The sequence below is a fragment of the Lysobacter sp. P5_B12 genome, from assembly GCF_056400425.1.
This window is the reverse complement of record NZ_JBFULG010000003.1, coordinates 1-57,008: the sequence shown is the minus strand read 5'-3', so window position 1 is coordinate 57,008 and position 57,008 is coordinate 1. Positions and strand designations below refer to the sequence as shown.

Annotated in this window: 52 protein-coding genes, 1 tRNA gene and 1 pseudogene (1 of these 54 running past the window's edge); 34 read left to right on the top strand and 20 right to left on the bottom strand. The window is 66.6% G+C overall.

The genetic code is table 11. From position 1 onward, the window contains the following. Both AC1DOM_RS06395 and AC1DOM_RS06390 read right to left on the bottom strand, forming a co-directional pair. A protein-coding gene (locus AC1DOM_RS06395) for a putative outer membrane beta-barrel protein (RefSeq protein ID WP_498961408.1) crosses the window boundary here: on the bottom strand, window positions 1–693 show its 5' portion. The gene continues 135 nt to the left of window position 1, outside the view; only the first 693 of its 828 coding nucleotides appear in the window; it begins with the start codon at window positions 691–693; its stop codon lies off the left edge, out of view. Between the two features lie 234 nt (window positions 694–927). Continuing rightward, a complete protein-coding gene (locus AC1DOM_RS06390; protein WP_498961933.1) occupies window positions 928–1,266 on the bottom strand; it encodes an HGGxSTG domain-containing protein in 339 nt (112 codons plus the stop codon). A gap of 158 nt (window positions 1,267–1,424) precedes the next feature. On the opposite strand from AC1DOM_RS06390, the gene AC1DOM_RS06385 reads away from it, so the two are divergent. Then, window positions 1,425–1,631 (top strand): hypothetical protein, encoded by a 207-nt coding sequence (locus tag AC1DOM_RS06385; RefSeq protein WP_498961406.1) that lies wholly within the window; start codon window positions 1,425–1,427, stop codon window positions 1,629–1,631. Between the two features lie 523 nt (window positions 1,632–2,154). On the opposite strand, the gene AC1DOM_RS06380 is transcribed toward AC1DOM_RS06385, so the two are convergent. The 8 genes from AC1DOM_RS06380 to AC1DOM_RS06345 all read right to left on the bottom strand — a co-directional run bounded on the left by AC1DOM_RS06380 (window position 2,155) and on the right by AC1DOM_RS06345 (window position 9,477). After that, a complete protein-coding gene (locus AC1DOM_RS06380) occupies window positions 2,155–3,444 on the bottom strand; it encodes a replicative DNA helicase (protein ID WP_498961404.1) in 1,290 nt (429 codons plus the stop codon). Beyond that, a complete protein-coding gene (locus AC1DOM_RS06375; RefSeq protein WP_498961402.1) occupies window positions 3,441–4,169 on the bottom strand; it encodes a hypothetical protein in 729 nt (242 codons plus the stop codon). Before AC1DOM_RS06375 ends, AC1DOM_RS06380 begins: the two co-directional genes overlap by 4 nt. A gap of 587 nt (window positions 4,170–4,756) precedes the next feature. After that, window positions 4,757–5,491 carry a hypothetical protein gene (locus AC1DOM_RS06370; RefSeq protein WP_498961400.1) on the bottom strand — a complete coding sequence of 245 codons (735 nt, stop codon included), beginning with the start codon at window positions 5,489–5,491 and terminating at the stop codon, window positions 4,757–4,759. Window positions 5,492–5,540: 49 nt separating this feature from the next. Beyond that, the gene (locus AC1DOM_RS06365; protein WP_498961398.1) at window positions 5,541–6,764 is read right to left on the bottom strand and encodes a tyrosine-type recombinase/integrase; all 1,224 of its coding nucleotides are present in this window, start codon (window positions 6,762–6,764) and stop codon (window positions 5,541–5,543) included. 172 nt (window positions 6,765–6,936) lie between these two features. Beyond that, window positions 6,937–7,021, bottom strand: a tRNA-Leu gene (locus AC1DOM_RS06360). Window positions 7,022–7,058: 37 nt separating this feature from the next. After that, a complete protein-coding gene (locus AC1DOM_RS06355; protein ID WP_498961396.1) occupies window positions 7,059–8,444 on the bottom strand; it encodes a sensor histidine kinase in 1,386 nt (461 codons plus the stop codon). Further along, a complete protein-coding gene (locus AC1DOM_RS06350; RefSeq protein WP_498961394.1) occupies window positions 8,441–9,121 on the bottom strand; it encodes a winged helix-turn-helix domain-containing protein in 681 nt (226 codons plus the stop codon). The genes AC1DOM_RS06355 and AC1DOM_RS06350 overlap by 4 nt, the downstream gene beginning before the upstream one ends. 125 nt (window positions 9,122–9,246) lie before the next feature. Continuing rightward, complete coding sequence (locus tag AC1DOM_RS06345; protein WP_498961392.1) at window positions 9,247–9,477, bottom strand: hypothetical protein; 231 nt, start codon at window positions 9,475–9,477, stop codon at window positions 9,247–9,249. 146 nt (window positions 9,478–9,623) lie between these two features. Between AC1DOM_RS06345 and parC the strand changes: the two genes are divergently transcribed. The 4 genes from parC (at window position 9,624) to AC1DOM_RS06325 (ending at window position 15,658) form a co-directional block, all read left to right on the top strand. Then, a complete protein-coding gene (parC, locus tag AC1DOM_RS06340) occupies window positions 9,624–11,867 on the top strand; it encodes a DNA topoisomerase IV subunit A (RefSeq protein WP_498961390.1) in 2,244 nt (747 codons plus the stop codon). Further along, window positions 11,864–12,538: a thiopurine S-methyltransferase gene (locus AC1DOM_RS06335; protein ID WP_498961388.1), complete on the top strand. Its 675-nt coding sequence runs from the start codon at window positions 11,864–11,866 to the stop codon at window positions 12,536–12,538. The genes parC and AC1DOM_RS06335 overlap by 4 nt, the downstream gene beginning before the upstream one ends. A 25-nt stretch (window positions 12,539–12,563) precedes the next feature. Continuing rightward, window positions 12,564–14,912 (top strand): penicillin acylase family protein, encoded by a 2,349-nt coding sequence (locus AC1DOM_RS06330; protein ID WP_498961386.1) that lies wholly within the window; start codon window positions 12,564–12,566, stop codon window positions 14,910–14,912. A 98-nt stretch (window positions 14,913–15,010) separates the two neighbouring features. Further along, complete coding sequence (locus tag AC1DOM_RS06325) at window positions 15,011–15,658, top strand: OmpW/AlkL family protein (RefSeq protein WP_498961384.1); 648 nt, start codon at window positions 15,011–15,013, stop codon at window positions 15,656–15,658. An 18-nt stretch (window positions 15,659–15,676) separates the two neighbouring features. Here AC1DOM_RS06325 and dapE read toward each other — a convergent pair whose 3' ends face one another. Genes dapE through map form a run of 5 tightly spaced genes read right to left on the bottom strand, consistent with a single transcriptional unit; the run spans window position 15,677 to window position 21,460 of the window. After that, a complete protein-coding gene (dapE, locus tag AC1DOM_RS06320; RefSeq protein ID WP_498961382.1) occupies window positions 15,677–16,804 on the bottom strand; it encodes a succinyl-diaminopimelate desuccinylase in 1,128 nt (375 codons plus the stop codon). Then, window positions 16,801–17,160: an arsenate reductase gene (locus AC1DOM_RS06315; protein WP_498961380.1), complete on the bottom strand. Its 360-nt coding sequence runs from the start codon at window positions 17,158–17,160 to the stop codon at window positions 16,801–16,803. The genes dapE and AC1DOM_RS06315 overlap by 4 nt, the downstream gene beginning before the upstream one ends. Window positions 17,161–17,163: 3 nt before the next feature. Then, window positions 17,164–18,048: a 2,3,4,5-tetrahydropyridine-2,6-dicarboxylate N-succinyltransferase gene (gene dapD / locus AC1DOM_RS06310; RefSeq protein ID WP_498961378.1), complete on the bottom strand. Its 885-nt coding sequence runs from the start codon at window positions 18,046–18,048 to the stop codon at window positions 17,164–17,166. Continuing rightward, a complete protein-coding gene (gene glnD, locus AC1DOM_RS06305; protein ID WP_498961376.1) occupies window positions 18,045–20,687 on the bottom strand; it encodes a [protein-PII] uridylyltransferase in 2,643 nt (880 codons plus the stop codon). Before glnD ends, dapD begins: the two co-directional genes overlap by 4 nt. Next, window positions 20,684–21,460, bottom strand: coding sequence for a type I methionyl aminopeptidase (gene map, locus AC1DOM_RS06300; RefSeq protein WP_498961374.1), 777 nt, complete (start codon window positions 21,458–21,460; stop codon window positions 20,684–20,686). Before map ends, glnD begins: the two co-directional genes overlap by 4 nt. A 295-nt stretch (window positions 21,461–21,755) precedes the next feature. Here map and rpsB point away from each other — a divergent pair, with 295 nt between their 5' ends. Together rpsB and tsf are read left to right on the top strand one after the other, a co-directional pair. After that, window positions 21,756–22,571: a 30S ribosomal protein S2 gene (gene rpsB, locus AC1DOM_RS06295; RefSeq protein WP_498961372.1), complete on the top strand. Its 816-nt coding sequence runs from the start codon at window positions 21,756–21,758 to the stop codon at window positions 22,569–22,571. Window positions 22,572–22,675: 104 nt separating this feature from the next. After that, entirely contained in the window at window positions 22,676–23,557 is an 882-nt protein-coding gene (tsf, locus tag AC1DOM_RS06290) for a translation elongation factor Ts (protein WP_498961370.1), read from the top strand. A 58-nt stretch (window positions 23,558–23,615) separates the two neighbouring features. On the opposite strand, the gene AC1DOM_RS06285 is transcribed toward tsf, so the two are convergent. Then, window positions 23,616–23,894: a hypothetical protein gene (locus AC1DOM_RS06285; RefSeq protein ID WP_498961368.1), complete on the bottom strand. Its 279-nt coding sequence runs from the start codon at window positions 23,892–23,894 to the stop codon at window positions 23,616–23,618. Window positions 23,895–23,977: 83 nt separating this feature from the next. Next, window positions 23,978–24,856 carry a LysR family transcriptional regulator gene (locus AC1DOM_RS06280; RefSeq protein ID WP_498961366.1) on the bottom strand — a complete coding sequence of 293 codons (879 nt, stop codon included), beginning with the start codon at window positions 24,854–24,856 and terminating at the stop codon, window positions 23,978–23,980. 75 nt (window positions 24,857–24,931) lie between these two features. Here AC1DOM_RS06280 and AC1DOM_RS06275 point away from each other — a divergent pair, with 75 nt between their 5' ends. The 16 genes and pseudogenes from AC1DOM_RS06275 (at window position 24,932) to AC1DOM_RS06200 (ending at window position 40,172) form a co-directional block, all read left to right on the top strand. After that, a complete protein-coding gene (locus AC1DOM_RS06275) occupies window positions 24,932–25,342 on the top strand; it encodes a DoxX family protein (protein WP_498961364.1) in 411 nt (136 codons plus the stop codon). Between the two features lie 77 nt (window positions 25,343–25,419). Beyond that, a complete protein-coding gene (gene pyrH, locus AC1DOM_RS06270; RefSeq protein ID WP_498961363.1) occupies window positions 25,420–26,142 on the top strand; it encodes a UMP kinase in 723 nt (240 codons plus the stop codon). A gap of 7 nt (window positions 26,143–26,149) precedes the next feature. Further along, window positions 26,150–27,064: a cation diffusion facilitator family transporter gene (locus tag AC1DOM_RS06265; RefSeq protein ID WP_498961361.1), complete on the top strand. Its 915-nt coding sequence runs from the start codon at window positions 26,150–26,152 to the stop codon at window positions 27,062–27,064. Between the two features lie 79 nt (window positions 27,065–27,143). Further along, entirely contained in the window at window positions 27,144–27,701 is a 558-nt protein-coding gene (frr, locus tag AC1DOM_RS06260) for a ribosome recycling factor (protein ID WP_498961359.1), read from the top strand. A 13-nt stretch (window positions 27,702–27,714) separates the two neighbouring features. Continuing rightward, the gene (uppS, locus tag AC1DOM_RS06255; RefSeq protein ID WP_498961357.1) at window positions 27,715–28,488 is read left to right on the top strand and encodes a polyprenyl diphosphate synthase; all 774 of its coding nucleotides are present in this window, start codon (window positions 27,715–27,717) and stop codon (window positions 28,486–28,488) included. Next, on the top strand, window positions 28,485–29,321 hold the full coding sequence (locus tag AC1DOM_RS06250; RefSeq protein ID WP_498961355.1) for a phosphatidate cytidylyltransferase: 837 nt from the start codon (window positions 28,485–28,487) through the stop codon (window positions 29,319–29,321). The genes uppS and AC1DOM_RS06250 overlap by 4 nt, the downstream gene beginning before the upstream one ends. Before the next feature lies 1 nt (window position 29,322). Then, a complete protein-coding gene (locus AC1DOM_RS06245) occupies window positions 29,323–30,498 on the top strand; it encodes a 1-deoxy-D-xylulose-5-phosphate reductoisomerase (protein WP_498961353.1) in 1,176 nt (391 codons plus the stop codon). Beyond that, a complete protein-coding gene (rseP, locus tag AC1DOM_RS06240) occupies window positions 30,499–31,863 on the top strand; it encodes an RIP metalloprotease RseP (RefSeq protein WP_498961351.1) in 1,365 nt (454 codons plus the stop codon). Between the two features lie 88 nt (window positions 31,864–31,951). Then, the gene (gene bamA, locus AC1DOM_RS06235; RefSeq protein WP_498961349.1) at window positions 31,952–34,429 is read left to right on the top strand and encodes an outer membrane protein assembly factor BamA; all 2,478 of its coding nucleotides are present in this window, start codon (window positions 31,952–31,954) and stop codon (window positions 34,427–34,429) included. Window positions 34,430–34,452: 23 nt separating this feature from the next. Further along, a complete protein-coding gene (gene lpxD / locus AC1DOM_RS06230; RefSeq protein ID WP_498961347.1) occupies window positions 34,453–35,469 on the top strand; it encodes a UDP-3-O-(3-hydroxymyristoyl)glucosamine N-acyltransferase in 1,017 nt (338 codons plus the stop codon). A 5-nt stretch (window positions 35,470–35,474) separates the two neighbouring features. After that, entirely contained in the window at window positions 35,475–35,924 is a 450-nt protein-coding gene (gene fabZ, locus AC1DOM_RS06225) for a 3-hydroxyacyl-ACP dehydratase FabZ (protein ID WP_498961345.1), read from the top strand. A 4-nt stretch (window positions 35,925–35,928) separates the two neighbouring features. After that, window positions 35,929–36,711: an acyl-ACP--UDP-N-acetylglucosamine O-acyltransferase gene (lpxA, locus tag AC1DOM_RS06220; protein WP_498961343.1), complete on the top strand. Its 783-nt coding sequence runs from the start codon at window positions 35,929–35,931 to the stop codon at window positions 36,709–36,711. A 3-nt stretch (window positions 36,712–36,714) separates the two neighbouring features. Then, window positions 36,715–37,878, top strand: coding sequence for a lipid-A-disaccharide synthase (gene lpxB, locus AC1DOM_RS06215; RefSeq protein ID WP_498961341.1), 1,164 nt, complete (start codon window positions 36,715–36,717; stop codon window positions 37,876–37,878). 82 nt (window positions 37,879–37,960) lie between these two features. Next, window positions 37,961–38,518: pseudogene (gene rnhB / locus AC1DOM_RS06210) on the top strand (ribonuclease HII); the annotation flags it as partial. A gap of 203 nt (window positions 38,519–38,721) precedes the next feature. Beyond that, entirely contained in the window at window positions 38,722–39,663 is a 942-nt protein-coding gene (locus AC1DOM_RS06205; RefSeq protein WP_498961339.1) for a TraB/GumN family protein, read from the top strand. Next, window positions 39,660–40,172: a hypothetical protein gene (locus AC1DOM_RS06200; protein WP_498961337.1), complete on the top strand. Its 513-nt coding sequence runs from the start codon at window positions 39,660–39,662 to the stop codon at window positions 40,170–40,172. Before AC1DOM_RS06205 ends, AC1DOM_RS06200 begins: the two co-directional genes overlap by 4 nt. A gap of 21 nt (window positions 40,173–40,193) precedes the next feature. On the opposite strand, the gene AC1DOM_RS06195 is transcribed toward AC1DOM_RS06200, so the two are convergent. Further along, the gene (locus AC1DOM_RS06195; protein ID WP_498961335.1) at window positions 40,194–40,574 is read right to left on the bottom strand and encodes a winged helix-turn-helix domain-containing protein; all 381 of its coding nucleotides are present in this window, start codon (window positions 40,572–40,574) and stop codon (window positions 40,194–40,196) included. 230 nt (window positions 40,575–40,804) lie between these two features. Between AC1DOM_RS06195 and AC1DOM_RS06190 the strand changes: the two genes are divergently transcribed. The 3 genes from AC1DOM_RS06190 to AC1DOM_RS06180 all read left to right on the top strand — a co-directional run bounded on the left by AC1DOM_RS06190 (window position 40,805) and on the right by AC1DOM_RS06180 (window position 46,651). Beyond that, complete coding sequence (locus AC1DOM_RS06190; protein WP_498961333.1) at window positions 40,805–41,422, top strand: hypothetical protein; 618 nt, start codon at window positions 40,805–40,807, stop codon at window positions 41,420–41,422. An 86-nt stretch (window positions 41,423–41,508) separates the two neighbouring features. After that, entirely contained in the window at window positions 41,509–45,030 is a 3,522-nt protein-coding gene (gene dnaE / locus AC1DOM_RS06185; RefSeq protein WP_498961331.1) for a DNA polymerase III subunit alpha, read from the top strand. Between the two features lie 76 nt (window positions 45,031–45,106). Next, window positions 45,107–46,651: an AbgT family transporter gene (locus tag AC1DOM_RS06180; RefSeq protein WP_498961329.1), complete on the top strand. Its 1,545-nt coding sequence runs from the start codon at window positions 45,107–45,109 to the stop codon at window positions 46,649–46,651. Here AC1DOM_RS06180 and AC1DOM_RS06175 read toward each other — a convergent pair. Then, window positions 46,648–48,810, bottom strand: coding sequence for a TIM-barrel domain-containing protein (locus AC1DOM_RS06175; protein WP_498961326.1), 2,163 nt, complete (start codon window positions 48,808–48,810; stop codon window positions 46,648–46,650). The two genes, AC1DOM_RS06180 and AC1DOM_RS06175, sit on opposite strands and share 4 nt — an antisense overlap. A gap of 113 nt (window positions 48,811–48,923) precedes the next feature. Between AC1DOM_RS06175 and AC1DOM_RS06170 the strand changes: the two genes are divergently transcribed. The 8 genes from AC1DOM_RS06170 (at window position 48,924) to AC1DOM_RS06135 (ending at window position 56,844) form a co-directional block, all read left to right on the top strand. Then, a complete protein-coding gene (locus AC1DOM_RS06170) occupies window positions 48,924–49,883 on the top strand; it encodes an acetyl-CoA carboxylase carboxyltransferase subunit alpha (RefSeq protein ID WP_498961324.1) in 960 nt (319 codons plus the stop codon). Between the two features lie 28 nt (window positions 49,884–49,911). Continuing rightward, on the top strand, window positions 49,912–50,661 hold the full coding sequence (locus tag AC1DOM_RS06165; RefSeq protein WP_498961322.1) for a tetratricopeptide repeat protein: 750 nt from the start codon (window positions 49,912–49,914) through the stop codon (window positions 50,659–50,661). Window positions 50,662–50,676: 15 nt separating this feature from the next. Further along, complete coding sequence (gene tilS / locus AC1DOM_RS06160; RefSeq protein ID WP_498961320.1) at window positions 50,677–51,978, top strand: tRNA lysidine(34) synthetase TilS; 1,302 nt, start codon at window positions 50,677–50,679, stop codon at window positions 51,976–51,978. Between the two features lie 68 nt (window positions 51,979–52,046). Then, window positions 52,047–52,307, top strand: a complete 261-nt coding sequence (locus tag AC1DOM_RS06155; RefSeq protein ID WP_498961318.1) for an exodeoxyribonuclease VII small subunit — start codon at window positions 52,047–52,049, stop codon at window positions 52,305–52,307. Continuing rightward, complete coding sequence (locus AC1DOM_RS06150) at window positions 52,300–53,178, top strand: polyprenyl synthetase family protein (protein ID WP_498961316.1); 879 nt, start codon at window positions 52,300–52,302, stop codon at window positions 53,176–53,178. Before AC1DOM_RS06155 ends, AC1DOM_RS06150 begins: the two co-directional genes overlap by 8 nt. A gap of 3 nt (window positions 53,179–53,181) precedes the next feature. Further along, complete coding sequence (locus tag AC1DOM_RS06145) at window positions 53,182–55,065, top strand: CHASE2 domain-containing protein (protein ID WP_498961314.1); 1,884 nt, start codon at window positions 53,182–53,184, stop codon at window positions 55,063–55,065. Then, window positions 55,038–56,354, top strand: a complete 1,317-nt coding sequence (locus tag AC1DOM_RS06140; protein ID WP_498961312.1) for a M48 family metalloprotease — start codon at window positions 55,038–55,040, stop codon at window positions 56,352–56,354. The genes AC1DOM_RS06145 and AC1DOM_RS06140 overlap by 28 nt, the downstream gene beginning before the upstream one ends. A 112-nt stretch (window positions 56,355–56,466) precedes the next feature. Then, window positions 56,467–56,844, top strand: coding sequence for a DUF4870 domain-containing protein (locus AC1DOM_RS06135; RefSeq protein ID WP_498961311.1), 378 nt, complete (start codon window positions 56,467–56,469; stop codon window positions 56,842–56,844). On the opposite strand, the gene AC1DOM_RS06130 is transcribed toward AC1DOM_RS06135, so the two are convergent. Continuing rightward, on the bottom strand, window positions 56,814–57,008 hold a 195-nt coding region (locus AC1DOM_RS06130), incomplete at its 5' end, for a hypothetical protein (protein WP_498961309.1). The two genes, AC1DOM_RS06135 and AC1DOM_RS06130, sit on opposite strands and share 31 nt — an antisense overlap.

Genomic DNA, 57,008 nt, shown 5'->3' with positions numbered 1-57,008 from the left:
GAAGTATTCGACGCCGATGCGGCCGAACGTTATGTCGCCATCGACATCATCGATGTTCGCCTTGAAATATCCGGCGTCTGCGCCAATGCGCCAGGCGTTGTTCCCGCCCGGCGTCCACCGCCAAGCACCGCCTAGGGTGAGCGAAGGCAGGTCGGCCTGCGATTCAGAGCGGAACGCACCGCCCGCGGAGTTCCCGTTGGCGTCGACCTGCAACGCCATCTCCATGTCGAACCGGTACCAGATCAAACCGACGCGCGGGCCGAGCGACCAATTTTCTTTCTGCGCAGCCCACCAGACGTAATACCCCTCGTACGCATCGATACCGACATCGGCACTGACGGTGCTGTTCGCCTGGTACGTCTGGTCCCGGAAGGTGACGTCGCGGGTGAGCGTGCGCATGGCGTCAGAATCCTTCTGGTAATACGTCAGGCCGAACTCGTGGCTCTGCCACGGCCGCCAGGTCATGCCGACGAAGCCGATGGCCGCGCTGTCGTCAAGGCCGAGGTCACGGTCCAGTTCGAGTTGCGTGCCGCGCTGCGTGGCGCCGTCGGCGCGCACCTTGGTGTCCCAGGACGTAATGTACCCGCCGACGCGGAAGCTAAAGGTATCGAGCGGCTCGACCGCGCGTGCTCTGGCAGGCGCAAGCAGCCCGAATAACGCAAATGAAAGCAGGGGCATCGTGGCGATCTTCATGACATCACCCTGAGCACTACGAGGAGGCGTGGTCGACGCCCTTCATAGACACAACGGTCGCGCCGCCTTCCCCCGGACAGGGTGGAAGGCATGACCTGGTGGCATCTCCCCTGGCCGCTACGACGAACAATTGAATTAAGTAGCGGCGTGCAAATGATATGGGCGACGGCACCCCTACCCTTCAAGGGTGTATGCGCCATACCGGCAAACTTTTTGCCGATTGCCCCACCAAACTCATTCTCGCGCCCGAGCCGCACGGACTCGTGGCAAGTTCAGCGCGACCTTCGCCTTACCCACGGCGGTGCGTGGGCCAGTAGAGAAGGCACCATGCCACTTGCACCGTCCCGTACCTCGGAGTTTTCCGCCGCGACAAGGCTTTCCGGCCTTCGTGAGCGCCCTGCATAGGCCATGGTGGTGACGGCAACGGGTGAACCCCTCAACCGCCCAGACCCTACATGGGGTACCCCTCTTGGTCCGGGCCTTGCATCGCCCCCCACCCTGGGACCCCGTCGAGGGGGTGGACACCCCCTCCCTGACAACCCCGCTTTTTGGCGGGAGCCCCACCAAAGTCATTCGCGCGCGCATGCAGACCCCTCCGTTGAGGGTGACTGGGGGTGTGGTGTCAGGGGTCCTGATGGGTCCGGCCTCGGCGAAGATTTGCCCCCGAGGACAATAGGAACCGAACACCCCCAGTCGTAGCCTTGCGCTTCCCTTTTAGGAGGCCCAAGGCCATGAGCTTTGACGACGATCTGGCCAGCGTGGCCGACGCCCTGGCATCTGCGATCGCGATCCTGGCAGCGGTCTCTCAGCCACCCGAAGTCGCCACCGCGTTTCGGAAGCACGTCGCCGCCCTTGCGATGGCGAGCGGCGAGACGGATGCCGTCAAGGCGGGACTCCTCGATGCGATCGCAGGCCGGCTGGACGCGCTGATCGACTAGGCGGCTCACGATCCGGACTTCCGCTCGACACAAGACCCCTCGTCCGCTGTGCAGACCAGGTCCTCCGAAGCGTCCCGACGGGGTGTCCGGATCCCTCGGCCCGTGTCGCAAACGTTTGCGGTTTCGCCACCACGACCGATGGGCTCAGGGGAGGCAGCCGCAGGGCCGCCGGCGCCACCCTCGCCGTCCCCACCTGGCTTGCGCTTCCCCACCTTGGATCTCCTGCGGTCACGCAGCTCTTGCTCGTGGAGCGCGCATCGAAACTGGCCAGGCTCAAGCCGCGTGGCGCACCTACCTCCACTCGCCTTGAAGGCGTTGCACTTCGGCATGTCGCGCTTCGCTCGCTTTTCGCGCCGGACGGCCTTGGCGGCGAGGAAGAGTTCCTCCCGGAGCGACGAATGCTGATCCACGAGAGCTCGCACGGCTTGGCCAAGCTCTTGCGCTAGGTATTTCAGTTCGTGAGCGCCGAGGCGCGGTTGTTTTGACGTGGGCATGGGGACTCCAGGGTCTAAGAGCGTTCGGTCTAGGGATCCACGAAGGCCGTCTGCGCGCCGCGCCAGAGGCAATGAACCCGCCCGATGTTTCCGTGGCGGTTCTTCACCACGTTGATCTCCGCCGGCGCGTAATCGGCGGCGGGATTCGAGAGGTCGCGCCAGAGCGTCATGATCTGGTCGGCTTCCTTTTCAATCTCCGAACTGTCAGCCAGGTCGCACATGAGCGGTCGCTGATCGGGCCGTTTCTCGACCTCGCGGCTTACTTGCGCCAAGGCGACAACTGGTATGCGGAGCTCGCGCGCTAGGTTCTTCAGGGATTTCGCGATTGCACCGATCCGCTCATGCCTTGGCGATTTGGCCATGGCGGCGTTTTCGAGCTTCTGAAGGTAGTCGACGTACAGCGCGCGAATTCCAAACTGGTGCTTCCAGCGACGGGCCACGCGCGCGACGTCGGCGATATCGGGAGAGCTTCGATCGTAGATGCGAATGGGGCGATCGCTGTAAGCCCTGACGGCCTCCGTAAGTCCACTCCATTGGTGGTCTTCGATACGTGCAGTGCGCAGCTTGCCCACGGACACCGACGACCCGGTGGCCATCCAGCGCAATCCGACCTGTTCGTGCGGCTGCTCTGCGGAAATCAATCCGACGGGACAGCCATGGCTTTGTTGGTCAATGCTCCCGGCGAGCACCATGCCGAGCAGAAGGCCCGTCTTGCCCATGGCAGGYCGCGCGCCCACGACGATGAGGTCTGAGTCGTGCAGGCCTCCCAATGCATCGTCCAGACCCGCCAGGCCCGTCGGGACCCCAACCAGTGCGCCTCCCGCTTCATGGGCTGCCAGGACTTGGCCCCACGCCGCGGACATGGCGCTCTTGGCCGTGTGCTCGCACTCGCGCTCATCAGCGAACAGGTCCATGAGCTCAGAGATCGCGCGATCGACGGCGCCCTCTTCGCGACGGCTCGTTGCACTTCGCAGATCGTCGGCAATGCGACCTGCTTCGCGACACCGCCATCCCTCGATTACCAGCTTCGACTTGTAGCCAGGATTGCTGCACGCGAAAAGATCGCGATCGCACGCCAGGCGCATGGCCAGATCCCGGATCGATATGCGCCCATCCCGTTCCGCAGCCTCACTGATGATGATGAAGTCCGCAGGGCTGCCTTCGAGATTGTGCCGGATGACGTAATCCCACAATTCGGCGAAGGCCTCGGAAGTGAAGTGCCGCGATTGCAGGGGCATCTCCGCCAGCGAGGAAGGACGAACCAGCACGGTGTGGAGCAACTGTTGCTCAACCAGAACAAGGCCATCGTCGCGGCTCATGCGCGCAGCTCCGGCAGGGACGACGACGCGAGGAGTGGCGATTGCCCCAGCTTCGCCCAGTCGTCCCGAATGGCATTCATCAATGCCTCGTCCCAGTCTACGTACGTGTAGCCCTTGGCCCTGGCATGGCCCACGAAGTGCTCGAAGCGTTCTTCGAGTCGAGAGACGCCCTTATCGCCGGCCCATCTCCGAACGCGTTCAGAGATGCCGAAGTTGCTGGGAACGGATGTCTTGTGCTTTTTCGAGCCAGTCGACGAGTGAGACTTTTCGGATGTTTCCTTTCCCTTCCCTTCCTTTCCCTTCCGTTCCAACGACGAATCCTCGCTAGAGTTCGCGACTGTCCCGTGAGTAGTACAGGAGGGCTCCGGGAATTGCGGCTTGCTTGGTTTGTCGATTCTCTGATGCGTCAGCCAGTTGCAAATTTCCAGAAACGCCGAACCGCCAACTTCATAGCGGCGAATGCAACACTCGCGCTCTAGTTCATCGAGCCAGCCGCCAATCAGCGCCCTGGCATCTTCGTCGTAAGGGAAGAGTGTGCTCGCGAGCATTCGCGAGGCTGCGCGAGTCCTCCCGTGGTCATCGCAAATCGGCCAGAGCATCACGAACAACAGGCGTGCGTCGCGTGAGACTCGGCCCATGCTCTCGGACTGCGGAAATTCGGGTTTGATGGTTCGAATACGAGCCATGCAGTTGCCTCGAATCTGTTGATGGCGTTCCGGCAGCACTGACGCGGCCAGAACGACAAGAGGTGTCAGGAGAACGGGGGGGCGCGCTCGCGGCGCCACTGCTCGTCTAGAGATCGCCTGCGTGCGACTAGACGCGCATGCGTTCGAACGTCGTACTTGGTCACCGGTGGCATGAGGTCGTCAACGGCCTGAGCCGCAGTGAGTCGTCGCGCTTCTTGGGGTCGGCCATGGCTCAACCCTCCTGCGCGTTGGGAGAGCGCGACGCCAAGGCGAGTACGTCGCCAGCGCGCCAAAGGGTTGCACCACCCACCTTCACGCCATGGGGCGCAACGCCGGTTTGACACCAAAGCCACCACGTTGAGGGAGACACACTGAGCAGCCCGCGGACGGACGCGCGAGCGCGCCGCGGCCCCCTGCCTGATTCGCGGTTACGACGAGCTTCTTCTTCTGACACGGGGCGACGACCGCAGATGTCAGCGACCCGCAGAAACGCCTCGGGGTGGATGGGATCAGTCGACGGTAAAGCTACGGCAGCCATATCACACTCCTTCGGTGGGATTGGCTGCGATTAGGCTCTCGTCATATCCAGCTGGTCACTGCAATTGCATTGATTTGCAATTTGCAATTTATCGCTTCGCTGCCAGACCGGCTCGCTTTCGACCTACTGCGATCTTTCCGGCAACGTTCCTGGACGAGATTCCGCGCACATTTGGATAGTGATGGAGAAGTGCATCGATTACGGAATTCTGCGACTCGTACACGGACAGCCTCGTACCCGCATCCGTAGTCGTCAGCATCAAATCGACCAAGCAAGCGATAACGGTTGCGTCATCCGGCTTTCCGGACGCGTCCCCGTTTACTTCGGACGGCATTGACATCCCATCAAACGCCGCATCAAGTTGATCAGCGACCCATCGGAGTGCGACCAAGCGAGATTCCTTGTCATTACGCTCAGCTCGTCCCATTTCTTCTTTGAGCCGCGATCTCAGCCCCGTAATTCGCGCCAGGATTGGCCAAAAGTGCGCGCCATTTTTCTGTTCCTCCAGATGGGCGGCCACAAACGCTGACTTCTCAAGCAAATGGAGCAGGTCAAAAGCATCGATGTATCCTCGGAGGCCAAACTCATCTACAAAGGCCTCCAGCTTCTCGACAGAGGCAGGAAATCTCAACGCAGGATCAGAATAGATACCTGTCGGGTGATGCGCCAATGTTGCGCGCTCGTTCGGCGTAAGGTCGATGTCTTCCGCTGGAGGGATTACAAAAACACCCTCCGGCTTCACGATGAGCGATGGCAGCCAATCCAGAGGCTTATCGATCTGAAAAAGTTTGACGAAATCGGTGTAGCTCAACTGAATCGACATCAGCTTTCGCTCCGTTGCTGCAGACGTCTCGCGCGTAACCTTCGCAAATTCAACCCAGCCCTACTCGCACTGCTTGCGGCGCACCACGCAATGCCTCGTCAAGATAGTCGGCCCACTCCTGCATCATCTTGCGACGCTGATCGAGATAAACCGCCTTGTTGTACGTGCCGCGTATTTCATCGGGATCACCATGTGCGAGCTGACGCTCGACCCAATCTGGTTCGAACCCCTTCTCGTTGAGCGCTGTGCTTACTAGGTGCCGGAATCCATGCGCCGTCTGCTTGCCGCTGTAGCCGATTGCCTTTAACAATCCGGTGACCGCCCCATCACTCAGTGGTTTGCGCCAATCATTGCGACCGACGAAGACGTATTCGAATCGACCCGTAATTGGCTGGAGATGAAGCAGGGCTTGTATCGCCTGCGACGGAAGCGGTGTGACGTGCGCGTAACCGCGCTTCATGCCTTCCCTACCTTTTGGGATTGTCCAAAGCCCTTCCTCGAGATCGAGCTCGGACCACTTCAGCGACCGAGTGACGCCCGGACGATTTGCGGTCCATAGGCCGAGCCACGCACACGTCTTGACCAACACGGAGCCCTGATAGCCGTCCAGCGCCCGAAGAAACTTCGGCAAGTCGTCGATGCTGAGGTGTGCGTGGTTGCGCGGCTCCGGTTGGAATAGCGCGATCGATCCGAGGTGAATGGCCGGGTTATTTGCAGTCAGACCCTTCGCGATCGCGAACGAAAAAATCGCGTTGAGCCACTGCCGGCTCTTCTTGGCCACATTGAATGCTTTGCGGCCTTCTATGCGTTCGAGCACCACACCCAGCTCAAGGGGGGTGATGTTGGCCAACGGACGTTTGCCAAGCGGTGGAAGTAGGTCCTTGTCCAGATACTGCTGAACCTTCTCGAGAGTCGCTGGCTTCCATCGCGGCGTGTTGTGCCCTACCCAGGCTGCAGCCGCGAAACCGAATGTCTGTGCCTCGGCATGGCGGAGCGCCAACTTCTGGGCCCGACGATCTTCGGAAGGATTGGTTCCCTGTCGTAAGAGGGAGCGAGCTTGGGAGGCGCCAGCCTCGGCCTCCTTCAGCGACACCTCGGGGTACACACCGAGGCTCAACATCTTTTCCTTTCCTGCGAAGCGGTAACGAAGTCGAAAGTACTTGCGACCGTCCGGATTCACGATCACGCAAAAGCCGCGACCGCCTGACAGCTTGTAGGCCTTCGCCTTGGGCTTGGCGTTGCGAATTCCTAGATCGCTCAGCTTGCCTGTCATGTTCGACAAATGGCCAATCCAAGGACGCTACCCCCTCTTCTACCCCTATCTACGTTCCGATTCCATAGGACAACATCGGATTCTGATAAGTGGTAGACAACAAAAAACCCCGCATTTCGACGGGGTTTTGGGTGGCATGTCGGACTGCGATGGACGGCGTCGGACTTCTGTTTGGTGCCCGGGAGAGGACTCGAACCTCCACGATTTTACTCGCTAGTACCTGAAACTAGTGCGTCTACCAATTCCGCCACCCGGGCAGGTGGGCGCGTATGGTGCGGTGCGGCGGGGCCGATGTCAACGCGTTGGCGCATGATTTTGGGCGCCCTCGCCCGGGGGCGCATCGCCCTCGTAAGCCAGCGGCAGGGAGACGGTTGCGCGCAGGCCCGGGTGGTTGTCGTCGAGGACCACGCGGGCGTGGTGGCGCACGGCGATCGCGCGGACCAGGCTCAGGCCCAGGCCGCTGCCGGACGTGCCGCGGTGGCGTTCGCCCCGGTGGAATCGATCGAACACGCGGTCGCGTTCGTTCTCCGGGATGCCGGGGCCGCGGTCGCCCACCGTGATGCAGGCGTGGTTGCCGGTGCGCGTGACCGCGACATCGACACCGGTGTTCGCGGGCGCGTACTTGATCGCGTTGTCGAGCAGGTTCACGACCAGTTGGAACAGTTGGTCGGCATCGCCGCGCACGTGCAGGGGCGCCGTCGCGAGGGACAGCGCGATGCCCCGCTCGGCGGCGATCGGTTCGTAGAGATCCAATGCGTCGCTCGCCAGTTTGGACAGGTCGACGGTGGCCTCGTCCTCGATGCGCGCCTGCGCTTCGATGCGGGCCAGCCGCAGCAATGCGCCGGAGGCCTGGAGGAGCTGGTCGGCTTCGGCGATCGCCGGTTCGAGCGCTTCGGGCTCCACCGATCCCTGGTTGCGCAATTGATCCAGCCGCGTGCGCATGCGGGTGAGCGGCGTACGCAGGTCGTGCGCGATGTGGTCGGTGGCTTCGCGCACGCCGGCCAGCAGCGCTTCGATGCGGTCGAGCATCGTGTTGAACCGCAGCGACAGGCGATCGAAGGCATCGCCCGTGCCGTCGACGGGCGCGCGCAGGTCGATTTCCCCCGCGCCCACGCGCATCGCGGTGGCGTCGAGCGATTGCAGGCGGCGCGCGACCCATCGCGCGGTCATTGCACCGATCACCAGGCCGAGCAGGACCGCGATCGCCAGCGCCGCCAGTGTCGTGCGCGCCATCAGGGCGAGGAAGCCGCTTTCCGAACGCAGGCGCAGGCCGGTGGCGACGACCACGCCGGGCGCCAGCGTCGTGCGTTGGACGAGGACGCGCGTGTTGTCCTGGTCGCGCGCTTCGCGCCAGCCATCGCGCGCAGGCACGCTCGCGGGCGGCGCGTTGGTCGCGACCGCGCGGCCGTCGAACCAGGCGGCGTACAGGGCATCGGGTTCGTCGGGCGTCGCGATGCGATCGCGCACCGCGTCGGACAAGCCCGTGCGCCCGCCGTCGCGCCAGGCATCACGCAAGCCATCGCTCTCGGCGACGATCGCTTCGCGCGCATCGCGGATGAGCAAGGTCGACACCGCCGCGTACACCGCGCCACCGAGCAGCGCGAACCCGAGCAGGAACGACACGCACACCGCGAAGGCCAGGTGCCCGCTGGTCGAACGCAGGGCGCGCCCGAGATTCACGCGTCGCCGAATCGATAGCCCGCGCCGCGCACGGTGTGCAGCAGCGGCGTCGCTTCGCCGTGGTCGATCTTCTGGCGCAGGCGGCTGATGTGCACGTCGATGACGTTGGTCTGCGGATCGAAGTGGTAGTCCCACACTTGTTCGAGCAGCATCGTGCGCGTGACCACGCGCCCGGCCTGGCGCATCAGCGCTTCGAGCAGGCGGAATTCGCGGGGTTGCAGGTCGATGCGGCGCGGGCCGCGTTGCGCCTGGCGGCGCAACAGGTCGAGTTCGAGGTCGGCGACCTTCAGTTTCGTTTCCGCTGCCGCGGCGCCGCCGTCGTTACGGCGCAGGATGTTGTCCAGGCGCGCGTTCAATTCGGCGAACGCGAAGGGCTTGCACAGGTAATCGTCGGCGCCCGCGCGCAGGCCTTCGACGCGATGGTCGACGTCGCCCAGCGCCGTAAGCACGATCGTCGGCACGCGGTTGCCGGCGCCGCGCAGCGTGCGCAGCACGGTGAGGCCGTCGAGCGCGGGGAGCATGCGGTCGAGGATCAGGGCGTCGTAGGGTTCCGTGGTGGCGAGGAACAGGCCCTGCTTGCCGTCGGCGGCGTGGTCGACGGCGTGTCCCGCTTCCTTCAGGCCCTGTCGGAGCCAGGCGGCGGTGTCGGGGTCGTCTTCGATCAACAGGATGCGCATCGCCGTCTCCTTCCGGCCCGAGCATACCGCCGGGCCGGGATGTGGACGTGCGCATGCGATGGCCCGGGCGGTCGCGACGGTGCGGGGTCAGGGGATCGCCGCGCCGCCCGGGGTCGCCTCGGGGATCACTTCTTGGCGGCAGCCTTGGTTTCGGACTTCATTTCCGACTTCGACCACTTCTCGCAATGGCCGGTCTTGCCCTGCTTTTCGCAGGTGCGCTTTTCGTGATGCTCGGACTTGGCGGTCGTGGACTTGGCGGGCTGCGCGGCGGTGGAAGCGGCCTGCGGCGTGGCCGCGAAGGCCGAACCGGCAACGGCGCTCATGACGAGAAGCATCAGGGCTTTGCGGGCGATCATGGCGGAACTCCTGTGGATGTGGGCGATGGATATCGCAGGACCAAGGCTGCGCCCCGGCGGCTTGCGGGCCGGTTGCCCGAACATGAAACATTCTTCATCCGGCGGCGGCGGGTACACTTCCAAGGACTCGCCACACGCAGCAATCGATGAACGACACCGTCCGCCCCGTCTTCCACGGCTTCGAACAGATCCCCCTCCGCGAATACGCCGAACGCGCGTATCTCGACTACTCCATGTATGTCGTGCTGGACCGCGCCCTGCCCTTCCTGGGCGACGGGCTCAAGCCGGTGCAGCGCCGCATCATCTACGCGATGAGCGAGCTCGGGCTCAACGCCGGGGCCAAGCCGAAGAAATCCGCGCGCACGGTCGGCGACGTGATCGGCAAATACCACCCGCACGGCGACTCGGCCTGTTACGAGGCGCTGGTGCTGATGGCGCAGCCGTTCTCGTATCGCTATCCGCTGATCGAAGGCCAGGGCAATTTCGGTTCGAGCGACGATCCCAAGTCCTTCGCGGCGATGCGTTACACCGAATCCAAGCTCACGCCGATCGCCGAAGTGCTGCTGGGCGAATTGGGCCAGGGCACGGTCGACTGGGTGCCGAACTTCGACGGCACGCTCGACGAACCCTCGTGGATGCCCGCGCGCCTGCCGCACCTGCTGCTCAACGGCACGACGGGCATCGCGGTCGGCATGGCCACCGACGTCCCGCCGCACAACCTCAACGAAGTCGTCGCCGCGTGCATCCGCCTGCTCGAGGATCCCGACGCGACCGTGCGCGACCTGTGCGAACACATCCGCGGCCCCGATTACCCGACGACGGCGGAAATCATCACGCCGGCCAGCGATCTGCTGTCGATGTACGAAACGGGCCTGGGCAGCGTGCGCGCGCGCGGCACCTTCGTGAAGGAAGCGGCGAACATCGTCATCACCGCCCTGCCCTACCAGGTGTCCTCCTCGAAGGTGATCGAACAGATCGCCGCGCAGATGCGCGCGAAGAAGTTGCCGTGGCTGGAAGACATCCGCGACGAATCCGACCACGAGAATCCCGTTCGCGTCGTGCTCGTGCCGCGCAGCAACCGCGTGGACGCCGAACAGTTGATGGGCCATCTGTTCGCCACGACGGACATCGAACGCTCCTATCGCGTCAACCTCAACGTCATCGGCGAAGACGGCCGCCCGCAGGTCAAGAACCTCAAGCAGCTGCTGTCCGAATGGCTGGTGTTCCGCACCAACACCGTCGTGCGGCGCCTGCAGCATCGCAAGGAACGCGTCGAACGCCGCCTGCACTTGCTGGAAGGCTTGCTGGTCGCGTTCCTCAACCTCGATGAAGTCATCCGCATCATCCGCACCGAAGACGAGCCGCGCGATGTGTTGATCGCGCGTTTCGCGCTCAGCGAAGACCAGGCCGACTACATCCTCGACACGCGCCTGAAGCAACTGGCGCGCCTCGAGGAAATGAAGATCCGCGGCGAGCAGGACGAGCTCGCCAAGGAACTCGAGAAGATCCTCAACACGCTGGAAAGCAAGGCCAAGCTGAAGAAGCTGGTGAAGGACGAGTTGCTCGCCGATGCCAAGAAGTTCGGCGACGCGCGGCGTTCGCCGCTGGTTGCGCGCGATGCCGCGCAGGCGCTGGACGAAACCGAACTGGTGCCGAGCGAACCGATGACGGTCGTGCTCAGCGAGAAAGGCTGGATCCGCGCGGCCAAGGGCCACGATGTCGATGCGGCCGGCTTGTCGTATCGCGAAGGCGACGGCTTGCTCGCCGCGGTGCGCGGGCGCAGTACGCAACAGGTGGCGTTCCTGGATTCGACGGGGCGCAGTTATTCCACCCTCGCCCACTCGCTGCCGAGTGCGCGCGGCAATGGCGAACCCTTGAGCGGGCGCTTCACGCTCGCATCGGGTGCGTCGTTCCAGGCGATCGCGAGCGGCGATGACGAAACGCGCTTCGTGCTCGCGTCCACGCACGGCTACGGGTTCGTCACGAAGTTCGTCAACCTCACGGGTCGACAGAAGGCCGGCAAGGCGATGTTGTCGCTGACGCCGGGCGCGAAGGTCGTGCAGCCGGCGCAAGTCGGTTCGGTCGAAAGCGATCGCGTGGTCGCGGTGACGAGCGCGGGTCATCTGCTCGCGTTCCCGGTGCGCGATCTGCCGGAACTCGACAAGGGCAAGGGCAACAAGCTGATCGAGATCCCGAAGGCGAAGCTCGGCACCGAACGCGTCGTCGCAGTGGCCGTCGTGCCGCCGGGCGGCAAGCTCTCGGTGAAATCGGGCTCGCGTTCGATGACGCTGTCGTTCAAGGAACTCGACGACTACGTCGGAGCGCGTGCGTCGCGTGGCGGTCTGTTGCCGCGCGGTTGGCAGAAGGTCGACGGGCTGGCGGTCGAATGAGCGAAGAGCTGCTGCGCGATCGCGAGAATTGGTTGTCGCGTTGGCGCGAGGGGCGGATCGGTTTCCACCAGGAAACGCCGTCGCCCTTGCTGGTCGAATGCTGGGATCGCATCGGTGCGCCTGAAGGCGCAACGGTCTTCGTGCCACTCGCGGGGAAATCGGTCGACATGCCGTGGTTGGTCGAACACGGGCATGCGGTGTTCGGCGTGGAGCTTGCAGCGCTCGCGGTGGAGCAGTTTTTCGCCGAGCAAGGTTTGCAGGCGGATGTCGAGCAGTCGTCGAAGGGCGCGCTGTGGCGTTCGGGTCCGATCGCGCTTTTGAACGGCGATGTGTTCGCGCTCGATGCGCAGGATCTGGGTGCGTGCACGGCGTTCTTCGATCGTGCGGCGATCATCGCGTTGCCGGAGGGTCTGCGTCGACGTTATGCGCGTGAGGTGTATGCGCAATTGCCGCGCGGATGCGTGGGCTTGATGGTCACGCTCGAATTTCCGCAACACCAGAAGCCGGGCCCGCCTTTCTCCGTTCCCGAAGCGGAAGTGCGGGAATTGTTCGAGCCCGGGTGGGATGTGGAACTGCTGGTCCGACGCGACATCCTGGCCTACCAGGACTCTTTCCGGAACGAAGGCGTGACCGCGCTGCACGCGGTCGCGTATCGACTGCAACGGCGCTGAGGCGCGCCGCACCAAAGGGGCCTGCATGCGGCGCTGGATCGTCCGGATCGCACTGGGGTTGCTCGGGTTGTTGCTGATCGCGCTGCTCGCCGCATGGCTGGCGATGCGCGCGAGCCTGCCGCCGCTGGACGGAACGCAATCGCTGCCCGGGCTTTCGGCGCCGGTGACGATCCAACGCGATGCGCTCGGCGTGGTCACCATCGATGCACGCAACGAAACCGACGCGCTGCGCGCACTCGGCTACGTGCACGCGCAGGAACGCTTCTTCGAGATGGACCTGATGCGGCGTTCGGCGGCGGGCGAGTTGTCGGGCCTGTTCGGCGACATCGCGCTGGGGGTCGACAAGGCCGCGCGCGTGCATCGGATGCGGGCGCGCGTGCACGAGCGACTGGACGAGATCGCGGGCGACCGGCGCGCACAACTCGATGCGTATACGCAGGGCGTGAATGCCGGCCTGAACGCATTGTCCGCGCGCCCGTGGGCCTACCTGGTCCTGCGACAGCATCCGCAACGGTGGCGCGCGGAAGACACGCCGCTGGTCGGCTACGCGATGTACTTCGATTTGCAGGACGCAGCCAACAAGCGCGAACTCGCCTTGTGGAAACTGCAGTCGCACGTGCCGCCGGCGCTGTATGCGCTGCTCACGCACGACGGGACGAGTTGGGATGCGCCGATCACCGGTGCGCCCACCGGCGACGCGGTGTTGCCCGGTCCGGATGCATTGAATCTGCGCGATCTGCCGGTTCCGATGCTCGCCTCGCTGCACGCCTTGCCCGATCCACCCGCGATCGGCAGCAACAACTTCGCCGTCAGCGGCGATGCCACGCGCGACGGCCGCGCGATCCTCGCCAACGACATGCACCTGGCGCTGCGCGCGCCGAACATCTGGTTCCGCGCGCGTTTGCGCTATCCCGATGCGCGCGCCGAAGGCGGTCGCGTCGATCTCAACGGCGTCACCCTGCCCGGCATGCCCGCGATCGTGGTGGGCAGCAACGGGCATGTGGCGTGGGGATTCACCAACGGCTACATCGACAACGCCGATTGGGGACGCCTGGTGAAATGCGGCGACGCGCGCTATCGCATCGGTGGTGCGTGCGTGCCCTTGACGGCGCATCGCGAACGCATCGACGTTGCAGGCGGCGCGCCGGTCGACATCGACGTCGAAGAATCGCCGTGGGGGCCCGTGCTCGCCGAAGCCGAGAATGGCGACGCACTGGCGCTGCGCTGGTCGGCGCACTTGCCGGGCTCCTTGCGATTGGCGTTCATGGACATGGCGTATGCGCGCGATGTCGACGACGCGTTGCAGCGCGCGAATCGCGCCGCGATTCCTGCCCAGAACCTGCTGGTCGCCGGCAAGAAGGACATCGCGTGGCGCGTAATCGGGCCGTTGCCGCAACGCATCGCCGGCTGCGACGAAACCATGCCCGATGCGGGGACGTGCGCGCCCTGGGGAGTGCGGCTGGATGCTTCGCCCGTGGTTGCGCGGCCGATTTCGGCGCGCTTGTGGAGCGCGAACGCGCGCGTCATCCAGGATCGTCCCGGTGCGGCGCGCCTGTACGACGGCAACTTCTGGCTCGGCGTGCGCGCGAACCGGATCAAGCACGATCTGTTCGAGCGTCCGCAGTTCGACGAACGCGCGCTGCTCGCGATCCAGCTCGACGATCGCGCCGTGTTCCTGCAGCGCTGGTGGGCACTGCTGCAATCGCAGGCGAAGGCCGACGGCACGCCAGCGTTGCATGCGCTGGCGGAGGCATCGCGCACATGGGAAGGACGCGCGGAGCCATCGTCGGTGAGCTTCCGCATCGCGAAGGCGTGGCGGCGCGCGGTGCACGATCGCCTCGCAGACGGGCTGACCGCGCCGGCGCGGGCCGAGCTCGGGCAGGACTTCACCATGCCGCAGATGCCGCAGTTCGAAGGCGTTGCCTGGCCGCTGGTCTCGCAGCGGCCGATGCATCTGTTGCCGCGGCGCTACAAGACCTGGACGGCATTGTTCGAGGATGCCGCGAAAGACGTGCGCGCCGATCTCGAACACGAAGGCCCGCTCGCCGAACGCACCTGGGGCGAGGCGAACACCGCGCGCATCTGTCATCCGCTGGCGCGCGCCTTGTTCTTCGCGCGCAGGTTGTTGTGCATGCCCGCCGAACCGCTGGATGGCGATGCGACGACGCCACGCGCGCAATCACCGGACAACGGTGCCTCCGAACGCATGGTCGTCTCGCCGGGCCACGAAGCCGACGGCATTTTCCACATGCCCGGTGGGCAGAGTGGCAATCCGCTGTCGCCGTATTGGGGTGCGGGGCATGAGGACTGGGTGCAAGGGCGGCCGACGCCGTTTCTCCCGGGTCCGACGGAACACACGTTGACGCTGAAATAGCGACGTTTCGTCTGTAACAGCCGGCGGAATCCAAGGAGGGTTGGGGGCACCGCGCCACTACGATTCGGCGGCGTTTCCCTCCCCCCAAGGATTCGAGCATGACCAAACTGAAACTGATCGCGCTGGCGCTCGCCATCGCGCCGGCCACCGCGTTCGCGAGCGATGGCCGCGGCTTTGCCTTCACTGCCGGCTACGGCAGCCTCGACGGCGGCGGCAATCCGCTCGCGGGCCAACCGATTTCCATGCCGGGCCCGCTGGCCACCATCGACCACGAGGACGGCGACGATGTGTGGAGCCTGTCTGCCTCGTGGTTCGTCAACGACCATTGGGCCATCGAAGTGTGGACTGCGCCGGACGCCAAGCAGTCCGTGCACATCGACACCGAATTCGGCCCGGATATCCACCTGGCCTCGTACAACACCTCGCCCGTCACGCTGATGGCGCAGTACCACTTCGGTGGCATGGGGCGCATCACGCCGTTCGTGGGCGCCGGCTGGCACTGGACCAACGTCGGTAGCGTGGCCACGAACCCGACGTACGACGAACTCGTGGGCCTGGATCTGTCGGGCGACAACGGCTTCGCCGCCGTCGCCGGCCTGGATGTCGCCATTGCCAAGGGTTGGTTCGCGCGCGGCGATGTGCGCTGGATGGATTCGTCGACCGATGTTTCGTCGATGGAAATCCGCAAGAAGTCGGTCAAGGCCGACAAGGTGTTCTACGGCGTCTCGATCGGCTACCGCTTCTGAGTGATACGCGCCGGCTCGCTAAGCGAGGAGCCGGCGCATCAGGGCCAGGTAGACATCGGGGAGCGCCTGGAGGTCGGCGATCGACACGTGTTCGTCGACCTTGTGGATGCTCGCGTTCACCGGCCCGATCTCCACGCATTGCGCTCCCAGCGGCGCGATGAAGCGCGCATCCGACGTACCACCACCGGTGCTCTCCTCCGGCGCGAAGCCGGCGACTTGCGCGAGCACCTCGCGCGCCGCTGCACGCAGCGGGCCTTCGGGCGTGTGGAAGGGTTCGCCGCCGCGATGCCAATGGATCGCGTAGTCGAGCGCGTGCTTGCGGAAGATCGCTTCGCACTCGGCTTCCAACTTCTCCGCGCTCCATCGCGGATTGAAGCGCAGGTTGAACAACACCTGCATCTCCCCGGGTATCACGTTGTTCGCGCCGGTGCCGGCGTGGACGTTGCTGATCTGCAGGCTGGTGGGCGGAAAGGTTTCGAAGCCGTCGTCCCACTTGCGAGCCACGAGTTCGGCGAACGCGGGCAGCGCCTGGTGGATCGGGTTGCGCGCCTTGTCCGGATACGCCACGTGCCCCTGGATGCCGCGCACCGTCATGGTCGCCGATAAAGTGCCGCGGCGGCCGACGCGCAGCAGGTCGCCGAGTTTCGCCTTCGACGACGGCTCGCCCGTCACGCACCAATCGATGCGTTGCCCGCGTTCGCGGAACACATCGGCGACGCGACGCACGCCATCGATGGCGTCGCCCTCTTCGTCCGAAGTCACGAGCATCGCAACCGTGCCGCGGTGCGAAGGATGCTCGGCGACGAAACGTTCCAGCGCGACGACGAAGGCCGCGACGCTGCCCTTCATGTCGGCCGCGCCACGGCCGTACAACGCCCCGTCGCGTTCGGTGGGAACGAAGGGATCGCTCGCCCACGCTTCGCGCGGGCCCGGCGGCACGACGTCGGTGTGGCCGAGGAAGACCAGCACCGGGCCTTCGCTGCCGTGGGTCGCCCACAGATTGTCGACGTCGCCGAAGCGCAGCGATTCGCACGCGAAGCCTGCGCGCGACAAACGTTGCGTAAGCATCGCCTGGCAACCGGCATCGTTCGGCGTGACGGACTTTCGTTCGATCAAGGCCTTCGTCAACGCGAGCACGTCGCTCACTTGCGCACCCCGAAACGCAGCTTGAAACCGCTGTCGGTGAATCCCTGCGTCACCGTGCCATCGTCGGTCACGACGACCGGGCGGCGGATCAGCTGCGGATATTCCTTCAGCAACAACTGCCATTCCGGGTCGCTGGCCGGGGTCTTGCGGGCCGGTGGCAGTTCGCGCCACGTGGTCGAAGACTTGTTGATCAACGCCTCCCAACTCCCTGCCTGCTGCGCCCAACCGGCGAGCGTGGCGGCGGACTGGCGGCGGTCGCGATAGTCGACGAACGTGTGTTCGATGCCGAAGCGCTCCAACCAGTTGCGCGCCTTCTTGCAGGTATCGCAGTTGGACAGGCCGTAGAGAGTGGTCATTGCTTACCCGCGGAGGAGTTCGTTGATCGACGTCTTCGCGCGCGTCTTCGCATCGACCTGCTTGACGATCACCGCGCAATACAGGGAATGCGTGCCATCGGCCGCAGGCAGCGAACCGGAGACGACCACCGAGCCCGGCGGCACGTAACCGTAGCTGATTTCCTTCGTCGCGCGGTTGTAGATGCGCGTGCTCTGGCCGAGGAAGACGCCCATGCCGATCACGCTGTGGTGGCCGACGACCACGCCTTCGACCACTTCGGAGCGCGCACCGATGAAGCAATGATCCTCGATGATCGTCGGCGAAGCCTGCAGGGGCTCCAGCACGCCGCCGATGCCCGCGCCGCCGGAGATGTGGCAATGCTTGCCCACCTGCGCGCACGAACCCACCGTCGCCCAGGTATCGACCATCGTGTTGGCGCCGACATGCGCGCCGATGTTCACGAAGCTCGGCATCAGCACGACGTCCTTGCCCAGGTAGGAACCGCGCCGCACCACCGTGCCCGGCACCACGCGGACGCCGAGCTTGCGGAACTGCGATTCGCCGAAACCCTGGAAGCGCAGCGGCACCTTGTCCCAGAACGGCGCCGGCTCGCCTTCCATCAGCGTCATGTCGCGCGTGCGGAAATACAGCAGCACCGCTTTCTTCAGCCACTCGTTGACCTGCCAGCCGCCCTTGCCGTCGGGCTCGGCGACGCGGAATTCGCCGCTTTCCATGCCTTCGATCACGCGTTCGACCGAGGGGCGCGTGGCCCACTCGATCTCTTCGGGCGTCAGCATCGTGCGGCGTTCCCACGCACTGTCGATGTGGAACTTCAATTCCTCCACGCTCAGGCCCGGTGCGGGCTGCGGCGCGGCGGCCTTCTTCCTCGTGGTCTTGCGGACGGTCATCGTGGATCTCCATCGAATAGGGCCGACAGCGCCGCGCGCAATGCGTCGCGGCGCGCGTCGTCGAGCGCCTGGTCGCGCTCGTCGGTCAGTTGGAAGACATCTTCGGCGCGTGCGCCGAAGGTGGCGATGCGCGCATCGTGCACGCGCAGGCGCTGTGCACGGAAGACTTGCGTGACATCGGCGAGAAGCCCCGGCCTGTCGGTGCAGACCAGGCTGAGCAAGGTGCGGCGCTTGTCGGCCGCATCGACGAACCCGATCTGCGGCGCGATGCGGAAGTGTCGCAGGTGCCGCGGCTGGTTGCGGCGAACCGGTTTGATCGTGTCGAGGTCGGCGACGGCGAGCGCGCCCGCCATGCGGCGTTCGACATCGTCCGCCGCGACCGCGCGTTGGCCTTCGGCCGGCAGCACTTCGAAGGTATCGAACACGCGTGCATCCGGGCCGTCGAACAGGCGCGCCTGCATGATCGCCAGGCCCGCGCGATCCAGCGTGGCGACGATCGCCGCGAACAGGCCGTCGCGATCGGGCGCGAGCACGAACACTTCCAGCGCACCGATGCGCGCCGCGCCCTGTGCATTCAGGGTGCGGGCACTGACCCGCACGCCCTCGGCCTTCGCGCCGCGCACGACGGTGGCCTGCCAGGCGATCTGGTCGGGCCGCGCGCGCAGGAAGGTTTCGTCGGGCATCAGCGCGAACAGGCGCTGCGCTTCATCGGCCTTGATGCCGAATTCCGCGAGCAACGCCTGCGCGGCGGCGCGCGATTCGGCGATGCGATCGGCAGCCGCGACCGGATGCTCAAGCCCACGGCGCAAGGCCAGGCGCGTCGCCGTGTACAGATCGGCCAGCAGCCGATCCTTCCACGCGTTCCACAATTTCGGCGAAGTGCCGGCGATGTCGGCGCAGGTGAGCAGATACAGAAGATCGAGCCGTTCGCGATCGGCGACTTCATGCGCGAAGCGATGGATGACCTCCGGATCGGAGATGTCCTGCTTCTGCGCGGTGACCGACATCAGCAGGTGCTTGCGGACGAGCCACGCGATCAGTTCGGTGTCGGCTTCGCTCAGGCCGTGCGCGATGCCGAATTCGCGCGCATCGACCGCGCCGAGTTCGGAGTGGTCGCCGCCCCGCCCTTTCGCGATGTCGTGGAAGAGGCCGGCGAGCAACAACAACTCCGGCTTGCGCAGACGCGGGTGGACTTCATGCGCGATCGAGAAACGCTCGTCCTGCGTACCCGCGGCGAAGCCGGCGATGTTGCGCAGGACCGCGAGCGTGTGCTGGTCCACGGTGAAGACATGGAACAAGTCGAACTGCATGCGCCCGGAAACCTGCGCGAACGCCGGCAACCAACGTGCGAGCACGCCGAGCCGGGCGAGGCGCGCGACGGTTTCGACCGCCTGCGGGCCACGCAGCAGCGCAATGAACTGCGCGCGCAATGCGGGCGTCGCGTCGGTGTATGCGGGGATCGCGGGCAGCGATTCGGCCAACGCGCGCGCGGTTTGCGAATGCAGGCCGCGGATGCGCGGTTGCGCCGCCCAGGTCGCGAACAACGCGAAGATGGCCGCGGTGTCGCCTTCCGGCCACTGCGGATCGCGCGCGGCGAGATAGCCGCGGCGCAATTCGAAGGCCGCATCGATCGGTTCGGGCGCGACCTCGCCTTCGAGTTGTTCTTCGAAGCGTTGCAGCAAACGGTCGTTGATGCGCAGCACGATCGAGGCGCTGCGATAGAAGCCCTGCATCATCTGTTCGACGGCGAGCGTGCCGTCGGCGTCGACGTGCCCCAGGCGCGCGGCCAGCGTCTTCTGGTGATCGAAGCGCAGGCGTTCTTCACGGCGACCGGCCACCAGGTGCAGGCCATAGCGCAGGCGCGCGAGTGCGCGGCGCTCGCGTTCGAGCGTGGCGTATTCGTCGGCGCCCAGTTGGCCGAGCGCGATCATGCCCTGCGCATCGCGCTGGCCGAGCACGCGCAACGCCATCCAACGCAGCGTCTGGATGTCGCGCAGGCCGCCCGGGCCTTCCTTGAGGTTGGGTTCGAGATTGTCCGAGGTGTCGCCGAAGCGCGCCTGGCGCACGCGTTGCTCTTCGCGCTTGGCGCGGAAGTACTCGCGCGCGGGCCAGACGTGGCGCGTGTCGATCGCGTGCAGCAGCGCGCGCAGGTCGTGTTCGTCGGCGACCAGCGGGCGCGCTTCGGACAAGGCGGTAAGCACGGTGATGTCTTCGCGCGCCGCGGCGGTGCATTCGTTGTGCGAGCGCACGGCGTGGCCGGTCGGCAGGCCCGCATCCCAGAGCAGCGCGAAGAAGCGCGCGAGCGCATCGTGCTGCGCGGCCTGCGCGTCGGGCTCGGCCAGCACGAGCAGGTCGATGTCCGATTGCGGGTACAACTCGCCGCGGCCGTAGCCGCCGACGGCGAACAGGGCGAGCTTCGCGTCGTCGGTGATGCATTGCGACCAGGCTTCGCGCACGAGCGCGTCGACGGCCATCGCGCGATCGCGCAGCAGCGTGTCGATGTCTTCGTTGCGGTCGAAGCGCGCGGCGAGCGCGGCGTCGGCCTCCATCAGGCGCGCACGCGCCTGGGTGGCCCATGCGGCCGGTTCACTCGGCGGCGCGCTCGCCGCCGGCCTGGAGGCGGCGGCGGGGTCGCTCATAGATCGTTGTCGTCGCCGGGGACGCGGGTAAGGATCTCGACGCCATCGTCGGTCACCACCACCGTGTGCTCCCACTGCGCGGAAAGCTTGCGGTCCTTGGTGACCACGGTCCAACCGTCGGGCAGCAGCTTGGTATGGCGCGCGCCTTCGTTGATCATCGGTTCGATCGTGAAGGTCATGCCCGGCTTGAGCACCATGCCTTCGCCCGGGCGCCCGTAATGCAGTACCTGCGGGTCTTCGTGATAGATCTTGCCGATGCCGTGGCCGCAGTACTCGCGCACGACGCTGAAGCGTTCGCCTTCGGCGTACTGCTGGATCGCGTTGCCGATGTCGCCGAGCGTGGCGCCCGGCTTCACGGTGCGGATGCCACGGAACATCGCCTCGCGCGTGGTGTCCACCAGCCGCTTGGCCATCACCGACGGCGTCCCCACGTAATACATGCGCGAGGTGTCGCCATGCCAGCCGTCCTTGATGACGGTGACGTCGATGTTGAGGATGTCGCCGTCCTTCAGGACCTTGGCCTCGCTGGGGATGCCATGGCAGATGACGTTGTTGACCGACGTGCAGACCGTGGCGGGGAAACCGCGGTAACCCACGTTGGCCGGGATCGCCTGCTGCACGTTGACGATGTGGTCGTGGCAGATGCGGTCGAGTTCGGCGGTGGTCACGCCCGGCTTCACGTGCGGGGCGACGACCTGGAGCACCTCGGCGGCCAGGCGGCCGGCGACGCGCATCTTTTCGATGTCCTCGGGGGACTTGATGGTGATCGACATGGGGGGATTATCGCCTCCCGGGGGCCGTTCCGGCCATCACGCCCCCGTCCCGGAGCGTTCCACGGCTTGCCCGCAAGTGGCTGGAACCGCTAGAATTCCGCTTCTTCCCCGGGCACCCGCCCCCGGAAGCCGCCCACGAGGGGCGCCACCCTCGAATCCACACCTGCCGCAACAGCCCGCCCCGGGGTGCCTCGCAAGAGGTTCGGAGGCGGAAGCGCCAGGGAGGCCCAACCCCGGAACCCAACGTCCGCCCCAACCCATGGGCGGCAGGTTCCACTGTCAGGAGTTACAAGCAATGTCCCAGGTCACCATGCGCCAGATGCTGGAAGCCGGCGTCCACTTCGGCCACCAGACGCGCTACTGGAATCCCAAGATGGGCCCGTACATCTTCGGCGCCCGCGGCAAGATCCACATCATCAACCTCGAGAAGACGATGCCGCTCTTCTCCGACGCGATGAACTTCATTTCGGCGATCGCGCAGAAGCGCGGCACCATCCTGTTCGTCGGCACCAAGCGCTCGGCGCGCGAAGCGATCAAGGAAGAAGCCACGCGTTGCAGCATGCCGTACATGACCCAGCGCTGGCTGGGCGGCACGCTCACCAACTTCCGCACGGTCAAGCAGTCGGTCCAGCGCCTGAAGGAACTGGAAGCCGGCGAAACCGACGGCACGTTCCAGAAGCTGGTCAAGCACGAAGTGCTCGGCCTGCGCCGTGAGCGCGACAAGCTCGAAGCCTCGCTCGGCGGCATCAAGGACATGAACCGCCTGCCCGACGCGCTGTTCGTGATCGACATCGGCCACGAAGACATTGCCGTCAAGGAAGCCAAGAAGCTCGGCATCCCGGTCATCGCGGTTGTCGACACCAACTACGATCCGGCCCTGGTCGATTACGCGATCCCGGGCAACGACGACGCCATCCGCGCCGTGCAGCTGTACGCCCGCGCCGCGGCCGACGCCGTGCTCGAAGGCAAGGCTGCCGCCCCGTCGGCCGCAAACGTCCGCGAAGAAGACTTCGCCGAAGCCGCCGGTGCCGAAGGCGAAGACAAGAAGGGCCCGCGCCGCGCCCCGGCCAAGAAGCCCGCCCCGCGCAAGCCGGCCGCCAAGGCCGAGTAAGCACCGGCTGTCATGCAGCCGCGCAAGACTGCGCGGCTGCGATCTGCATTTTCGCCATCCCTGCAATCGCGGGGATGACGCACTCATTTCCAAGAGGAACCCCCATGGCTGAAATCACCGCTTCCCTCGTCAAGGAACTGCGCGAGCGCACCGGCGCCGGCATGATGGAGTGCAAGAAGGCGCTCACCGAAAACAACGGCGACATCGAAGCTTCGGCCGAGTGGCTGCGCAAGTCGGGCCTGGCCAAGGCCGACAAGAAGGCCGGCCGCGTGGCCGCCGAAGGCCGTGTCTCGGTCGCCCAGTCGGGCAACAAGGCCGTGCTGGTGGAGATCAACTCCGAAACCGACTTCGTTGCGAAGGACGGCAACTTCATCAACTTCGCCGACGCCGTCGCGCAGACCGCGCTGGCGTCCGGCGCCGCCGACGTCGAAGCGCTGAAGTCCGCGAAGATGCCCTCGGGCGAGACCGTCGAAGAAGCGCGCGCCGCCGTGATCTCCAAGGTCGGCGAAAACGTGCAGGTCCGTCGCCTCGTGCGCATCGACACCGCCAACAACGTCGCGGCCTACGTGCACACCGGCAACAAGATCGGCGTGCTGGTCGAGCTCAAGGGCGGCGACGCCGACCTGGCGCGCGGCATCGCGATGCACATCGCCGCGTTGAATCCGCCGTACAACAAGGCGGCCGACGTGCCGGCCGACTTCGTCGCGAAGGAAAAGGAAATCGAACTGGCCAAGATGTCCGACAAGGACAAGCAGAAGCCGGCCGAAATCCTCGAGAAGATCATCAGCGGCAAGATCGCGAAGATCGTCAACGAAGTGACGCTGTACGGCCAGCCCTACGCGCTGGACCAGGACAAGACGGTCGAAGCCACGGCGAAGGCCGCCGGCGCCGATGTCGTCGGCTTCCAGCGCCTCGCCGTCGGCGAAGGCATCGAGAAGGTGAAGGAAGACTACGCAGCCGAAGTGGCCAAGGCCATGCAGGTCTGATCCACCGCGACAAGCGTTGAAACGGAAAACCCGCGGGCAACCGCGGGTTTTTTGTTGCCTATTGCGGTGGGGGCGCAACGTGATGCTGGGCGGGGTACGTCACCACGCGGATATCCTGTGGCAGGCGTGCACCTGCGTGGTAAGCCTCGAGCACCGTATCGAAGTGGCTGAGCATCGCCTGGGTACACGCGAGTCCGGTGCCGATCGTCGTGGCGATGCTGGCGATGCCCACGGCAAACAGGCGCTTGAGGTCTCGCTCGGTGTTGACGATGCGACCGTCGAGTCGCGCTTCGACCGTCGCCAACTTGGCGTCGACTTCTTCGCGGGAAAAAGACATTGGGGATCTCCTTTGCATTGGATGGAGAGCGGCCCCTTCGCTCGCCCCCAATTTCGCGCGCCGGTGGACCGAAACACAATCCCTCAATCCGGCAACGAGATATTTCCAGCCAGATGTTGCGCCACTGTCGCGATGCGCCGCAGGTGTCGCGATTCGGGATGCGTGAGCAACCACAGTTGGGTTTGCGCATCCGCGAGTGGTTCGGTGAGTGCAACCAGGTCGCTGCGATCGCGCGCGAGGAACAACGGAAGCACACCGACGCCCAGGCCGGCAGCGATCGCTTCTGCAACGGAAAGAATGCTGTTCACCTGCACGCGCGGAACGATGCCGGGCATGTGGCGTTTGCGCCACAGCACGCTCTGGTGTTGCGGGAGCGCTTCGTCGGGCGCGATCCATGGGCTCGTCGCGGGATCAGGTTTTCGCCCGCGCGTGCGTGCGCCGTAAATCGCGACGCGAATCGTGCCCAGGTGTTTGCCGACGACGTGATCGGGCGGGCGCGATGTCGCGCGCAATGCGATGTCCGCATCGCGCTTGGTCAGGCTCGCGAGCTCGTGGCTCGCGTTGATCTCGAAGGACAGCAGCGGATGCGTCTGCGACAGATCGCGCAGCGCAGGCAGCACGAGGCCGTGCAGCAAGGTGTCGGTCGTGCTGATGCGCACCGTGCCCGACACCGCTTGTCCCGGTGCCTGCGCAATACCGCGCGCGGTGTCGAGTTCGGTTTCGATGCGTTCGGCGTGCCGTGCCAGTTGCGTCCCCAATTCGCTCGGCCGATAGCCCGCGCGCGTGCGTTCGAACAGGCGCTGCTTCAATCCCTTCTCCACGCGCTGCAGCGCGCGGAACACGGTGGACGCATCGATGCCCAGCAATTCGCCGGCCGCCGCGAGCGTTCCCCGCCGCGCGAGGGCAAGGACGACACGGAGATCCGCGGGCCCCAGCTCGTATTGCACGGATGCAACGGCCATTTGTGATTCCACATATTCCCATTGCGCGGCCGCAATCCTAGAGTGCCGGCACCTTCCCCGCAACCGGAGCCTCCCGTGAACACCCGCCAGTACGCCCCGCTGCTGCTCCGCCTCGCGCTGTCCGCGATGTGGCTGTCGCATGCCCTGCTCAAGATCCTCGTCTTCACCCTGCCCGGCACGGCCGCCTTCTTCGAATCCAAGGGCATTCCCGGCTTTCTCGCCTACCCGGTCGTCGTCGCGGAAATCGCCGGCGGACTGGCGATCCTCGCCGGCGTCTATGCGCGGCAGGTCGCACTGCTGCTCGTGCCGATCCTCGCCGTCGCGCTGTGGACCCACGTGCCGAATGGTTGGGTGTTCACCGCCACCGGCGGCGGCTGGGAATACCCGCTGTTCCTGATCGCCGTGTCGATCGTGCTGTGGCTGTCGGGCGATGGCGACTACGCGCTGCGCCGCAGCCGCGCCCTGACCCTGGACGCACGCGCATGATTCCCCGGGGCATGGGGCGGGCTTTGGCCATCGGCTAGAATCCCCGAGGATTTTCCCTTGCCCCCGTGGAGTCGCCGATGTCCCAGCTCGCCTGTCGCCGTGTCCTGCTCAAGCTGTCCGGCGAAGCGTTGATGGGCGATGAGGACTACGGCATCGACCCCAAGGTCATCGGCCGCCTCGCCGACGAAGTGATGGAAGCGCGCGAAGCCGGCGCCGAGATCGCACTGGTGCTCGGCGGCGGCAACATCTTCCGCGGCGCGGGCCTGGCCGCCGGCGGCATGGACCGCGTGACCGGCGACCAGATGGGCATGCTCGCCACCGTCATCAACGCGCTGGCGATGCAGGACGCGCTCGAAAAACGCGGCGGCCGCGCGCGCGTGATGAGCGCGATCAAGATCAACGACGTGTGCGAGGACTACATCCGCCGCCGCGCCATCCGGCACCTGGAAAAGGGCCGCATCACGATCTTCGCCGCGGGCGTGGGCGCACCGTTCTTCACCACCGATTCGGGCGCCGCGTTGCGCGCGATCGAGATCGGCGCCGACCTGTTGCTCAAGGCCACGAAGGTCGACGGCGTGTACGACAAGGATCCGAAGAAGCACAAGGATGCCGTGCGTTTCGACGCGCTGACCTACGACGAAGTGATCTCGCGCGACCTGCAGGTGATGGACACCGCCGCCTTCGCACTGGCGCGCGACAGCGACCTGCCGCTGCGCATCTTCGACATGTCGCAACCGGGCGTGCTGTTGAAGATCCTGCGCGGCGAGAACATCGGCACGCTCGTCCGCGGCCGGGGCTGAGGCCGGCATGGGCGCCGGGCATTCGCACGACGCGCACGACCACCACCACGGGGATGCCGGCATCCGCGCCTTCGCGTGGGTGACGCTGCTCAACCTCGCCTACACCGTGCTCGAAGCCGGCTACGGTTTCGCGACCAATTCGCTCGCGCTGCTGTCCGATGCGCTGCACAACTTCGGCGACGTGCTCGGCCTCGGGCTGGCCTGGGGCGCGGCCGTGCTCGCCAAGCGCAAGCCCACCGAACGACACACCTATGGATGGCGCCGCGCGACGCTGCTCTCGCCGCTGGCCAACGCGATCGTGCTCGCCGGATTCTCCGGTGCGTTGGCGTGGGAAGCGGTGCGGCGCTTCATCGCACCGCCCGCAGTGCCGGGCACCACGGTGATGGTGGTCGCCGCCATCGGCATCGCCGTGAACCTCGGCGCTGCATGGTTCATGCATGGCGGGCACGACGACCTCAACCGGCGCGGCGCGTTCCTGCACCTCCTGGCCGATGCCGCCGTGTCCCTCGCGGCCGTGCTCGCGGGCGCGGGCATGCTGGCCTTCGGCTGGCGTTGGCTCGATCCGCTCACCGCGCTGCTGGTCGGCGCGGTGGTCGCCTTCAGCGCCTTCGGGCTGCTGCGCGACAGCTTCAACGCGGCGATGGATGCCGTGCCGCGCCAGATCGACCAGGCGCAGGTCCGCGCCTTCCTCGGCTCCTGCCCCGGCGTGACCGCCGTACACCACGTGCACATCTGGTCGCTGGGCGCGGGCGAAGTGGCCATGACCGCGCACCTGGTCCGCGCCAATGCGCAGGACCACGACGTCTTCATCGATTCGGTGTCCCACGATCTCGACGAACGCTTCGGGATCAACCATCCGACGCTGCAGATCGAGTTCGGAACCGGGTGCCACGACGAGCACGATAAAGCGCCCCATTACTAGGGCCCGGCCCTTCGGCAGGGGGAACCGGCTGTTCGACCCCTTATAATCCCGGGCTGATCGAAAGGACCCGGAGCCCGCGATGCTCAGCGACATCAAGAAAGACGCCACCGCCCGCATGCAGAAGAGCGTGGATGCCTTCCGGCAGGAACTCACCAAGCTCCGTACCGGTCGCGCCACCTCCGCGCTGGTCGACCACCTGAAGGTCAACTACTACGGCTCGGAAATGCCGCTGAGCCAGGTCGCCACCGTCGCCGTCGCCGACGCGCGCACGCTGACCATCACCCCGTGGGAGAAGCCCATGGTCGCGGTCGTCGAGAAGGCGATCTTCGCCTCCGACCTCGGCCTGACCCCCAACACGGCGGGCACCACCATCCGCATCAACCTGCCGCCGCTCACCGAAGAGCGCCGCAAGGAACTGTCCAAGCACGTGCACGCCGGCGGCGAGGACGCGAAGATCGCGATCCGCAACATCCGCCGCGATGCCAACCACCAGATCAAGGAACTGCTGAAGGACAAGCAGATCACCGAAGACGAAGAGCGCAACAGCGAAGCCGACATCCAGAAGCTCACGGACAAGGCGATCAAGGATGTCGACGAGGTGGTCAAGGCCAAGGAACAGGAACTGATGGCGGTCTGACGCCACGGTTCGCATGTCTTCCGACGCATCGCCGGCGCGCATTCCGCGCCACCTCGCCGTGATCATGGACGGCAACGGCCGTTGGGCCGAACGCCGTCGCCGTCCGCGCGCCATCGGCCATCGCGCCGGCGCGCGCGCGGTCCAGAACTGCGTGGACTTCTGCATCGAGCACCGCATCCACGCGCTCACCCTGTTCGCTTTCTCCAGCGAGAACTGGGGGCGGCCCGAGGAGGAAGTCGGTGCGCTGATGAAGTTGTTCCTCAACGCGCTGGAACGCGAAGTCGAGGAACTGCATCGCCGCGGCGTCCGCATCCGCTTCATCGGGCAGCGCGAATTGTTCGCGCCCGCGATCCGCGCGCGCATGGACGCCGCCGAGTCGACCACGCGCGGCAACGACGTCCTGCACCTGACCATCGCCGCCAGTTACGGCGGCCGCTGGGACATCGTCAACGCCGCGCGTTCGCTGGCCGCCGATGTCGCCGCGGGGCGCGTGAAGGCCGAAGACATCGACGAGAAGGCGTTCGCATCGCGCATCGCCCTGGCCGATCTCCCCCCGCCCGATCTGTTCATCCGCACCGGTGGTGACGTGAGGGTGAGCAACTTCCTGCTCTGGCAACTGGCGTACACCGAGCTGTGGTTCACCGAAACGTTGTGGCCGGACGTGGATGCCGCCACACTCCGCGAGGCCCTGGCCGACTACGCGATGCGAGAGCGGCGCTTCGGTCTCACCGGGGCGCAGGTTTCCGCGTCCTTCCCACTGCCACCCGACCACGGGACCCCCGAATGACCCGCACGCGACTGCTGGCCGCGATGATCATGACCCCGCTCGCGATCGCGCTCGTGTTGTTCCTCGACACGCCGTGGCTCGTCGCCTGCGCGGCGGTCCTGTTCCTGTCCGGGTTGTGGGAATGGTTCCGCCTGGCCGAGATCGACGACACGCTGCATCGCAGCGTCCTGCTGGTCGCCAACCTCGCGCTGATGGTCGCCATCGTCTGGGCATCGCGCTCGGGCACCGGTTACAGCTTCGTGCTCTTCCAGGTCGCCACCGTCGTGGGCGTGGTCTGGTGGCTGCTGTCGCTGCTGTGGCTGAAGAATTACAGCTTCGCCTCCGACCACGACACGCACGCGCGCATGTTCAAGCTCGCCGCGGGCACGCTCGCGGTGGTGCCGGCCTGGTGCGCGCTTGCGCTCATCCACGGCGGGCAGCCCAACGGCCATCGCTGGTTGCTGATCGCATTGCTGGTGATCTGGGGCGCGGACACCGGTGCGTATTTCGCCGGCCGCCGGTTCGGCAAGCACAAGCTCAGCCCGCGCATCAGCCCCAACAAGACGATCGAAGGCCTGGTCGGCGGGATGGTGGCCTCGGTCGTCATCGCGTTGATCGCCGCGCCCTTCGCGGGCGCGACGGTCGCGCAACTGCCGTGGGTCGCGCTCGTGGTCGTGGTCACCGTGTTGTTCTCGGTGGTCGGCGATCTGTTCGAAAGCCTGCTCAAGCGGCACGTCGGCGCGAAGGATTCGGGCGACCTGATCCCCGGCCACGGCGGCATCCTCGATCGCATCGACAGCGTGCTGGCTGCCCTGCCCGTGTTCGCCCTCGGCAAGGGCCTGCTCGGCTTCTGACATGCAGCACGTCGCAGTCCTCGGTGCCACCGGTTCGATCGGAACGAGCGCGCTCGACGTGATCGCCCGCCACCCTGCGCGCATGCGCGCCAGCGTGCTGGCCGCGGGCACGCAGGTCGACGCGCTGCTCGCGTTGTGCCGCACGCACAAGCCCGACCATGCGGTGATCGCCGATCCGTCGGGGTTCGCGCGCTTGCGCGCTGGCCTGCATGATGCCGGGCTCAAGACGCAGGCGCATGCCGGCGAAGACGCACTCGATGCGCTCATCGACAGCGACGCGTGCACCACCGTCGTCGCCGCCATCGTTGGCGCCGCGGGTTTGCGCTCGACGCTCGCCGCCGCACGCGCGGGCAAGCGCCTGCTGCTCGCCAACAAGGAATCGCTGGTGCTCGCGGGCGAATTGCTGATGCACGCCGCGAACGCCGCGGGCGCGACCATCGTCCCCATCGACAGCGAACACAACGCGATCTTCCAGTGCCTGCCCGATGCGCATGCGCGCAACGGCCTCAAGCGCATCTGCCTCACCGCATCGGGCGGCCCGTTCCGCGGATGGAACGCCGAAGCGCTCGAAGACGTCACGCCGGCGCAGGCCGTCGCGCATCCGAAGTGGTCGATGGGGCCGAAGATCTCGGTCGACTCGGCCACGCTGATGAACAAGGGCCTGGAGGTGATCGAAGCGCATCACCTGTTCGGGGTGTCGGCCGACCACATCGACGTGCTGGTGCACCCGCAGAGCCTGGTGCATTCGCTGGTGGAATTCGTCGACGGCAGCACGCTCGCGCAGCTGGGCTTGCCCGACATGCGCACCGCGCTCGCCGTGGGCCTGGCATGGCCCGAGCGCGTGGTCTCGGGCGTGGGCGGGCTCGACCTGCTGCAGCATGGCCGCCTGGACTTCGAGCCGCCCGACCGCGACGCCTTCCCCTGCCTGGGGCTGGCCTACGAGGCCCTGCGCGCCGGCGGCACCGCGCCGGCGACCCTCAATGCGGCCAACGAAGTGGCGGTTTCAGCCTTTCTTCAGGGCCGGATCGCTTTCCTAGGCATTCCTGCGCTGGTCGGCGAAACCCTCGCCGCCCTGCCGCCCACGCCGGCCGACACGCTCGATACGCTCCGCGAGGCCGACCGCGCCGCGCGGGCGTACGCGCAGGCCGTCGTCAACGCACGTTCGGAAGCAGAGTAAATGGAAGTCATCGGTAGTCTCTGGTGGTACATCGTTGCCATCGGCGTGCTCGTGACCTTCCACGAGTTCGGGCACTACTGGGTCGCCAAACGCTGCGGCGTCAAGGTGCTGCGTTTTTCGGTGGGCTTCGGCAAGCCGCTGTGGATGCGCCGCGACAAGGAAGGCACCGAGTTCGCCATCGCCGCGATCCCGTTGGGCGGCTACGTCAAGATGCTCGACGAACGCGAATCCGACGTCGCGCCCGAAGACCTGCATCGCGCGTTCAATCGCCAGTCGCCGTGGCGGCGCATCGCCATCGCCGCGGCGGGGCCGATCGCCAACGTGCTGTTGTGCGTGCTGTTCCTGTGGGGCGCCTTCGTCGTCGGTTTGAAGGAATACGCACCGGTGGTCGGCCGCGCGAACGGCCTGGCCGCCGCCGCGGGCCTGCATGCCGGCGATGAAGTGTTGCGCATCGGCGATCGCACCATCCAGACCTGGACCGACGTGCGCTTCGCGCTCGCGCTCGCGGGGCTGGACCGCGAACGCGTGTCGATCGAAGTCCGCAACACCGATGGGCAGACGCACACGCGCACGCTCGACCTGACGAAGCTGCCCGCGGATTTCGACGAATTGCAGGCCCCGACGCTCGTCGGCCTCACCGCGCGCTACCAGCTCGAGCCGCCGACCGTCGACGACCTCGTGCCCGATTCGCCGGCCTGGGGCGTGCTCGCCGAAAAGGACCGCATCCTCGCGATCGACGGCCAGCCGGTGAACGATTACGCGGACATCGCCCCCGCCGTCCAGGCGCTGGCCGCGCGCGGCGGGCCCGGCATGGTCGAAGTCCTGCGCAAGGAAGGCAACGCCGAGCCCGAACGCAAGGCCTTCCCGCTGACGCCGCGCATGGACAAGGGCGAGGACGGCAAGCCCGTCGCGCGCATCGGCGTCATCCACAAATCCTCCGGGACGATGCCGGAATTCGATGCGGTTCGCCGCTACGGCCCGATCGACGCCATCCCGATGGCCTTCGTCGAAACCTGGCACAAGGCGCACGATACCGTCGGTTTCATGGGACGCATGCTGACCGGCAATGCCTCCCTGAAGTACGTTTCGGGCCCCGTCACCACCGCCCGCGCCGCGAATGCGACGGCAAAACTGGGGCTGGCCGGGTTTTTGAACTTCCTCGCCGTCCTGTCGATCTCACTGGCGATCCTCAACCTGCTCCCCATCCCGCTATTGGATGGGGGACACCTGCTGTATTACCTTATCGAATTGGTCAAAGGCAGCCCGCTGAGCGAGCGTACGATGGCTGCCGGGCAGTACGTGGGCCTGGCGCTGCTGGTCGGCCTGATGGGATTGGCGTTGTTCAACGACGTTTTCTTCCATTAGCCACCCCGCCACCGACGCCCTGAAGCGCCAACCGCAAGACCCGCCACCGCCGCACCACGGTGGCCCGAACCCCCAACCGGACGTGACGATGACGCGACACCTTTCCCGCCGCCTGCTCGCCCTCGCCCTCGCTTCGGCGATAGCCGCCCCCGCGGCGGCGCAGACGGCCAATCCGTTCGCGCTCCAGCAGCCGCAGGACGCCCCCCCGGCGCCGGGCCCGACGGCCGATCCGGCCGCCTTCACCGTCAGCGACATCCGCATCGAAGGCCTGCAGCGCATTTCGGCGGGCACGGTGTTCACCTACCTGCCCGTCGAGCGCGGCGACCGCCTCGATGCCTCCACCGCCGGCGACGCGATCCGCGCGCTCTACGGCACCGGCTTCTTCGAAGACGTCCGCCTGGATCGCCAGGGCGACATCCTGGTGATCACGGTCGTCGAGCGTCCGGCGATCAACAAGCTGACGCTGTCCGGCAACAAGGACATCAAGACCGAAGACCTGACCAAGGGCCTGAAGGACATCGGCCTGGCCGAAGGCGAAACCTTCGACCGCCTTTCGCTCGACCGCGTCACGCAGGAACTCAACCGCCAGTACAACAACCGCGGCAAGTACAACGTCGAGATCACGCCGACGGTTTCGCGCCTGGATCGCAACCGCGTCGACGTGGTGATCAACGTCAAGGAAGGCAAGGCGGCGAAGATCCAGCACGTCAACCTGGTCGGCAACGAGAAATTCTCCGACGAACAGATCACCGACCAGTGGGAATCGCGCGAGCACAACTGGCTCTCGTGGTACCGCCGCGACGACCAGTACTCGCGCGAGAAGCTGTCCGGCGACATGGAGAAGCTCACCAGCTGGTACCTCGACCGCGGCTACGTCGACTTCAGCCTCGACTCCACGCAGGTCGCGATCAGCCCCGACCGCCAGGACATGTTCATCACCGCGGGCCTGACCGAAGGCGACCAGTACAAGATTTCCGGCGTCAAGGTCACCGGCGACACGATCCTCCCGCTGGCCGAGATCGAAAAGATGGTCCCGGTGAAGGCCGGCCAGATCTTCTCCCGCCGCCTGCTGGAATTCACTTCCGACGGCATCACCGCGATGCTGGCCAACATCGGTTACGCGTTCGCGCAGGTCAATCCGATCCCGGAAGTCGACAACGAAAAGAAGACCGTCGGCATCAACTTCCAGGTGGTGCCGGGCCCGCGCGTCAACGTGCGCCGCATCGTCTTCAAGGGCAACACGCGCACCGCCGACGAAGTGCTGCGCCGCGAAATGCGCCAGTTCGAAGGCGCGTGGTATTCGCAGGCCGCGGTCGACCGTTCGAAGGTCCGCCTGCAGCGCCTGGGTTACTTCGAAACGGTCGAAGTCGAGAACGTGCCGGTCGCCGGCACCGACGACCAGGTCGACGTGACCTTCACCGTCAAGGAAACCACCTCGGGCAGCTTCATGTTCGGCGTGGGCTACTCGCAGTTGTCGGGCGTCAACCTCTCGGTGCAGTTGCAGGAAAACAACTTCCTCGGCAGCGGCAACCGCGTGTCGATCGCCGCGCAGCAGAGCAGCTACCAGAAGCGCTACGACTTCTCGTTCACCAACCCGTACTTCACCGACGAAGGCATGTCGCTGGGCTACAACCTGTGGTGGCGCGAGTTCGACTACAGCGACTACGGCGTGGCGAACTACTCGACCAACAGCGGCGCCTTCCAGACCTTCCTGGGCCTGCCGATCACCGAGTACGACACCGTCTCGGCGCTGGTCGGCATCGATTCCAACGAGATCCTGCTGTCGGCCGGCACGCCGCTGTCGATCCAGGATTACATCACCGCCATCGGCGCCCGCACCTTCCACGCGTGGCGCACGCAGTTCGGGTATTCGCGCGACACGCGCAACGACTACTTCATGCCTTCGATGGGCAGCTACCACCGCGCCAGCATCGAAATCGCGATGCCGGGTTCCACCGCCGAATACTGGAAGGCCGAATACCAGTATTCGCGCTACTTCCCGCTGATGCCGTCGGTGATCCTGCTCACCGCCGTCAACCTCGGCTACGGCGACAACTACGGCAACGTCACCTATCGCGACCTGTGCCACAACATGACGGTGCCCTGCACCACCGCGTCGGACGACTTCCTGCGCACGGTGAACTCCGACGGCCTGCCCTTCTTCGAACGCTTCTACGCCGGCGGCATCAGCTCGTCGGGCCGCGTGCGCGGCTTCGTCGACAACTCGCTGGGCCCGCGCGAATTCAACGGCTACTCCTCGCAGCCGATCGGTGGCGCGCTGAAGACCGTCGGCACGGTGGAACTGGTGTTCCCGAAATTGTTCGATTCGCCGGCCGCGCGCATCTCGGCGTTCCTGGACTGGGGTAACGTTTTCGAAGACATCAACTCCTTCGAAGCGAGCGAACTGCGCGCCTCGGCCGGCGTCGCGCTGCTGTGGCGCTCGCCGATGGGCCCGCTGTCGATCAGCTACGCCTTGCCGATCCGTTCGAAGGATGCCAATCCGGCGACCTTCTACCCGGGCGACGACATCGAGCGCCTGCAGTTCACCTTCGGCGGGTCGTTCTGACCGCGCCCACGGGAAACGACACCATGGGCGCCCCGGCTTTCACCGCTGCAGAACTCGGGGCGCGTTTCGGGCTTGAAGTCGCGGGCGACGCGCAATGCGTCGTTCGCGGCGTGTCGACGCTCGCCAACGGACGGCCCGATTCGCTGGGCTTCCTCGCCAACCCGCGTTATCGCGCGCAATTGTCGACATCGCAGGCCGGTGTCGTCGTCATGCGCGCCGAAGACGCGGAAGGTTTCGCGGGCACCGCGCTGATCGCGCGCGACCCCTACGCCGCATTCGCGCGCATCTCCGCGTTGTTCGAACCGTTGCCGCAAGTGGCGCCGGGCGTGCATCCCAGCGCTGTCGTCGACGGCAGCGCGATCGTCGATCCCTCGGCGCACATCGGCCCGCATGTCGTGATCGGCGCGCGCAGCCGCGTGGACGCCGGCGCGACGCTCGGACCGGGCTGCATCGTCGGCGAGGATTGCGTGATCGGCGAGGGCTGCGAGCTCATCGCACGCGTCACGCTGGTGACGCGTGTTCGCCTGGGCAAGCGCGTCCGCCTCCATCCCGGCGCGGTGCTCGGCGCCGACGGCTTCGGCCTGGCGATGGATGCCGGCCACTGGTTGAAAGTGCCGCAGCTCGGCGGCGTGGTGATCGGCGACGATTGCGAGATCGGCGCCAACACCACCATCGACCGCGGCGCGCTGGAAGACACGATCCTCGAAGAGGACGTGCGCCTGGACAACCAGATCCAGGTCGGCCACAACGTCGTGATCGGCGCGCACACCGCGATGGCCGGATGCGCGGCGATCGCGGGGAGTGCGAAGGTCGGCCGCTACTGCCTGATCGGCGGCGGCGCCGGCATCCTCGGGCACCTGGAACTGTGCGACCGCGTGATCGTCACCGCGATGAGCCTGGTCACCCACTCCATCCGCGAGCCCGGCGAGTATTCCTCGGGCACGCCGATCATGGACAATCGCAGTTGGCGCAAGAGCGCCGCGCGGTTCAAGCAACTCGATGCACTGGCCCGCCGCGTGGCGGCCCCGGACAAGGATTGAAGACGATGGACGTGCAACTCCCCCTCGACGTGGTCGCGCTCCAGAAGCTGCTGCCGCACCGCTACCCGTTCCTGCTGGTCGATCGCGTCACCGAGTTCGAAGCGAACAAACGCATCCTCGGCATCAAGAACGTCACGATCAACGAACCCTTCTTCCAGGGCCATTTCCCCGGCCACCCGGTGATGCCGGGCGTGCTGGTGATCGAAGCCCTCGCGCAGACCGGCGGCATCCTGACCCAGCTCACGCACCAGGCCGCGGCCACCGACAAGCTGTTCTACCTGGTCAAGATCGACAACGCGAAGTTCAGCCGCATGGTGGTGCCGGGCGATCGCCTGGAACTGCACGTCGAGCTCAAGCGCACGATCCGCAACATGGCGCTGTACCAGGGCATCGCGCGCGTGGACGGCGAACAGGTCGCGTGCGCCGAAATCCTGTGCGCCGAGGTCAAGGGCTGAGCCCATGACCGCGCAGGTGCATCCCACCGCGGTGGTCGATGCCGGCGCGCGCCTCGGCGAAGGCGTGCGCATCGGCCCGTTCTGCGTCATCGGCGCGGACGTCGAGATCGGCGACGGAACCATCGTCGGCCCGCATTGCACGATCGACGGGCCCGCGCGCATCGGCCGCAACAACCATTTCCATGGGCACGCGGCCATCGGCGGCGACCCGCAGGACAAGAAGTTCGCCGGCGAGCGCACCGAGCTGGTGATCGGCGACGACAACGTCGTGCGCGAATTCGTCACCATCAGCCGCGGCACCGGCACCGGCGGCCACGTCACGCGCATCGGCAACGGCAACTGGCTGCTCGCCTACGTGCACGTCGCGCACGATTGCATCATCGGCGATGGCTGCGTGTTCTCGAACAACGCCACGCTCGCCGGGCATGTCGAAGTCGGCAACCAGGTGATCCTCAGCGGTTTCGTCGGCGTGCATCAGTTCTGCCGCATCGGCGACCATGCGTTCATCGGCATGGGGGCGTTCGTCAACGGCGATGTCCCGCCCTTCCTGATGGTTGCGCAGGAAAGTTACGGCCGCCCGCGCGGCATCAATGCCGAAGGCCTCAAGCGCCGCGGCTTCGACGCCACGCGCGTGACGGCGATCAAGCGCGCCTATCGCGCCTTGTACGTCTCCGGCGCCAAGCTCGACGAAGCGCTCGCGCAACTGCGCGAAATGGCGAACGACAGCGACGATGTCCGCGCGATGGTCGAGTTCATCGGCCGTGGCGAACGCCACCTGTTGCGCTGACGCATGGCGGCGCGGCGCCTCCGGATCGGCCTGGTCGCGGGGGAAACCTCGGGCGACCAACTCGGCGCAGGGCTGATCGAAGCGCTGCGGGCGCGTTTCCCCGATGCGGAATTCGCGGGCATCGGCGGCGACAACATGCGTGCGGCCGGTTTCGATGCGTGGCATGACGCCTCCGAGCTCGCGGTGTTCGGCCTGGCCGAAGTCATCGCGCACCTGCCCCGCCTGCTGCGCGTGCGCCGCGCGCTGCGCGAACGGATGCTGGCGTGGAAACCCGACGTGTTCGTCGGCATCGATGCGCCGGACTTCAACCTCGGCGTCGAGAAGTGGCTGAAGCAACGCGGCATCCGCACCGTGCACGACGTCAGCCCGTCGCTCTGGGCCTGGCGGCAATCGCGCGCGGCGAAGATCGGGCAGAGTGCGGATCGCGTGCTGTGCCTGTTCCCGATGGAGCCGCCGATCTACGCGCAGCACGGCGTCGACGCGCGCTACATCGGCCATCCGCTCGCCGATGCGCTTCCGCTGGAACCCGATCGCAACGCCGCGCGTGAAGCGCTGCGCATCGCGCAGGATGCGCGCGTGCTCGCGGTGTTGCCCGGTTCGCGACTGGGGGAAATCCATCGCCTCGCGCCGACCTTCTTCGCGGCCGCGGCGCAATTGTCCGCCGCACTCCCCGATTTGCAGATCGTGGTCCCCGCGGCCAACGCCGCGTGCCGGCGCGCGATCGAAGCCGCGCTGCCCGCCGATCTGCCGCACGTGACCGTGCTCGACGGCCAGGCGCARCGCGCGATGATCGCCGGCGACGCCGTCCTGCTCGCCTCCGGCACCGCCGCGCTCGAAGCGATGCTCTGCAAGCGGCCGATGGTCGTCGCCTACCGCCTCGCGCCGCTCACGCACGCCATCGTGCGCACCTTCGGCCTGCTGAAGGTGCAGTACGTGTCGCTGCCGAACGTGCTGGCGGGCGAAGCGCTCGTCCCCGAGCTCCTGCAGGACGATTGCACGCCCGACAAGCTCGCCGACGCCCTGCGCCCGCTGCTCTCCACGCCGGAACCCGGCCTGGTCCTGCAGGCCCGCTTCCGCGACCTCCACCTCGCGCTGCGCCGTGACGCCTCCGCGCGCGCCGCCGACGCCATCGCCGAATTGCTCGACGCGCCCGCCCCGCTTGCGTGAATGCGTCGGTGCATCGCACAGTCCGCGCGCCATGTCGTTCGAACCCGCCACCGCCGACCCCACCGCCCCGCCTGCGCGCTTCGCCGGCGTGGACGAAGCCGGCCGCGGCCCGCTCGCCGGACCGGTCGTCGTCGCGGCTGTTGTCTTCCCGCCGGGCCGCACGCCGATCAACGGCCTGAACGATTCCAAGCAACTCAACGCGCAACGGCGCGAAGAGCTGTACGAGCGCATCGTCGAGCGCGCGATCGCCTACAAGATCGTGCACGTCGAAGTCGAAGACATCGACCGCCTCAACATCTTCCACGCCACGATGCTGGGCATGCGCCTGGCCGTGGAAGGCGTGCTCCACGCATGCGAATACGCGCGCATCGACGGCAACGCGATCCCGAAGGACCTGTCGTGCCGCGCCGAAGCGCTGATCGGTGGCGATGCGAGCGACCGCGCGATCATGGCCGCTTCGATCCTCGCCAAGGTCACGCGCGACCGCCACATGGTCGAACTGCATCGCCAATGGCCGCTCTACGGCTTCGACGAGCACAAGGGCTATTCGACCCCGCAACACCTGGCGGCCCTGCGCACGCATGGTCCGTGCCCGCAGCATCGGCGGAGTTTCACGCGGGTGCGCGATGCGTTGCAGGGGAATCTGTTGCCGCTCGTCGAAACGACGATCGAAGACTGACTACGGCGAAAACACTGCTTCATCGCGGAATTCCCGCCTAGAGGCTTCGGTGAAATAACGCTGCGCGAGATCGTCGCGGTCCGGCAGACCCGGTTGGGGTGCCTTTCGTAGGGTGCGCCATGATCCGACTCGTACTCGCTGTCCTCCTCGCCTCGTTCGCATCGATGGCGCAAGCGACGGACCACGCCACGCACACCGTGCTCTCCACCGTCGAAGTCCGCGCGGCCGCCGGTCCTCCCCTCTGGAAGTACGTTCGCGGCGACAGGACGTTGTGGGTTGTCGGCGACCTCGGCGTCGTGCGCAAGGGAACGAAACTCCATGAAGATGCGATTCGCGAGCGCGTGGCCGAATCCGGGGCGGTGCTCGGGCGCCAGGGGCTCGTCGTCGGGGACAACGTCTCGATCTTCCGCACGCTGACCCTGTGGCCCGCGATCCGGAAGGTCCGCTTCAATGCCAATGGCGCACGCGTGGCCGACTTGCTGCCGGTGGACGCGCAGGCGCGTTGGACGGATGCGAAAACCCGCTACGCAGGACGCAACGATGACATCGAACGGCTACGCCCCATGTACGCGGCGTTCGAACTGTACCGGGCTGGCCTAAATGCGCACGGACTTTCGAATGACGACCTTTCCGGATCCGTCATTCGCGACGCCGCGAAATCGCACCACGTCCCCGTTTTCGACGTGCGCGCACGCATGCCGATCGATGATGCGCGAAAGGCAGTCCGCACCTTCGATGTCCCGCGCGAACAGGACATCGCCTGCTTGTCCGACACGCTGTCGCGGATCGACGCCTGGTTGCCCGCGGCGCAGGCGCTGGCCGATGCGTGGGCTGTCGGCGACGTCACTGCGGTGCGCGAAGTCCGATCGAATGCGCCGGTCCAAACATGCTGGTCGACCCTGACCAACGGGGCCATCGCGCAAAACCAGGGCATTGCGGACCTGGAGGCCCATGTCCAGGACGCGTGGCGTGAAGGGCTTCGCAAGGCGACGGCACAGCACGCCGTCGTTTTCGCCACGATTCCCCTCCGCGACGCGCTCGATGGCACCGGCCTGGCGCGAATCATTGTCGACGAGGGCTTCCAATTGGAAACCTCGACGGAGTGACGCCCGCCCGCGATCGCATGTTGGCCCTTGCCGCTTCATTCGCGATCACCGCGTCAGCCCTGGCTTGGCTGATGGCGTGGAAGCCGAGGCAGCCGGTGATCGTGGCGGATTCGACTGCGCTGGAGATTGATTGGATCCCGCGCGCGCCGCCAATTCAGTCCGTCGAACGGCCCTTGCTCGGCGCCGCCAACCCCGCCGCGCCGAAACGGACACCGCCGCGCACCGCGCGCATCGTGAAACCAAGCACCGCACCGACGCCATCCGCACCGGCACTGCCGCTCGACCTGCGCGTTCCCGAGACCGCGCCCGTTTCCTTCGCGCCCCATCCCTTGCGCCCGCGGCCGGCCTCGCTGACCGTCGACCATCTTCCGCGCTTTGTCATGCGCGATGCCTCGCTGGAGAGAAGCAGCAGCGCGCGCGATTGCGCCGAACTGCGGGCGGCACTGGCGAAAAGCGCGAACGCCGAAGTGATCCTGCGTTCCATGCAGGCACGCGGCTGCGCGTTGTGACGGCGTCGGTGATGCTTCGAATCAGTGGTGCTGCGTCGGCTCGGGTTCTTCGTCGTGCCCGTCCGCCACCTTCTCGGGCTGCACCATGAACCGATACCCCCGCCCATGCAGCGTCTGGATATAGCGCGGGTTCGACGCATCGTCCCCCAGCGCGCGCCGCAACTGGGCCACGATGCGATTGAGTACGCTCGGCGTGACGTGGCGATGGCCCCAGACGGTATCGAGCAGGCGTTCGCGCTCGATCGCCTCGCCCGCGTGCGACAGCAATTGCAGGAGCACCGCGTGCGCCTTGGGTTCCACGCCGATCATCCGGTCGCCGCGACGCACGCCGATGGGGCGCGCGCGCACCTCGACGTCGTCGAACTTGTAGACCTGCCCGGGGTCGCGAATGGAGTCCTGCATCGATTGGCCCAACGGGCAAACCCACACATCCCGGCTACCGCCGGTCGGGACGTTCGGCACCCCGACTTCCCGGCCTACACATCCGGCATGCAACGGAGGAGACTCGGGGTGCATCCAATTGGGATCGGGGCCCGGAACCAAACCGCTTCGGCCACCGTCCCACCTTTCGGTCGCGCGCCGCGCCGGCCGGCGCACGCAACCTTCGGAAAAGCCGGTACGGGAGGTGCGCCATGCGTCTATCCGCCCCCACCATCACCGACGAACCCCTGCCGATGAATTTCGGCACCGATTCCGGCGACGGCCCCGCGATCCGGCCCGAGGCGGTCGTGCAGTTCGACGCCTTGCTCCACGAGCTCTATCCCGATGCGGTGCGCGTCGACGCCGACCGCGTGCGCAACCTGTGCGTCTGGCTGGCCTCGATGCCCGCCCAGGCCGCGCAGGACGTGCTCGACCGCCGCCTGCGCCGCATCGAGGAGCTGCGCGCGATGCTCGACGACGACTGCTGGGACCCCCCCGATGCCCTGCGCGCGCGGCTGGCCAAGCTGATCGGCTACCTGGACGACGATGAAGACCTCATCCCCGACCGCGAGCCGCTGCTCGGCAAGCTCGACGACGTGCTGTTGCTCGAACTGGCGTGGCCTGCGTTCGCATCGGAGGCCGAGGATTACCGCGACTTCTGCGCCTACCGCTCGGAGACCGCGGTGGCCGGCACCGGCGACCAGCAACGCGCGGCCTGGATCCGCGACCGCCTGGCCGAGATCCAGTTGTGGCAGCACAACATGCGCGTGAACGCGAGCCACTACAGCCATCGCGGGCACGCGGAGGCCCCGTTCCGGGTCGGCAGTTGATCGCCCACCCGCAGGCTCGCGTGTCAATTCTTGTGCCACGCGAGTCAGGCCCCTAACCTGCCGGGACGCCTTCGCTCCGTCCCGGCATGCCCGCATTCGCCCACCTCCACCTGCACAGCGAGTATTCGCTGGTCGACTCGACCATCCGCATCGCGGACCTGGTCGGCCGCTGCGTGGCGCAGGGACAGCCGGCGGTCGCGGTCACCGACCAGAACAACCTGTTCGCGCTGGTGAAGTTCTACAAGGCGGCCGAGAGTGCGGGCATCAAGCCGATCGCCGGCGCRGACCTGTTGCTGGCCGAGGGCGACGAAGCGCCCACGCGCATGACGGTGTTGTGCCGCGATCGCGATGGTTACCTGAGTTTGTCGCGCCTGCTCACGCGCGCGTGGATGGAAGGCCATCGCAACGACGGTGTCGTCGTGCGCCCGCACTGGTTGCAGGAAGCGAACAACGGTTTGTTCCTGCTCGCCGGCCGCCATAGCGAAGCGGGTCGACTCGCACTCGCAGGCAAGCACGAACTCGCCGAACAGTGGCTCGCGCAATGGCAACAGGCCACCGGCGAACGCCTGCACCTGGAACTCACGCGCACCGCGCGCGAACACGAAGACGCGTTCAACGCCTTCGCGCTGCATGCCTCCTCGCGCCGCGGCGTGCCGATCATCGCGACCAACGACGCGCGCTTCCTCGACGAAAACGGCTTCGACGCGCACGAAGCGCGCGTGTGCATCGCCACCGGCCGCGTGCTCGACGATCCCAAGCGCCCGAAGGACTACAGCCCCGAGCAGTACGTGAAGTCCTCGGAGCAGATGTCGGAGTTGTTCGCCGACCTGCCCGATGCGCTCGACAACGCGATCGCACTCGCCACGCGCTGCAATCTCGAATTGCGCCTGGGCACGTACTACCTGCCCGCCTTCCCGGTGCCCGACGACGAAACGCTGGACAGCTGGATGCGCGTGCAGGCGCGCGAAGGCCTGACCAAGCGCCTGGAAAAGGCGCCGATCGCGCAAGGCCACACGCGCGAGTCGTATTTCGAACGCCTCGAGATCGAACTCGACGTCATCATCAAGATGGGCTTCCCCGGCTACTTCCTGATCGTGGCCGACTTCATCAACTGGGCGAAGGACCACGGCATTCCCGTGGGCCCGGGCCGCGGTTCGGGTGCGGGTTCGCTGGTCGCTTGGGCGCTGGGCATCACCGACCTCGACCCGATTCCCTACGACCTGCTGTTCGAGCGCTTCCTCAACCCCGAACGCGTGTCGATGCCCGACTTCGACATCGACTTCTGCATGGACCGCCGCGACGAGGTGATCGATTACGTCGCCGCGAAATACGGCCGCGACCGCGTCAGCCAGATCATCACCTACGGCACGATGGCCGCGAAGGCCGTGGTGCGCGACACCGGCCGCGTGCTCGGCCATCCGTACGGCTTCGTCGACGGCATCGCCAAGCTGATCCCGCTCACGCTGGGCGTGAGCCTGGACGATGCGCTGGGCGAATCCGATGCCGCGCGCAAGAACCCGGAACTCGCATCGGCCGAACTGATGCAGCGCAACGCGGCCGAGGACGACGTCCGCGACCTGCTTTCGCTCGCACGCGACCTGGAAGACCTCACGCGCAACGCCGGCAAGCACGCCGGCGGCGTGGTGATCGCGCCCAGCCCGCTGTCCGACTTCTGCCCGCTGTTCGCCGAACACGACGAAGGCGGCCGCGGCCGCAATCCCGTCACGCAGTTCGACAAGGACGACGTCGAAACCATCGGCCTGGTGAAGTTCGACTTCCTCGGCCTGCGCACGCTGACGATCATCGATTGGGCGGTGAAGGCGATCAACCTGCGCCGCGAAGTCGCCGGCGAAGCACCGCTCGACATCACCGCGCTCGCCCTGGAAGACAAGCCGACGTACGAATTGTTCGCGCGCGGCGACACCGTCGCGGTGTTCCAGTTCGAATCGCGCGGCATGCGCGAGCTGCTCAAGCGCGCCAAGCCCGACACCTTCGAAGACATCATCGCGCTCGCCGCGCTGTTCCGCCCCGGCCCGCTGGGCTCGGGGATGGACCGCGACTGGGTGGATCGAAAGCACGGCAACGCCGAAGTCAGTTATCCGCATCCCTTGCTGGAATCCGTCCTCGCGCCGACCTACGGCGTGATCGTGTACCAGGAACAGGTGATGCAGATCGCGCAGGTGCTGGCGGGCTATTCGCTCGGCGGCGCCGACCTGCTGCGCCGCGCCATGGGCAAGAAGAAGCCCGAGGAGATGGCGAAGGAGCGCGTCAAGTTCGAAACCGGCGCCGCGGCCAACAAGGTCGATGCGCGCGTGGCTTCGTCGATCTTCGACTTGATGGAGAAGTTCGCCGAGTACGGCTTCAACAAGTCGCACTCGGCGGCGTATGCGCTCGTCGCCTACCAAACGGCGTGGTTGAAGGTGCACTACCCCGCTGAATTCATGGCGGCGGTGTTGTCTTCGGACATGGACAACACGGACAAGGTGGTCGGCTTCCTCGACGAAGCGCGGACCTTGTCGCTCCAGGTGTTGCCGCCCGACGTCAACGCGTCGGTGTACATGTTCGAAGCGATCGATCCGAAGACGATCCGCTATGGCCTGGGCGCGGTGAAGGGCGTCGGCCGCGGCGTGTGCGAGGCGATCGCCGAGGAACGCGAGCGCAACGGCGTTTTCGTCGACCTGCTCGATTTCTGCAAGCGCGTGGAAGGTTCCAAGCTCAATCGTCGCGCGCTCGAAGCCCTGGTCAATGCCGGCGCGCTCGATGGGCTCGGCCGCAACCGCGCCTCGCTGATGCTGCAGTTGCCGGAAGTCCTGAAGGCGACCGATCAACTCGCACGCGAGCGCGAAGCCGGACAGGTCTCCCTGTTCGGCGCGATGCCCGAAGCGCCCGCGCTGCATCTGTCGCTGCCCGAATCCGAGGAGTGGTCGCTCCTGCAGAAATTGCAGGGCGAGCGCGAGACGCTTGGCCACTATCTCAGCGGCCATCCACTCGATCCATATCGCGAAGAACTGCGCGGCCTGGTCGGCCACGACCTCAGCGACCTGGATCGGATGTGGAGCGAGCGGCCGGACGAAGAGCGCAAGGGCTGGCGCCCGGAAATGGCGGTGGTGATCGCCGGCCAGGTGATCGGGATGCGCAAGCGCGGGGACAGCCAGGCCTTCGTGCAACTCGAGGACGGGCGCGGCCGCATCGAATGCGCGTTCTTCGCCGAGGCGTATTACAACTTCGCGCAGTTGCTGACGCGCGATCGCATCCTCGTGATCGAGGGCGGCCTGCGCGAAGACGAATTCAGCGGCGGCTTCTCGCTGCGCGCGAAACGTTGCTGGGATTTCTCGCAGGTGTGCAGCCAATACGCGCAACGCCTGTCGGTGAAACTCGACCTGCGGCAGAAGGACGCGCTCGCGCATTTCGAACGCGCACTGCATCCCTATCTGCCTGGCGCCACGCCGATGTTGCTCGAAGCGATCACCTCGACCGCGGTCGGACGTTTGAGCATCAACGGTGGCAAGGGCGTGCGCGCCGACGCCGCGTTGCCCGGCGTGTTGCGCAGCATTCCCGGTGTGCGCACGGTGCGTCTCGCATTGGCGAAGCCCTGGGCGTCGTCCTGACGGATTTGCCCGAAGGGACAATTGAAAGCGTGTCGCCGCGGCGTTCGACTGCCGGTCCCTCCGAGTCGATCCCGCCATGGCCTCTTCCGCGCAAAGCGCAGCACCGCGACGCTCCCTGACCGACCGTTTCCTGCGCGTCGTCGAAGTCGGCGGCAATGCACTGCCACATCCGGCGACGCTCTTCGCCTTGCTCACGCTCTGCGTCATCGTCGCCTCGTCGCTCGCGACGTGGTTCGATCTGTCCGCCGCGCATCCTTCCACCGGCGAAACGCTCCGCCCCGTCGACCTGCTCTCGCGCGACGGCCTGCATCGCCTGCTCACCGGCCTGGTCCCGAACTTCACCGGCTTCGCGCCGCTCGGCGCGGTACTCGTCTCACTGATCGGCATTGGTGTCGCCGAACATTCGGGCTTGATCGGCGCGGCCTTGCGTCGGCTCGTGTTCGCGGCACCGCGGTGGGCGCTCACGCCGGTCGTGGTGTTCGCGGGCGTGATGTCGAACATGGCCAGCGAGATCGGCTACGTATTGTTGATCCCGCTCGCGGGGCTGATCTTCAAGGGCGCGGGCCGGCATCCGATCGTCGGCATGGCGGCGGCCTTCGCGGGCGTGTCGGGTGGGTTTTCGGCGAACCTGCTGTTGGGCTCGATCGATCCCTTGTTGTCCGGCCTGTCGCAGGAAGCCGCACGGCTCGTCGATCCCGCTTACACCGTCAGCGCGGCGGCCAACTGGTATTTCATGATGGCCTCGACGGTGCTGGTCGTCGCCGTCGCCACGTGGGTGACCGAACGCCACGTCGCGCCGCGCTTCGACAGTGCCTCCGACATCGCGGACGCGGGCGACACCATCGCGCCCCCCGATGCGAACGAACGCCGCGGGCTTCGCTGGGCGCTGTACGCGACGCTCGCCCTGAGCGCGCTGGTCGCGTGGGGCGTCCTGCCGGCCGATGGTCTGTTGCGCAATGCGCAGACCGGCGGCGTGCTCGACTCGCCGTTCCTGCGCGGCATCGTCGGCATCATCTTCGCGTACGGCGTGGTGTCCGGCATCGCGTATGGCCTGGGCGCGCGCACGCTGCGCAGCGAAGCCGACGTGATCCGCGGCATGGCCGCGAGCATGTCGGCGCTCGGGCCGTATATCGCGCTGGTGTTCTTCATGGCGCAGTTCGTCGCGTGTTTCCAGTGGACGAACCTGGGGCTGATCCTCGCAGTCAAACTCGCGGGCGTGTTGCAGACCCTGCAATTGCCGGCGATTCCCTTGTTCCTCGGTCTGATCGCGATCACCGCGGTCGCGAATCTCTTCCTCGGTTCGTCCTCCGCGAAATGGGCGCTGATGGCGCCCATCTTCGTGCCGATGTTCATGCTGCTCGGCTACGCGCCGGAGATGGTGCAGGCCGGTTACCGCATCGGCGATTCGGTGACCAACATCATCTCGCCGATGATGAGTTACTTCGCGCTGATCATCGCCTTCTTCCAGCGGTACGAACCCAAGGCGGGGCTGGGAACGCTGGTGTCGACGATGCTGCCCTACTCCGTCGCGCTGGGGATCGCGTGGTCGCTGCTGTTCGCGGTGTGGATCGCGTTCGGGTGGCCCGTCGGGCCGGGCGCGCCGCTTTCGTATCCTGGTTAACGCAGCGTCGCGCGCCAGTTGACGCGTGCGCCTTCGATGCGTTGCGTGCGCGTCGTGCCATCCGGGCGATGCGCGATCACCTCGACGCCGGTCCACCACGGCGGGAATTTCGCGTGTTCCGGCCGCGCTTGCACGACCAACGCATCGCCTTCCACGCGGCAGTCGAAGGCGATGCGCAGGAAGGCGGCGCGCCGATACGCGAGCGACGTCCCGTCGTCGTCGTACAGCGCGCCGTCGCACGGCGCGCCGGCCTCCGGCCACCACACATGCACTTCGAGCGGACCATCCGGCGTCCGTGCCGTGTGCTGCACCACCGGCTGCATCGGCACGATCGCACCGGCATGCACGAACACCGGCACATCGCTCGGCGCGGGATCGAAGGTCACCATGCCGGTGTAACGCTTCCCGTCATGCAAGCCGTACCACGCGCCCGGCGGCAACTGCACGACGTGCGGATCCAGGCGCTCGGTGACCACGGGGGCGATCAACAGATCGCGACCGAAGAGGAAGTCGCGATCGCTTCCGGCCGCGCCCGGATATTCGAACCACACCGGACGCGTGATCGGCGCGCCCGTGCGCGCGTTCTCCTCCGCCGCCGTGTACAGATAAGGCAGCAAGCGATAGCGCTGTTCGATCGCCGCGCGGCGCAGCGCTTCCTGCTCCGGTCCATCGACCCAGGCTTCGTGATCGCGCGTATCGGTCGCTGCGTGGTTGCGGAAGATCGGTTGCCACGCGCCCAGTTGGTACCAACGCGTCAGCAGATCCGCGGGCGGTGAACCGATGAATCCACCGACGTCGTCACCCGACAGCGCCATGCCCGACAAGCCGAGGCTCAACAGATTCGGTGCGGCGTAACGCTGCGTGCCTGCATACGCGGCGCGCGTGAGGACGAAGGGGCGCACGTTGGGTTGCAGCCTCGACAGGCCTTCGTACGTCGCGCGCGCATTGAGCATGCCGTAGGCGTTGTGGAGTTGCGCATGCGTGCGCGTCGTGCCGTCGTCGAGGCGATGCAACACGTCGTCGGGCATCGTGCCGCCAGGCCCGTCGAAGACCGACGGCTCGTTCATGTCGTTCCAGAACCCCGCCGCGCCCATGCGCACGAAGTCGGCATACAACCCGCCCCACCAATCCCGCACCCGTGCGCGCGTGAAATCGGGAAACACGCTGTCGCCGGGCCACACCTTGCCGACGAAGTCCTCGCCCTCGCGCTTGGCGAACGCATCGATGGCCTTGCCGCTGTCGTAGGGCGCGTAGCCCGCCTGCTTCGCGATATGCAGGTCGGTGATCAGCACCGTGTGGAAACCGTCCTTGCGCAGGTCGCTCAGCATCCCTTCGAAATGCGGGAATGCCTTGCGATCGACGGTGAAGGGCTTGTTCGCGTCCTGGAAACCGATGTCGAGCCAGATCGCATCTGCGGGAATGCGTTTGTCGCGCAGCGTCTTCGCCACTTCGCGCACGCGGGCTTCGGGCAGGTAGGTGTAACGCGATTGCTGGAAGCCCAGCGCCCACTTCGGCGGCAAGGGCGTGCGACCGGTGAGTGCGGTATAGCGTTGCAGCACGTCGCGCGGCGTGGGGCCATCGATGAGATACCAATCGATCGCGCCCTCGGCGACGGTGAAGGACAGGACATCCGGTTCGGTCTTGCCGACGTCGACCGTCATGCGTTGCGTGTTGTCGACGAAGACCCCGAACGCGTGGCCCGCATGTTCGATGAGCACGAAGGGAATGGATTTGTACAAGGGATCGCGCGCGGCATCCCACGCATAGGCGTCGGTGTTCCAGAGCGTGAACACGCGCCCGCGACGATCCATCGGGCCGGCCTTGTCGCCCAGGCCGTACACGTGGTCGCCCGGTTGCAGCGAAAGGCGCAGGCGACCGCGATCGGTTTTCGCCGTGAGCGAGTGCTGCGTCGTGTCGCGGCCGGCGACGAACGTCGTCGTGCAATCGGTATCGACGCCGCCCCGGCGCAGGTCGGACCCACGCAAGGCCTCGTCCACGCGTTGTACCGCCCAGGACGTGGGCGCAGCCAAGGACGCCGGCGGAATCCGCAGGATGCCCGAGGCCACCGGTTCGACGCGGGGCGCCTGGAAGCAGGCCTGCGCCGAACCCGCGAAGGCCAGCAACCCCAACGCCACCCAGCCGCGCCAATCCCCTGCCATGCCCGCCCCCTTTCCGAATTCGTGAAGCATACCCATCCGCACCCCTGCGTACGGTCCGGGGCCGTGGGCTACACTCCCCCACCTTGCCTTCACGTGGCCGCCCCGCGTCGCCAATGAACCCGAATTACCTCGATTTCGAGCAGCCCATCGCCGACCTGGAAGCGAAGATCCAGGAACTCCGCCACGCCAGCCACGGCCCGGCGGTCAACATCGACGCCGAAGTCCACGCCCTGCAGGACAAGCTGCGCCTGCGCACGGCGCAGATCTTCCGCGACCTGTCGTCGTGGCAGATCTCGCAGCTCGCGCGCCACCCCGCGCGGCCTTACACGCTCGATTACGTGCGCGTGATGTGCGACGAGTTCGAAGAACTCGCCGGCGACCGCGCCTTCGCCAACGACAACGCGATCGTCGGTGGCCTTGCGCGCATCGACGGCCGGCCGGTCGTCATCATCGGCCATGAAAAGGGCCGCGACACCAAGGCCAAGATCCGCCGCAACTTCGGCATGCCCAAGCCCGAGGGCTATCGCAAGGCGCTGCGCCTGATGAAGCTCGCCGAGCGTTTCGGCCTGCCGATCCTGACCTTCATCGATACCGCCGGCGCCTGGCCGGGCATCGATGCCGAGGAGCGCGGCCAGTCCGAAGCCATCGCGCGCAACCTGCTGGAGATGTCGGAGCTCAAGGTGCCGATCATCTGCACGGTGATCGGCGAAGGCGGTTCCGGCGGCGCGCTCGCCATCGGCGTGGGCGACCGCACGCTGATGCTCGAATACGGCACCTACTCGGTGATCACGCCGGAAGGCTGCGCCTCGATCCTGTGGAAGACCGCGGAGAAGGCGAAGGACGCCGCCGAACAACTCGGCATGACCGCCAAGCGCCTGAAGGAACTCGGCCTGATCGACAAGATCGTGCGCGAGCCCATCGGCGGCGCGCATCGCAATCCGCGCCAGATGGCCACGCGCCTGAAGGCCGTGCTGGTGAACGAACTCGATGCGCTGGCCGGGGTGCCGGTCGACGAGTTGGTCGAACGCCGTTACCAACGCCTGCGGTCTTACGGGGCATACGAAGTCCTCTGACACGTCGCCGGGAGGGGAGCCCGCCGCCATGCCATTGATCGCGCTGTCGCTGTTGCTGCAGATCGCGTGCTGCGTGCACGTGGTCCGCAGCGGACGCCCGCACTACTGGATCTACATCGTCATCATCGGCTCGTTCCTGGGCGTGGCGGTGTATTTCTTCGCCGAAGTGTTGCCCAACCTGCATCGCGACCCCGTCGCGCGCCGCGTGGCGCAGGGCGTGCGCCAGAGGGTGGATCCCGAACACGGCAAGCGCCGCGCCGCGCGCCAGCTCGACATCGCCGACACCCTGGAAAACCGGCGTCGCCTCGCCGAACAGAGCATGGCCAGCGGCGACTACCAACAGGCGCTGGAGCTGTACCGCAATTCCTTGTCCGGCATGTACAGGACCGATCCGACCTTGATGCTCGGCCTGGCGCAGGCGCAATTCGCGCTCGATCTGCCGGCGCAAGCACGCGACACGCTCGAAGCCCTGATCGCCGCGAACCCGACCTTCCGCTCCAACGACGGCCACCTGCTCTACGCGCGCGCCGTCGAAGCCTGCGGCGACATCGACAAGGCGCTGGAGGAATACGAAGCCCTCGTGCAGGGCTTCACCGGCGAAGAAGCGCGCGTGCGTTACGCGCAGTTGCTGCAACGACGTGGACATGCTGATCGCGCGGCGGCGGTGTTCGAACAAGTCGTCAAGCGCGCATCGCTGGCGCCGAAGTATTACCAGCGCGACCAGCGCGCCTGGGTCGAGATCGCCAAGCGCGCGCTGCAACAACGGGAATCCGCCTGACGGCGGCCCCGCACGATGTCGGCCGCCCCTTCGCTGCCCATCGTGCTGCCCGACGCCGGGCGTGAAGCGCCGGTCTTCGTCGCCTACAGCGGCGGCCTGGATTCCACGGTCCTGCTGCATGCACTTGCCGCGATGCGCGAGGTCCGCGAACGCGGGCTGCGCGCGATCCACATCCACCACGGTTTGAGCGACCAGGCCGACGCCTGGACCGCGCAGTGCGAACGCGTTTGCGCGGCGCTCGGCGTGCCCCTGCACGTGGCGCGCGTGGTGGTCGATCGGCGTTCGAAACTCGGGCTCGAAGCCGCGGCGCGCGAGGCGCGACAGGCGGCGCTTGCGGCACAGATGGACGACGGGTCGCTGCTCGCGCTCGCACACCATCGCGACGACCAGGCCGAAACCTTCCTGCTGCGTGCATTGCGCGCCTCGGGCCCCGATGGCCTGGCGGCGATGCGGCCGCTGCGGCCGTTCGCGAACGGTTGGTTGTGGCGGCCCTTGCTCGACGTGCCACGCGAGGCCCTGCGTGCGTATGCGAGTACACACGCCCTGGACTTCATCGACGATCCCGCGAACGAAACGCTCGCGCACGACCGCAATTTCCTGCGCCACAAGATCCTGCCCTTGCTGCGCGAACGCTGGCCGCACGCCGACGCCGCCCTCGCCCGCTCCGCCGCACTGAGCGCCGAAGCGGCCGCGCTGCTCGCCGACGACGACGCGCAAATCCTCGCGCAGGCGCGCACCGACGACCCGCGCGTGCTCGCGATCGACCCCTTGCGCGCATTGCCCGCCGCACGCCGCGCACGCGCCCTGCGGCGCTGGATCGCCGAACGCGGCCTGCCGCCCTTGCCTGCCGAAGGCATCGCGCAGATCGAACGCGACCTGGCGACCAACGCGCCCGACACCGACTTCCGTTTCGAATGGGCCGGCGCCGAGCTGCGCCGTTGGTGCGATCTCTGGCGCGCGGCGCCCATTCCCCCGAAGCTTTCACCCGACTGGTCCGACGTCTGGGATGGCCGCCTGCCGCTGATCCTCCCCGACGGCGGCACGCTGGCGTTGCTGGGTGCGCCGGCCTTCCACGCGCCCCTGCGCGTCCGCCTGCGCCGCGGCGGAGAACGCATCGCCTTGCCCGGTCGCACGCATTCGCACAGCCTCAAACACTGCTTGCAGGATGCGGACATCCCCGCATGGGATCGCGCGCGACTGCCCTTGCTGGTCGATGCCGACGATGCGGTGCTCGCCGCGGGCGACCGCGTGTTGTCCGCGACCTTCGATGCCTGGCTGCGCAAACACGACGCGCGCATCGCGTGGACGACGGGGTAGCCCGGCGCCTCGGCACGCCCGGGGCCACGCATTGACCCTGCCCCCGGTGCCGCCGCACACTTGCGCGCATGGCACACTCGCCCGACACCCCGCCCTCCCCGGCCGCCGATTTCGAGGCCTCCCTCGACCAGCTCGAACAGTTGGTGGAGAAGATGGAACACGGCGAAATGAGCCTGGAAGAATCGCTCGCCGCGTACGAGCGCGGCGTGGGCCTCTACCGCAAATGCCAGACCGCGCTGGAACAGGCCGAACTGCGCGTGCGCCTGCTCACCGATCCGGAACAGCCCGACAACGCCGAACCCTTCGGCGCGCCATCCGCGGATGCCTGACACCGATTTCGCGGCCTGGCGCGCGCGCGTGGACGCAGCGCTCGCCGCCGCGCTTCCCGACGCGAACACCGCGCCGCAACGCCTCCACGCTGCGATGCGCTACGCCGCCACCGATGGCGGCAAGCGCATGCGCCCGCTGCTGGTCTACGCGACGGGCACGGCCCTCGGCGCGCCGCTCGACGCGCTCGATGCGCCCGCCGTCGCCGTCGAACTCATCCACGCCTACTCGCTCGTGCACGACGACCTGCCCGCGATGGACGATGACGCGCTGCGCCGCGGCAAACCCACCGTGCATGTCGCCTTCGACGAAGCCACCGCGATCCTCGCCGGCGATGCGCTGCAATCGCTCGCGTTCGAAGTGCTCGCGCATGCGCCGCTCGATGCGCAACGCCGTGTCGGGATGCTCGCCGAACTCGCGCGCGCCTCGGGTGTGGCCGGCATGTGCGGCGGGCAGGCGCTCGACATCGATGCGACCGGCGGCGCGAAGATCACCGTTGCCGAACTCGAACGCTTGCACGCGATGAAGACTGGCGCGTTGCTGCGTGCGTCGGTGCGGCTCGGCGCGATGGCCGCCGGCGTTGACGCGCAAACGCGCGTCAGCCTCGACACCTTCGCAGATGCCCTGGGTCTCGCGTTCCAGGTCCGCGACGATTTGCTCGACGTCGAAGGCGACAGCGCATCGCTCGGGAAAACCGCGGGCAAGGATGCCGCGCAACGCAAGGCCACCTTCCCCGCCTTGCTTGGCCTCGACGCCACGCGCGCGCGGCTGTCCACGTTGTCGGATGCGATGCGCGATGCCCTCGCGCCCTTCGGTGCGCAAGCCGACGCCCTCGCGGCGCTGGGCCGCGCGGCGGTCGACCGGACACACTGAGCCATGGCCCGGCGCAAGCGACGCTCGCGCACGTTCCTCGGCGTCATCGACGCCGTGATGGCCACCGCGGCGCAGGGCTTCATCGATGGATGGGGACGGCTCGAACGTGCGTACAAGCGCCCGCTTGCGCGCCTGGCGCTGCATGTGCGTTTTGCGTTCTATCCCTTGCTCGCGCTCGTGGCCGTCGGGTGGCTTGTCTACGACTGGACGGGCGACCGCTCGCTCGACGCGGCGGAAAACGCGGTGTTCGACAAGGTCATCAAGAGTCGACCGATCGAGCCGCAACCGTCCAAGCGCGTGGTCGTCGTCGAAATCGACGATTGCTCGATTGGCTATTTCGACCGACGCCACGAGGGCGGTTGGCCATGGAGTCGCCAACGACACGCCGACCTGCTGGAAGCGCTCGATCTGGCGGGCGTCCAATCGGTGGGATACGACGTGATGTTCCCCGATCTTTCGACGAAGGATCCGGACGGTGATCAGTCGCTCGAAATGATGGCAACAGGCGGCGCCGGGCGTTTCATTTTCGCTGCCTCGCACTTGCACGAGGACTTCGACGCCTCGTCGGTGGGCGCCACATTGGCGTCGCAAGTGCCCGGTGCATTTCCGCTGCGACCCGATGCCCGCAAGCCCGGCCCGCCTGTCGCGTTGTCGTTTCCCTATGGAGACGGGATGCGCCGATACGCGGGCCTGGTCGACGTCACGCGCTCGGTCGACGGCATCCTGCGCGACATGCCGCTGTACGAAAGCGAGGGCGATTGGGGCATTCCATCGCTCGCCCTGCGATTGGCCGCGCAAGACACGGGGCGTGCGGCCAGTTCGTTTCCCGCGTCGGTGCGCATCAACTGGCGCGCGGACTCGCGACTGGCGTATGTGAGCGCCGCCGACCTGCTCGAAGGCAAGCCAATTTGCCGAGACCGCAAGGAAAGGTTGCCGACGCTGAAAAACGCGATCGCCCTCGTCGGTTACACGGCTTCGGGGCTCAGTGATACCAAGCCCACTCCGGTGAATCTCACGATGCCCGGGGTCGAGATCCACGCCGAAGCGGTCGCGGCCCTCGTCGACCACAGCGCCATCTGGCTGCCGCCCGCGTCGCTGAAATACTTCCTCGCCGCGCTCCTCGTCGTACTCACCGCCTTCGCCTTCTGGCGCGGCGAACCGGCGACCGACATCGACTCGATCTTCGTCGCCACCAACCTGCTGTTGCTCATCCTCGCGTATGCGGGCCTGACGTTCTTCGGCGTGTTCTTCGACATCTTCGCGAGCGTGGGTTTCGTCAGCCTCTGCTTCGGCCTGTGCCGAACGTATGCGGGCGTGCAGCGCGGGCGCGCGGTAGGCAATTCGGATTTCCTGCCGGAGTTCGACCCCGACCAGGACCGGTGGATGGTGTTCGCGCGCGTGCGCTTCGCGGTCTATCCCTCGCTCGACGAACACGCGGCCACGCGCCGCCGCCGCGAATACCGCCGCCGCCTGCGCCGTTACCTGTATGCGGGCAGCCACGCGGTCATGCTCGAGGGCGTCGTCGAACGCAAGAGCTGGCTGCACGAAACGCTCGACGACCTGATGGTGCTTGTCTGGAAAGGCGAAACGCGCGCCGAGGCGGTGCAACGCGCGCGCCACGACCTGGGCGCGCTGTACGACCATCTGAATGCGCACAACGACCGCCTCGACGACGACGGCACCGTAAAGGTCTGCGTCGTCACTTCCGAACTGGACGACAACGCCGACGACAGCCATCGCGGCGAGCGCCTGCGCCTGCGCGAAGCCCTCGGCAACGCGCTGGAGCGACAGGAAGAGTGGCCGCTTTCCCGGGAAATTCCGTTCATGCAAGCAGACCAGACGCGTTCCGGAGCTGCTGCATGCGACACCGATCCTTCCGCCGACTGATCCTCGGTTGCGCGTTCGCGCTGTGCAGCGCGGCCGCTTTTTCCGCGGGGCAAACCGCGACGGTGCATAAACCGTCTGTCGACGTGCACGGCGCGCCGGACCTGAAGTCGCCGACCGTTGCGACACTGAAGCAGAACGAACAAGTCAGCATCGCCGGCCAGCAGGGCCTGTGGTTCCAGGTCACCCTGCCTGCCGGTGGTAGCGGCTTCCTGCGCGTGAACGATGTGCGCATGCAGTACGCGAAGGCCGGCACGTCCGGCAATACGCTGTTCACCGGCAAGGCCGGCAAGGGCCGCGTGTCCGAAACCGCGGGCGTGCGCGGCATCGACGAAAGCGATCTGAAATCCGCCGGCTACGACGCCACGCAGATGGCGCAACTCGAAAGCAACCGCGTCACGCCGCAGGCGGCTGCATCGGATGCGAGCGCGAAGGGATTGCACGCGAAACAGGTTGCGTTGCCCAACGAGTTCAAGCCCGTCGCCGACTCAGGACCGAAGGCGACGCAGCAGGAGAAACGTACCGGCTTCTCGCTCGCGCGCGGCATCATGTCGGCCGTCGGCCTCGGTGCGCCGGCGCCGGTGGATTCGGCCGCAAACGTCGCCGAGGCCGCGCAAGGCAAGTCGGAAACCGAACAGGCCGCCGAAGAAGCCGCGCTCGGCCCGGAAATCGCGGGTCGTGTGCTGGGTGCCGCGAAACTCGTCGACGATCCCGAAGCGCAGGCCCGCGTGAATCGCGTCGGCCGTTGGATGGCGTCGCAGACCTCGCGTCCCGATTTGCCGTGGAGTTTCGGCGTTATCGATACGCCGGAGATCAACGCATTCGCCGCGCCCGGCGGCTACATCCTGATCACGCGCGGGATGTACGAGTTGCTCGGCGACGACGAAGAGGTCGCCGCGGTCATCGGACACGAGCTCGCGCACATCGTGCAACGCGATCACTACAACGTGATCAAGAAGCAGGAAACGCAAGGTGCGTTGACCGATGCGGCGTCGTCGAACGTCGCCGTCGGCGGCGGCATCGCGGGCAGCATGGCGAAGGAGTACGTGGCCAAACACGGTGCGACGATCATGGCCACGAGCCTGGACCGTGGCGCGGAGTACAACGCCGACCACGCGGCGCAGGTGTATCTGGCGCGGGCCGGCTACGATCCGCTGGCCTTGTATGCGGTGTTGCAGAAGATGATGGCGGCGGGCACCAGCTCCGGTAGCCTGGCGCAGTTGTACAAGACGCATCCGCCGCTCGACGAGCGGTTGGACCGGCTGGACCGCGACCAGGTCGCGGGACGGTGACGGGCTTCTCTCAATCAGGTTCAATCACGCGCTTGACGCGGGCTGGCGGGCGGCCGACAGTTCGGTTACCGGGCCGCAGTGCGGGCGCGATCCACTTCCACGGGGACACGCAATGAACGACATCGATCCGAGCAACACCGCTTCGACGGGTATTTCGCAGGAAGAGCGCCAGTGGGCGATGTTCGCGCATCTGTCCGCGCTCGTGGGTCTGGTCATTCCGTTCGGCAACATCATCGGGCCGTTGGTGATCTGGTTGGTCAAGAAGGAGACGATGCCCTTCGTCGACAATCAGGCCAAGGAGGCGCTCAATTTCCAGATCACGGTGACGATCGCGATGGTGGTGTCGGCGATCCTGATCCTCGTGGTCATCGGGTTCGTGTTGATGTTCCTGATCGGGTTGGCGGCGTTGGTGCTGACGATCATCGCTGCCATCAAGGCGAATGAAGGGACGGCTTATCGTTATCCGTTCACGCTGCGGTTGATCAACTGATATTCGCTAATGGCGAACTGAAAGGGCGGCGCGGAAGCGTCGCCCTTTTTGTTTGTGTAGTAAGGCCCGCTCGAAACCGATTGGCGCGTCGCCCGAACGTTGTGAGTTCCAAATTTTTTTGGGAAAAAAATTTGAAACTCACAACGCTGGGGCATCACCTTGCG

Bases quoted from the DNA above. Each gene is read 5' to 3' on its own strand.
- AC1DOM_RS06390 (WP_498961933.1), bottom strand. From the start codon at position 1,266: ATGACTTTGGTGGGGCTCCCGCCAAAAAGCGGGGTTGTCAGGGAGGGG.
- AC1DOM_RS06385 (WP_498961406.1), top strand. From the start codon at position 1,425: ATGAGCTTTGACGACGATCTGGCCAGCGTGGCCGACGCCCTGGCATCT.
- AC1DOM_RS06370 (WP_498961400.1), bottom strand. From the start codon at position 5,491: ATGTCGATTCAGTTGAGCTACACCGATTTCGTCAAACTTTTTCAGATC.
- AC1DOM_RS06365 (WP_498961398.1), bottom strand. From the start codon at position 6,764: ATGACAGGCAAGCTGAGCGATCTAGGAATTCGCAACGCCAAGCCCAAG.
- AC1DOM_RS06350 (WP_498961394.1), bottom strand. From the start codon at position 9,121: ATGCGCATCCTGTTGATCGAAGACGACCCCGACACCGCCGCCTGGCTC.
- AC1DOM_RS06345 (WP_498961392.1), bottom strand. From the start codon at position 9,477: ATGATCGCCCGCAAAGCCCTGATGCTTCTCGTCATGAGCGCCGTTGCC.
- parC (WP_498961390.1), top strand. From the start codon at position 9,624: ATGAACGACACCGTCCGCCCCGTCTTCCACGGCTTCGAACAGATCCCC.
- AC1DOM_RS06335 (WP_498961388.1), top strand. From the start codon at position 11,864: ATGAGCGAAGAGCTGCTGCGCGATCGCGAGAATTGGTTGTCGCGTTGG.
- AC1DOM_RS06330 (WP_498961386.1), top strand. From the start codon at position 12,564: ATGCGGCGCTGGATCGTCCGGATCGCACTGGGGTTGCTCGGGTTGTTG.
- AC1DOM_RS06325 (WP_498961384.1), top strand. From the start codon at position 15,011: ATGACCAAACTGAAACTGATCGCGCTGGCGCTCGCCATCGCGCCGGCC.
- AC1DOM_RS06315 (WP_498961380.1), bottom strand. From the start codon at position 17,160: ATGACCACTCTCTACGGCCTGTCCAACTGCGATACCTGCAAGAAGGCG.
- dapD (WP_498961378.1), bottom strand. From the start codon at position 18,048: ATGACCGTCCGCAAGACCACGAGGAAGAAGGCCGCCGCGCCGCAGCCC.
- glnD (WP_498961376.1), bottom strand. From the start codon at position 20,687: ATGAGCGACCCCGCCGCCGCCTCCAGGCCGGCGGCGAGCGCGCCGCCG.
- map (WP_498961374.1), bottom strand. From the start codon at position 21,460: ATGTCGATCACCATCAAGTCCCCCGAGGACATCGAAAAGATGCGCGTC.
- rpsB (WP_498961372.1), top strand. From the start codon at position 21,756: ATGTCCCAGGTCACCATGCGCCAGATGCTGGAAGCCGGCGTCCACTTC.
- tsf (WP_498961370.1), top strand. From the start codon at position 22,676: ATGGCTGAAATCACCGCTTCCCTCGTCAAGGAACTGCGCGAGCGCACC.
- AC1DOM_RS06285 (WP_498961368.1), bottom strand. From the start codon at position 23,894: ATGTCTTTTTCCCGCGAAGAAGTCGACGCCAAGTTGGCGACGGTCGAA.
- AC1DOM_RS06280 (WP_498961366.1), bottom strand. From the start codon at position 24,856: ATGGCCGTTGCATCCGTGCAATACGAGCTGGGGCCCGCGGATCTCCGT.
- pyrH (WP_498961363.1), top strand. From the start codon at position 25,420: ATGTCCCAGCTCGCCTGTCGCCGTGTCCTGCTCAAGCTGTCCGGCGAA.
- AC1DOM_RS06265 (WP_498961361.1), top strand. From the start codon at position 26,150: ATGGGCGCCGGGCATTCGCACGACGCGCACGACCACCACCACGGGGAT.
- frr (WP_498961359.1), top strand. From the start codon at position 27,144: ATGCTCAGCGACATCAAGAAAGACGCCACCGCCCGCATGCAGAAGAGC.
- uppS (WP_498961357.1), top strand. From the start codon at position 27,715: ATGTCTTCCGACGCATCGCCGGCGCGCATTCCGCGCCACCTCGCCGTG.
- AC1DOM_RS06250 (WP_498961355.1), top strand. From the start codon at position 28,485: ATGACCCGCACGCGACTGCTGGCCGCGATGATCATGACCCCGCTCGCG.
- AC1DOM_RS06245 (WP_498961353.1), top strand. From the start codon at position 29,323: ATGCAGCACGTCGCAGTCCTCGGTGCCACCGGTTCGATCGGAACGAGC.
- rseP (WP_498961351.1), top strand. From the start codon at position 30,499: ATGGAAGTCATCGGTAGTCTCTGGTGGTACATCGTTGCCATCGGCGTG.
- bamA (WP_498961349.1), top strand. From the start codon at position 31,952: ATGACGCGACACCTTTCCCGCCGCCTGCTCGCCCTCGCCCTCGCTTCG.
- lpxD (WP_498961347.1), top strand. From the start codon at position 34,453: ATGGGCGCCCCGGCTTTCACCGCTGCAGAACTCGGGGCGCGTTTCGGG.
- fabZ (WP_498961345.1), top strand. From the start codon at position 35,475: ATGGACGTGCAACTCCCCCTCGACGTGGTCGCGCTCCAGAAGCTGCTG.
- lpxA (WP_498961343.1), top strand. From the start codon at position 35,929: ATGACCGCGCAGGTGCATCCCACCGCGGTGGTCGATGCCGGCGCGCGC.
- AC1DOM_RS06205 (WP_498961339.1), top strand. From the start codon at position 38,722: ATGGCGCAAGCGACGGACCACGCCACGCACACCGTGCTCTCCACCGTC.
- AC1DOM_RS06195 (WP_498961335.1), bottom strand. From the start codon at position 40,574: ATGCAGGACTCCATTCGCGACCCCGGGCAGGTCTACAAGTTCGACGAC.
- AC1DOM_RS06190 (WP_498961333.1), top strand. From the start codon at position 40,805: ATGCGTCTATCCGCCCCCACCATCACCGACGAACCCCTGCCGATGAAT.
- AC1DOM_RS06180 (WP_498961329.1), top strand. From the start codon at position 45,107: ATGGCCTCTTCCGCGCAAAGCGCAGCACCGCGACGCTCCCTGACCGAC.
- AC1DOM_RS06175 (WP_498961326.1), bottom strand. From the start codon at position 48,810: ATGGCAGGGGATTGGCGCGGCTGGGTGGCGTTGGGGTTGCTGGCCTTC.
- AC1DOM_RS06170 (WP_498961324.1), top strand. From the start codon at position 48,924: ATGAACCCGAATTACCTCGATTTCGAGCAGCCCATCGCCGACCTGGAA.
- AC1DOM_RS06165 (WP_498961322.1), top strand. From the start codon at position 49,912: ATGCCATTGATCGCGCTGTCGCTGTTGCTGCAGATCGCGTGCTGCGTG.
- tilS (WP_498961320.1), top strand. From the start codon at position 50,677: ATGTCGGCCGCCCCTTCGCTGCCCATCGTGCTGCCCGACGCCGGGCGT.
- AC1DOM_RS06155 (WP_498961318.1), top strand. From the start codon at position 52,047: ATGGCACACTCGCCCGACACCCCGCCCTCCCCGGCCGCCGATTTCGAG.
- AC1DOM_RS06150 (WP_498961316.1), top strand. From the start codon at position 52,300: ATGCCTGACACCGATTTCGCGGCCTGGCGCGCGCGCGTGGACGCAGCG.
- AC1DOM_RS06145 (WP_498961314.1), top strand. From the start codon at position 53,182: ATGGCCCGGCGCAAGCGACGCTCGCGCACGTTCCTCGGCGTCATCGAC.
- AC1DOM_RS06140 (WP_498961312.1), top strand. From the start codon at position 55,038: ATGCGACACCGATCCTTCCGCCGACTGATCCTCGGTTGCGCGTTCGCG.
- AC1DOM_RS06135 (WP_498961311.1), top strand. From the start codon at position 56,467: ATGAACGACATCGATCCGAGCAACACCGCTTCGACGGGTATTTCGCAG.